We start from the raw sequence: 57671 nt of genomic DNA, 5'->3' as shown, positions 1-57671 counted from the left end.
CCCGGCCTCCAGTCCTGGCCCGACCTTGATCGCCTGCGCCTTGTCGCGCACGAGCTCGACGAGCGGCTCGGCCACGTCGCCGACCGCGACGGCGACCGAGATCGCCATACAGCGCTGGCCCGCCGAGCCGTACGCGGCCGCGATCAGATGGTCGGCGGCGTAGTCGAGGTCGGCGTCGGGCAGCACGACGGCGTGGTTCTTGGCGCCACCGAGCGCCTGCACGCGCTTGCCGCCGGCGGTCGCGCGCTCGTGTACGTACCGCGCGATCGGCGTCGAGCCGACGAACGACACCGCTGCGATGTCCGGGTGGTCGAGGATCGCGTCGACCGCGACCTTGTCGCCGTGGACGACGTTGAAGACGCCGTCGGGCAGGCCCGCTTCGGCGTAGAGCTCGGCGACGAAGTTGGACGCCGACGGGTCGCGCTCGGAGGGCTTGAGCACGAACGTGTTGCCGGTCGCGATCGCGATCGGGTGCATCCACATCGGGACCATCGCGGGGAAGTTGAACGGCGTGATCCCGGCGCAGACGCCGAGTGGCTGGCGAAACGAGAAGAGGTCGACGTCGGTCGAGACCTGGTCGGAGTACTCACCCTTCAGGAGGTGCGGGATGCCGCAGGCGAAGTCGATCACCTCCAGGCCGCGGATGAGCTCGCCTTTGGCGTCCTCGAGGACCTTGCCGTGCTCGGCGGAGACGATCCGCGCGAGGTCGTCGAGGTGCTTCTCGACGAGATTGCGGAAGGCGAACATCAACCGCGACCGGCGCATGACGGAGGTGTCGGCCCAGCCCGGCAGGGCGGCGCGCGCCGCTTGCACCGCGGCGTCGATGTCTGCGGGCTCGGCCAGCAGCACGTCGGCCTGGCGCTCGCCGGTCGCGGGGTTCCACACCGGGGCGGTGCGGCTCGACTCGCCGACGGTCTCGCGGCCGCCGATTCGGTGCTGGACCGTCCTGACTATCCCTGTGCTCACAGAGAGCTCACCTTTCTCGTCGGGGTGCTCGGTAGGTCTGCCGGCTGTGTCTCGCGTGCCTGGCCCGCGTGCTGTCGCATCAGACGATCAGGTCGCCGCCGTTGATGTCGATGGCCGCACCCGTGATGTACGCCGCGCGGTCGGAGGCGAGGAACGCGACGAGTTCGGCGACCTCCCAGGGCTGCCCGACGCGGGGCACCGGGAACGACCGGGTGGCGCGCTCGAGCGCCTCTTCGGGCAGCAGGGCGCGGGCCATCGGCGTGTCGATGAGGCCCGGGCAGACGGCGTTCACCGTGACCCCGTCGGGTCCGTAGGCCTTCGCCAGGTGCCGGGTGAGTCCGAGGACGCCGTGCTTCGCCGTCGTGTAATGAGCGCCACCGGCGGTGCTGATGGTCTTGCCGGCGGTAGAGGAGAAGTTGACGATGCGGCCCCAGCGGCCGCCGCGCATCGCGGGAAGCCCTTGTTGACAGCACAGGAACGTCCCGTGCACGTTGACCGCGAGCACGCGGTTCCACTCGGCCTCGCTGATGTCCTCGAACGCGGTCGGCGGTGCGATGCCCGCCGCGTTGACCAGGATGTCGAGCCGCGATCGCTCCGCCAGCAGTGAGGCGAACGCACGGTGGACCTGGTCGCCGTCCGTGACGTCCACCGCGACCGACCGGACGCGGTCCGCCGCCACCGCCAGCGTCGACGCCAGCTCGCTGGGGTCGGGCGCGGCGAGATCGAACACCGCGACGGTCGCTCCGCGGCGGGCCAGGGCGTGCGCGGCCGCCAGGCCCATGCCGCTCGCGCCGCCGGTCACGATCGCGACCCGGCCCTCGAGTTCGCGACTGTCGGCACTGGTGGGCGCCCGGAGCTCCTCGGCGGCGGTCATGAGCCGGCCAGGACGGCGCGCGCGCGACCGAAGGCGGCTGCCGCGAGTTCGAGCTGGTCGGCCGTGTGCGACGCCGAGACCTGCACCCGGATCCGCTCCTCTCCGGCCGGGACGACCGGATACGAAAGCGCGAAGACGAGGACGCCCTCGCGGCGGAGCGCCGCCGCCACGTCACGGGCCAGCGTGCCGCCGCGCAGCATCACGGGGGTGATCGGGTGTTCCCCCGGCAGCACCTCGTAGCCGAGGTCGCGCAACGCCCCACGGAGCCAGGCGGTGTTGGCGGCCAGGCGCTCCCGCAGCTCGGGACGCCCCCGCGCGATGCGGATCGCCGCCAGCGCGGCCATGGCCAGCGGGGGAGCCATCGCGTTGGTGAAGATATAGGGACGCGAGACCTGGCGCAGCGTCTCCACGACCGCACGGGAGCCGGCGACGAAACCCCCGGCCCCGCCGCCCAGCGCCTTGCCGAGCGTCCCCGTCAGCACGTCGACGCGGCCCTCCAGTCCGCAGTGCTCGGCGGTGCCCGCGCCGGTCGCGCCCAGCACACCCGTGGCGTGCGAGTCGTCGACCATGAGCGCCGCGTCGTAGCGCTCCGCCAGCGCGGAGAGCTGGGGCAGCGCGGCGACGTCGCCGTCCATGCTGAAGACGCCGTCGGTGACGATGAGCCGGTGGCGCGCCTCCGGGCACTCGGCGAGGCGGCGCTCGAGTTCGTCGAGGTCGGCGTGAGCGAACACGCGCCGCCGGGCCCGCGTCAGGCGGATGCCGTCGATCAGGCTGGCGTGATTGAGCGCGTCGCTGAGGACTACGTCGTCCGGGCCGAGCAGGGCGTCGAAGACGCCGAGGTTCGCATCGAAGCACGAGTTGTAGAGCACGGCGTCCTCGGCTCCGACCAGCTCGGCGATGCCCGCCTCGAGCTCGCCGTGGATCGCCCGCGTGCCGCAGAGCACGCGTCCCGCTGCGACCCCGAGCCCCATGTCGCGCAGCGCCCGCCGCGCCGAATCGAGGACCTCCGGATCACCGGCGAGCCCGAGGTAGTCGTTGGAGGCGAAGTTCACGAGCGTCTCGCCGTCCACGCCGAGCGTCGTCCCCTGGGCGCCCGAGACCACGAGGTCGCGGCGAAGCCCAGAGGTCATCCGGCGTTCGTCGAGCTCCGTCCGGAGCCGGTCCAGCAACGCGGCGTTCACGCTTTTCCTCCATGCCACCCGGCGCAGGGCACGACCTCGAATCCCCGGCTGGGGAAGACGGTGTCCATGAAGAAGTCGTGCATCGCCGGATCCCCGTCGGCGCAACCGTCGCGCAGCACGGTCACGTGGTAGCCACGGTCCGCCGCGTCGTAGCACGTCGCGGTCACCATCGCACTGGTCGCGACTCCGGCGATCGCGATCGTGTCGACGCCGCGGGCACGGAGCACGAGGTCGAGATCCGTGCCGGCGAACGCGCTGGCGCGGCGCTTCAGCACGATGACGTCCTCGTCGGCGACCGGCAGATCGATCTCGGTTCCGGCCGATCCCTCGTGGAAGGCGTCCCCGGCGTCGTAGAACGACCGGTACAACGCGTTGTCCGGCAGCAGGTCGGCCCCGTTGCCCCGAAAGGCGAAGTGGACGAACACAACAAGCGCACCGGCCGCGCGGGCGCGCGGGAGCAGTTCGGTGAGCGGCGGCACGACTTGCCTGGCGAACGGGTAGCTGCCCGTGATGCCCCGTTGGACGTCGCCGATGATCAGTGCGGTGGTCATGAGATGCTCCAGTCCAGCCGCTCCATCCGGCGCCCCGCGGTGAGCAGGACAGCCAGTCCGGCGGCCATGATGATTGCGATGGCCAGCAGCGCGTAGGTGAAGCTGCCGGTCGCGGACGCGATGGTCCCGGTGAAGTAGGGACCGATGAATCCGCTGATATTACTGACAGAGTTGATCAGAGCGATGCCGGAGGCGGCGGCCGCTTCGGTCAGGCCGATCGCCGGTATCCGCCAGAACTGAGGCATCGCGGTGATGATCCCGGAGACACTCAGGCAGACCGCGAGCACGAACAGCGTGCCGCTGCTGGTGAAGGTCGCCAGGAGCAGCCCCACCACCCCGAGGGCCATCGGCACGACCGTGGCCGTGACCGCCGTCCGGCGCGCGGCGAAGCGAGCCCAGGTGAGCAGGGCGACCAGAGCCACCGCGTAGGGGATCGCGGACAGCAGCACGCTGCTGACGTCGGCGGCGTTACCGATGCTGTGCGAGATGGACCTGATCATCGTGGGCAGGAAGAACTGCAGCGGATAGAGCCCGAACGCGATCGCGAACCACGTCACGGCCATCGCCCAGACCCGGCCGCTGGTCAACGCCTGGCGCAGGCCGGTCAGTGCCCCGTGGGCGCGCTGTTCGGCGGCCTCGGCGGCAAGGATGTTCTCGATGGCGGCCTTCTCCTCGTCGTCGAGCCAGCGCGCGTCTCTCGGGCGGTTGGGCAGGAAGAAGAAGATCAGGATGCTGACGACGACCGTCAAGACGCCCTCGACGAGGAACAGCGCCCGCCAGCCTGCGATACCGAACAGTCTCTGGCCCCACTCGAGCAGCGCGGCGGCCAGAGGAGAGCCGACGATCGAGGACAGTGGGATCATCATGATGAAGGTCGACAGCGCCCAGGAACGCTGCCGGCGCGGGAACCAGAACGTCAGGTAGAGCAGGATCCCGGCGGCCAGACCGGCTTCGGCGAACCCGAGCAGGAGCCGCGCGATGAACAGGGTGGTCGGGGAGTTCACGGCCGCGGTCGCCGCCGTGACCAGTCCCCACGTGATCATGATCCGGGCGATCCATTTCCGTGCACCGAACCGGCTCAGCATCATGTTGCTCGGCACTTCGAACAGGACGTAGCCGACGAAGAACAGTCCGGCGGCGAGGCCGATCTGGCTGCTGCTGAGGTGCATGTCACGCGACATGGGGGCAGCGATGTAGCCGACGTTGGCGCGGTCGATGTAGCTCGCCACGTAGGCGAGGCCGACCAGCGGGATGATCCGGATGCCGACCTTGCGCCAGGTGCGGGGTGTGACGGTGCTCTGGGTGGTCGCGACGTTTGAACTCATGGGGGGAAAGTCCAATCGGTCAGTGAGGATGGGATCACGGCGCGGTGCCCGAGCTCGACCAGGTGCTGGACCGCGCATGTTTTCTGGACCGGTAGTAGCCTTCAGCGGGCTTGGCCGCGCAACCTGGCGGTGGCGCTCGCGTCGATCAGGCCGTCTTCGGTGATCACGACGCCGTAGTCCCTTTCGGCTCCCTCGTGGGTTACTTTGCCGTCGAGGACGTCTTCGAGGACCCGTTCCGGGATGCGCTCGAAGGGGATGCCGTGCCCGCCCCCGCCGGCGGTCACATGCCGGTGACGGGTTCCCGCGGTCATCACGAAGTGCGGCTTGGACTCCAACACTCGTTCACCGGGCCCGCCGAGGTCGAGCACGTTGAGCGAGGGAGTCCCCTGCGCACCGCCTGCCAGCCCGTAGGGCAGGAACTTCCGCCGGTCGGACCTGATCTGCACGCTGGCCTCGGGCGCCAGCACCGTCATGTCCCGGAAGGTCGCCAGGCCACCACGCCAGCGGCCCGCTCCGCCGCTGTCGGGGAGGTAGCCGTAGCCGTCAATGCGGATGTGACCGGAGCGTTCCAGCTCCTCGACCGGCGTATTGGTCAGGTTCGCGCCCAGCGAGCTGATCCCGTCCACGCCGTCACGGTCGGGCCGGGCACCCCACGCTCCGGCCAGGGGATCCCACAGCACCATGGATTCTCCGTCCGGCCCGACGAGGCCGATCGCGATCCCGTCAGGTCCGCCGTCGCCGGCGGCGGGCACCCGGGTGGGGAACACCGGGGCGAGCGCCCCGAGCACCGCGTCGATGATCCGGAAGCCGACGAGGCCACGGGCGCCGCGCGCGGCAGGCCGCTGCCCGTTGAGGATGGAGGCTTCCGGGATGACGAAACTGAACGGCCGGTAGAAGCCACTGTTGGCCGGGATGTCCGAGGCGAGGACACCCTGCAGGGCGGCGTAGGCGGCGGAGCGGGTGAACGAGGCCGTCGCGTTGAGCGCGGAGCCGACCTGCGGCGAGGAGCCGGTGAAGTCGAGCTCTATCCCGGACTCGGACAGCGTGGCCTTCACGTGGATCGGGATAGGCCCGGACCCGAGGCCGTCGTCGTCGATGTGGTCGATGAACTCGTAGGTGCCGGGGACGGCCTCGGCGAGCGCGGCGCGCAGCAGGGTTTCGGAGTAGTCGAGCAGCTCGTCGATGAGGCCGGCGAGGCGTTCGGCACCGTGCCGCGCCGCGAGGGCGCGCAGGCCTTCGGCCCCGGTGTGGCAGGCCGCCAGCTGGGATTCGAGGTCGCCGCGCAGCAGCTCGGGTTCGCGGACGTTGCGCAGGATCAGCCGCAGGAACGTCTCGTTCATGGTGCCGGCCTCGACCAGGCGCGACGGCGGGATCTGCACCCCTTCGGCGAAGATGCTCGTCGACTGCACGGCCATCGAACCGGCCGCCCAGCCGCCGACGTCGGTGTGGTTGACGACCGTGACCGCGAAGCCCAGGAGGGCTTCTCCGGCGAACACCGGGGCGACCGCGAAGATGTCGGGCAGGTGCATGCCGCCCAGGGATGGGTCATTGAGCAGGTAGATGTCTCCTGGCCGGATCCGGTCGCCGAACTCGTCGAAGATCGCCTCCATCGCGTCAGGAATGGACCCCAGGTGCACTGGCAGGGTGTTGGCCTGGGCGATCACCCTGCCGTGGGCGTCGCACAGAGCAGCGGAGAAGTCCATGCTGGACGCGACGAGCTGCGAGTGCGCCGTGCGCAGGATCGTGATCGCCATCTCGTCGGCGATCCCGGTGACGGCATTGCGGAAGACCTCGAAGGTCACGGCGTCGCGGATCATGAGGCACCCCAGGTGATGACGATGTTGTTGAACCGGTCGCGGTGTACCCGGGCACCCGGTGGGACGAGGGTGGTGGCGTCCATGTCCTCGATGACCATCGGTCCCTCGACGGGCTCGGTGCCGAGGTCGGACCGCCCTACGACGGGCGTGGGCACGGTCTCGGCGAACCGGCATTCGCGGGTGGTGGGCTCGCCGCCGACGACGACGGGAAGGCTCAGCACGTCCTCGATGGACACCGAGGTGAGGAGCCGGCCGCGTACCCGGAGATTGACCAGCTCGACCAGTTCGTCCGTGCCGGCCCGGCCGTAGGTGCGCTTGTGCTCGGCGTGAAACCGCGCCCGCGTCTCGGCGAGCAGGTCGTCGGTGAGGTCGCCGTCGGGCACCCGGATCCGCAGTTCGAATCGCTGGCCGCGGTAGCGCATGTCCAGGAGCCGATCCACGACGGCGTCGGATCCCAGCTCCACGCTCACCTTCGCGGACAGCCGCGCGAACTCCGCGGCGAGCGCGCTCACCTCGGCGAACTCGGGCCGGTACGGGGTGAGTTCGTGGCGTTCGGTGTCGGCCACGAGCAGGCCCAGGCTGCTGAACAGGCCCGGATACACAGGCACTATCACGGTCGAGATACCCAGCTCGCGGGCCAGCGCGGCGGCATAGAGAGGACCCGCGCCACCGAAAGCGACCATGGTGGCCTCCCGCGGGTCACGGCCCCGTTCGCTGGTCACTGCCTTGACCGCGGTCGTCATGTTCGACACAGCCACCTGGTACGCGCCGCGCGCGGTACCCGGCACGTCGTCACCAAGCTGCTCGGCCACCGGTGACAGCGCCTTCGCGGCCAGATTCGGGTGAATCGCCACGCGGCCACCGGCGAGCGCCCGCGGGCTGAGGTATCCGAGCGTCACGTTGGCGTCGGTCAGGGTCGGCAGCTCACCGCCCTGGCCGTAGCAGGCGGGGCCAGGGCGAGAACCCGCGCTGGCAGGCCCCACATGGAGCGCGCCCGCCGCGTCGACGGAGATGATGCTGCCGCCTCCGGAGCCGACCTCGGCGATGTCGATCGACGGTGCCCGCACCGGATACCCGGCGCCGGAGCTGAGGCCACGGGCGCCATTCATGCCGCCCCCGACCTCGTAGTCGGCCGAGACGAACGGTTCGCCGTGCTCGATCAGGGACGCCTTCGCCGTGGTCCCTCCCATGTCGAACGCGACCACCGTGGACAAGCCCATCAGCTGAGCGAGCTTCTGCACGGCGGTGACACCGGCCGCGGGACCGGACTCGATGATCTGCACCGGCCGTTGCGCGACCGAGGCCGCATCGAGCAGCCCCCCGCTGGATTGCATGACCAGCAGCGGCGCGCTCACCTTCTCGGCCCGCAACCCTGCTTCCAGACGGGTGAGGTAACCGTGCACGGCGGGACCGACGTAGGCGTTGACCGTCGCGGTGCTCGTGCGCTCGAACTCGTGCGGCTGCGGAGAAACATCGACCGACGCCGTGACGTACACACCGGGCAGTTCGGCTCGCAACAGCTCGGCGACCCGCCGCTCCTCATCAGGGCGGACATAGGAGTTGAGCAGGCACACGGCCACCGCTTCGATTCCGTCCGCACGCAGCCGCGCGGCCAACGTGCGAACCTCGTCTTCACTGGCCGGTGGGTCGAGACGTCCGTCGGCCATGATCCGCTGGCCGAGTTCGTACCGATTCCGCCGTCGGGCGAGGGGCTCGGGCTTGGACCATGACAGGTCGTAGAGCACCGGCCGGCGCAGGCGCCCGATTTCCAGCACGTCGCGGAAACCACGGGTCGTGACCACCGCTGTGCGGACGCCGCTCATCGACAGGATCGCGTTGGTGGCCACGGTCGTGCCATGCAGCATCGCAACCACGGCCTCCGGCTGGGCGCCGGCCGAGGAAAGCACGGCAGTGGTCGCCGTCACAACGCCCGCGCCGTAATCGGGCGGGGTGGACGGAACCTTCATCGGTACGACCTCTCCGGCCGGACCCAGCGCGATGACATCGGTGAACGTGCCGCCGATATCGGCGCCGACTCGCCAGCCGGCCGGTCGAGGATCGTGACTGGGGGGCACTGAGATCTCCTTCGCTCAATGAGGCGACTGGGATTACAGTAGGAGGCAGTTAAGATATCAGCAACCCTACGTTGCCGTTTTTTATTGCGCCTCTTGATGGAGCAACGAGTGCTACTCGGGCGGGGCACTGACCAGTGCGGGATCGCCGGGCGGGCGCACGAGCACGCCCGCTTCTCTGCACCAGACCATCGCTCCGGCTTGCAGGAGTCGCCTCGGACCGCGGCTTCGCGTTCGGCTGTTGCCGCCGTGAGTGAGGCTCTTGAGTCTCACGTGGCGTCAGGCTGCATAGTCGGTGCCGTGGAGGATCACTGGACCGTGGGACACGTGGCCGAGCTGGCCGGCGTGAGCGTCCGCACGCTGCATCACTATGACGAGATCAGGCTCGTTCGGCCGTCGGCGCGGACCGCGGCCGGGTACCGGGCCTATTCGGCGGACGACGTGGAGCGGCTGCGGGAGGTGCTGGCCTATCGGCGGTTGGGCTTCGGGCTGCGGGAGGTCGCGGAACTGGTCGGCGACCCGTCCACCGACGTGGTCGCGCACCTGCGCCGACTGCGCGGCCTGCTGCTGGAGCGGCGTGATCGCGCTGATGCCATGGTGGCGGCCATCGACAGGGAACTTGAGGCACGGGCGAAGGGACTGAAGGTGACACCGGAGGAGCAACTGGGGATGCTCGGTGCACGGCTGTACGACGCGATCGGCGGCGCTTACACCGCGACACGGCGTACCGAGCCGCGGATCGCCGCGCAGATCTGGGACGCGCTCGGGGACGCGCAGACGGTGCTGAACGTCGGGGCCGGCACCGGCTCCTACGAGCCCGCTGATCGCGACGTGACCGCGGTGGAGCCATCGGCGGTCATGCGGGGGCAGCGGCCTGCCGACTCGGCGCCGTGCGTGGCCGCCGCCGCGGAGAGCCTGCCGTTCGAGGACCGGTCCTTCGACGTCGCGATGGCCGTCTCCACCGTTCACCACTGGGGGGACCCGATAGCCGGGCTGCGCGAGATGCGGCGCGTGGCCCACCGCGTGGTGGTGCTCACGTTCGACACCGACGAGCCCGGATGGCAGGACCGGTTCTGGCTTACCCGCGACTACCTGCCCGAGTTCGCCGCCGTCCTCGCAGAATTTCCCTCGCTTGCTGGGATGGTCGACGCGATCGGCGCCCGCGCTGAGCCGGTGCCCATCCCGTGGGACTGCGCTGATGGCCTGTTCGAGGCGTACTGGCGCCGACCGGCGGCGTACCTGGAGGATCACGTGCGCCGTGCGATGTCGGTGTGGACGAGGGTCGGGCCGGAGGCCGAGCAGCGGGCGGTGCGAAGCCTCAGCGACGACCTCGACTCCGGCCGGTGGGCCGAGCGCAACAGCGACCTCGCCGACCTCGACGCGGCAGATCTCGGCCTCCGCCTGCTCATAGCTTGAACCGTCGATGCGGGCGCGCTCCTCCTTGAGACGCTCCACCACCGCGATGGTGAAGAACCTCCATGTGAGCGGACCGCACGTCCCCGTGCACCGCAGGCACACCCCGGCCCCCGGGCCCCGTGCACCGGCGCACCCGAAGCCTTCGGGATGCCTCCCTCAGGCGTCGTCGAGGGAGAGGCCGGCCATCGTGGCGGTGACGAGGATGAGAAGCGCCAGGTAGCTCCATGCGTGGAGCCTGTCGGAGACGCGCGGCGGACGGCGGCGCATGACGACGATCACCGGCAGGGCGCCGGCGAGGAGCACCGCAGCGGCGCCGAGGTCGACCGGACCATAGAGGAAGACGCCCGCGGACGCGGGGCTCCCTGCGTTCTCCGTGCCGAAGAGAACGAGCGCCGGCGTCGCGACGGCGAGCGTCAGCGGGTTGGCCAGCGTGGTGGCCGTGCGCATGTCATGGCCCAGCCTGCGAAGCAGGGGAACGGTCATGACGCTGCCCCCGACACCGAGGAACGACGCCGTCGCGCCGATGGGAATGCCGAGCGCGGCACGGATTCGACCGGTCTCCCCTCTGCGGCCGGAGCCCGTGACCGCGCTTTCCGCTCGGCGGTGAAGGAAGCCGGGCCGCACGAGTACGTCGACGATCGTGGCGACGAGGTAGGCGATGAAGGCCCACTGCGTCACGAACGCGGGGGTCCATCGGCTCGCGAGGGCGCCGATCGCGCCACCGACGGCGAGGAGGGCCAGCAGGGGCGTGCTCCGGCGCAGCAGGTTCAGGACGGCGCGGTCGGTCGCGACGGTCGCGACGCACGCGTTGAAGATCATGACCACGGCGGATGTCGCGACCGCGACATGGGCCGCGTCGGCGCCGAGACGCGCGTCGGCCCACACGATGACCGGAACGGTGACGAATCCGCCGCCGAATCCGAACAGCACGGTGGTCAGGCCGGTGAGGAGGCCGATCCCGGCCAGCACGAGGACGCTCACGAGCCACGAGTCAAGCAATGCCAGCTTCTGGCGGACAATCGAAGCTCGGTCCATATATTTCGATTGTCAGCCACTACGCTGGGCGTGTGCGGAACGTTCAACTCGCCGACGTCGATCAGGTCGCGAGAGCCGTGCTGCCCATCGGGACGGACTATGCCCCGGGACAGGTTCTCGACTGGCATCGGCATCGGCGCGCGCAGTTCCTGTACGGCGCCACGGGCGTGATGATCGTCGAGACCGACGACGGGACGTGGACGGTGCCGACCGACCGCGCCGTCCTCATCCCGGCGGACACCCGCCACCGCGTCAGGATGCTCGACGTCAGCACCCGCAGCCTCTACATCGAGCCGGACGCGGTGCCCTGGTGGCCCCACGTGTGCACCGTCGTCGACGTCACGGCTCTTCTCCGTGAGCTGTTGCTCGTCGCCGTCGACTTCGAGGCCGAGTACGACCTCGCCGGCCGCGAGGGGGCGATCGCGGCACTGTTGCTGCACGAGATCACCCGCCTGAGCCCGGTGCCGCTCCACGTCGGGCTGCCCTCGTCGCCGGACCTGACGGACCTCTGCCGCGAGTACCTCGCCGACCCTGATGTCCAGGTCACCAACGAGGACTGGGCGCGCCGCCTGGTCATGAGCGAGCGCGCCTTCACCCGTCGCTTCCGTCGTGAGACAGGCATCAGTCCGGCCGCCTGGCGGACGCGCGCTCGGCTTGTCGCCTCGGTGCCGCTGCTGCGCACGTCCACGATCTCTCAGGTCGCGAGCCGCCTGGGCTACTCCTCGCCGGCGTCGTTCACCGCGGCCTTCTCGCGCGCGTTCGGATTCGCTCCTTCCGCGCTGGCCGCGAAATAGATCAGCCGCCTTCCTGGCTCCGCTCGGGTCGCGTCCATGTGTGATCCTGTTTCTGCCCCACACCGGCCGCAACGGAGGCGATCGCGACGGCCGGCAGCACCGGCGACACCACACCGGTGCCGAGACCGGTCAGGACGAGGAACGGCAACAACGTCGTGGTGCGGGTGGCCGTCCGCCTCCCACCTCAGGATGTTCTCGGCCCCTCGACAACGTCTTCGGCGGTGTCGTGGGCGCGGGGCTGCGCGCGGCGAAATGCGCTCGCTCGCTTCATCAGGAGCCCGTTACTGTCGCGTGGATGAGTGACGTTCCTCTGCCTCTGTTATGGCTGTCGGGACCTACGGGTGTCGGGAAGTCCTCGGCTGGCTGGGAAGTGTTTGCACAGCTGAGTCGCGGTGGCGTCAAGGTGGCGTTCGTTGACGCTGACCAGATCAGCCTGTGTTACCCCATGCCGGAGGGCATGACGCATCACGTCCGAGCGCGGAATCTGGCCGCGATGTGGCCGCACTTTCGGCAGGAAGGGGTGCAGTGTCTGGTCCTTGCGGGCTTTGTCGACACTCCCGAGGAGGTTCGTGAATACACAGCCCTTCTTCCCGAGGCCGCGTTCACGTTGTGCCGACTGCGCGTCGACAGCGCTGAGCTCAAGGAACGTTTCATCGGGCGGGGGTGGCGTCCGGAACTGGTGGAGGAGGCGGTCGCTGAAGCGGAGGCCCTGGATCGGAGCGACTACGCCGACATGTGCATGGACACCGATGGCTTGGCGGCGTCCGAGACAGCCCAGCTGATCCGTGAGCGAGCTGGGGGATGGCCAGGCGCCCTCCCCGCCGCGACGTTCCTCGGCTTCGTTGACCGACGGAGCCACCCGCCGATAGCACAGGTGGATACCGCACCCACTTCGACGCCAGTACCCGTGCTGTGGCTCCGCGGTGCTACTGCGGTCGGGAAGTCGACGGTCGGCTACGAGATCTTCATGCAGGTCTACCGGACCGGCGTGCGAGCCGCCTATGTCGATGTGAAGCAGATCGGCGCGCTGCGTCCCGTCGCGGACGACGACGTGGACAGTCATCGCCTCAAGGCGCGCAACCTTGCGGCCATCTGGGCCGGATATCGCGTGGTGGGTGCCCAGTGCCTGATCGTCTCCGGAGAGGCCGACTCCGATGACACTGTCCGTGGCTACGCCGAGCTGCTGCCCGGAATGGCATTGACCGTGTGTCGTCTTCACGCTGGGCCGGCAACGCTGTCCGAGCGCGTCGGGCGGCGTGGCCGGGGAGGCGGGCCGGCCACACCGGGTGACGAGCTGAGAGGGCTGGACTCGGATGCCCTGCACCGTATCGCCGAACGAGCGGCGCGTGAGGCCAAGGCGCTCGACCGCGCGGGGTCAGGTGATCTGCGCGTCGACACCGACGGCCGGTCGGTGAAAGAGGTGGCCGCGGACGTAAGGCTTCGCGGCGGCAATTGGCCGAATCTCTTCGCCTGAAAGCCGTCGGTGAGCGCCTGCGCAGGTAGCCACCCCGGTGGCCACCCAGGATGGGAGGTCTGCGATGTTCCCGCCCTCGAGCCGTGTCAGCCGAATCAGTGCCATGCGGAAGGGAACAGCCGATGGCTCGGGACCACGCTGGATTGGCTGCCGGGCGGCGGCACTTGGACAGCACGAAGCATCGTCCGTGGTGGAGGTGGTGTCGGCTCAGCCGGAAAGGTCGTCTTCCACCCATCCCAGTTTGTCGACGACCTCCGTGACCCCGTTGACCCGCTCGGCCATCCGTACCAGGATCCGTGCGTCGCTGTGACGTTCCATCCGGCCGTCCAGCGTCACGATGCCGTTGGTCACCAGGACATGGACGCCGGAGGTGTCCGTCCACAGGGCGCCGTCGACGATCTCGTCGCGCACTTCGCGGGCGATGTCGTCGTCGCGGCGTACGAAGACCTTGAGGAGGTCGTGCCGGCTGACGATCCCCTCAAGCCGTCCATCGTCGTCGACGACGGGCAGCCGCTTCACGCCCTTCTGGTTCATCACCCGGGCGGCGCCCACGACGCTGGTGTACGGCCTGACCGTGACAGCGGGAGCGGTCATCAGTTCGGCCGCGGTATGTCCGCGGGCCTTCTCCGCCGCGTCCCGTCCGCCGAGGCCTTCGCGGAGTCGCACGCGGAGCGGCGGTTGGTAGCCCTCCTGGTAGAACTGCTCCCTGAACTCCTCCTTGTGTAGCAGGTCGGCCTCCGAGATCACGCCGATGACGTGCCCTTCGCCGTCCACGACGGGGACCGCGCTCACCCCGTGTGTCATCAGCACCTCGGCGACATCCCTGAACGGAGTGCTGCCGTTGACGGAGGCCACCTCACGCGTCATGACGTCACGTACCTTCTTGTGCACGATCGACTCCTTCCGGTTCAGCCGAGCCCGCCGCCGTGTGGCCTCACGCGCGTAGCGAGGACGAGGAAGCAGACTGATCAGGCCCATTTCCGACGATTGGTTATGGCGAAGCCATGACTGGTAACGATGCGGCGAGCCGGTCTCCAGCCGCAGGGCGCAACTCGTTCAGTTCCAAAACCGTAACTGCGGTCCCGCCATCGACGTCGAACGTGCGCGAATAGCTAGAAACACGGCCTCCGCCTCCTCGAAGTCCGTCTTGTCGATCTCGATCTCGATCTCGATCTGCGTTTGCGCTTGATCAGTGTTTCCCTCCAGAACCAGTAGGAACGGCACCACAACGGTATTGATCTCCTGGATCAGCGCCTCCAGGGCCGCTTGGGCGTCGGCGAGATTCGGTAATCCGTCGGCCTCCGGTCGGGTGGGGGTCGGTAGCCGATCTGCGGAGATGGGGGTCCGAAGCTCGAGGGTGCACAGTGCGGCCTTCTGGTTGTACGGCGGGGCCATACAGGGGAATCCTGATTTGTCCTGCTGCCAGCCGAGCCATCCGTCGGGGATCCGCACCTGTGGTGGAGCAGCCAGTTCGACGGCCGCCAGGGCGATGTACGTGTCCTCCCACCGATGGCAGGTCGCATCCAGCACCCGTGGATTGAATCGGACATACGGCGGTTTGGACACCGACGAATCCCAGGCCGCGACGGCGTAGTGCAACGCGTCCAAGGTGATGCCGCCCGCCTGAGGTTCGCCGCTCGCGGCGGCGAAGGCGTGGCTCCATGCGCGGAGCCGCTGACCGTACCTCTCTTGCGGGTCGTCGTCTGAGGCGTCGATCCAGACCCCTATCATTACTGTGGTAATCCCTCGATAGTGAGCCTTTCGTGCCCGATGTACACCTTCATCGGTGTCCCGACGCCGATGACGATCTGGCCCTCCGAGCCCACTTGGGGCGGTGGCCGAAGGCGCCCCGCATGTCCGCCCGGTAATGGGACAACAGCCGGTGTACAGGCCCGATGATCTCGTAGTTCGCCGTGGCGGAAGGCAACATCGACAGCAGCACGCAGCCAACGGTCAACGTCATGGCCTTCCTTTCATCGGGAGGCCTTCCCCAACGCCTACCCGGGCCCTCGACTCGAAACATGCGCGCCGCGGTGTGCCGCTCTGGCGACCGGACCGCAGGGCCTGCTTGGGTGTGCCAGCGTCGTGAACAGGGCTTCTTCCTCGTGTTCTCCATGACGGACGTCTTCTGGGGAACACCCTCTGGTCTCGGATGTCCGTCGAACCGGACCAGGCCCGGGCGAGGACAGAACGTCGGCGGAGGGCTCCGGGCCTCGATCACGTCCGGTGGCCGAGATGGGAGGACAGACCTGTGAGCAAGCCCATCGTGGTCGGCGTGGACGGATCGGCACAAGCTCTACGCGCCGTGGACTGGGCCGCCGCCGAAGCCGGACGGAGACGCCTGCCGTTGCGCATCGTGCATATCGCGGTCCGCTGGGAGTACAGCATCGCGATCAAGGAACCAGGCTTGGAGGCCCCACGGCCAGAGGCTGCGGGACTGGAGGTCCTCGAGATCGCCGAGGAACGTGCCCGGACCTTCGCATCCGTCGATGTCAGTTGTCGGCTCGGCATCGGCCCCATCCCCGCCACGCTCCTTCAGGAGGCGGCCGACGCCGCCCTGCTGGTGCTGGGCCCGCATGGAATCGGGGGCTTTCCCCGGCTGCTGCTCGGCTCGGTGAGTCGCCAAGCGGCGGAACACGCCTCGTGTCCCGTCGTCATCGTGCCCCAGGAATCCGATACCCGACCCGGCCGATCGGGGATCGTCGTCGGCATTGACGGCTCTGAGGCCTCCGTCGATGCCGTGGGTTTCGCGTTCGAGGAGGCGTCCCTATGCTCGGTCGGCCTGCGCGCCATTCACGCCTGGGCTCACCCGGCTTACCCACAGGAGATGCGCGCCGCCCGCTACGACACGACGGCGGTCGAACAGGAAGGTGCCAGGCTCCTCTCGGAGTCCCTGGCGGGATGGAAGGCGCAGTATCCCGACGTCCCAGTCATCGAGCAGGTGGTCGAAGGCGCTCCTGTGCCGGTTCTGGCCGACGCTTCCGGAGATGCGGAACTCCTCGTCGTCGGTGCCCGAGGGCGCGGCGGTTTCCCTGGGCTCCGCCTCGGCTCGATCAGCCACGCCGTCCTCCACTATGCGAAAGGGCCTGTAGCTGTCGTGCGCGGTCCTCAGGCGATGTCGACTGCGCGGGAGTGATGATCAGCCGCTATAAGATCATCCGGCGTCGTGTGCCTCCGCGAGGTGTACTGCGACCGGCCGGCGGTGGTGTACGCGGTAGGTGGTCCGAGGCTGACGTTGAAGACCCTCGTCTTGCTCGCCGACGAAGACGACACCGAGCCGGCCGCACCACCTCCCGCGCTGCCCGACCACCCCGCCCACCAGCAGATTCTGACCGTCTTCGCCGACGTCGACCGACCTTCCGGGCCAGCGTCGTCACGCCGGGAAGCAACACCCGGTTGTTCACCAGCCACACCACAGCCCGGTCGAACAATGCGCGCGGACCCTCCAACGACGACCACACCCGCGCCGCCAGAAACTCCCGCAGCTCCGCTTCGCCGTTCGGATACTCCCCGAGGGCCATGCATGACAATCTGGCTCTCGAGCCCCAACCGGCGTCCGCATGCTTGGACCGTGAACCGCGCTTTCAAACCGGGACAATTCGCGCCAGGAAGTGAGTGGCTGTGGCGGGTCCTGGGTCTGTCGGACCTTGCGCGTGCGCCCGTCACCAGTTCCAGAACAAAGGGACCGGCGTCGATCGACCAGCGGGCCCTCTCGCGGCATCGCCGCACGCCGACCAGGCGACGGCGTCTGATCCGATGAGGCAACCGGACTGGGCTGCTTGGGATGCGGTCTTCATGGCCTAAGGAGCGGAGGGGCCGAGGAATACGCTGGTATCGGGCTCCGTTGACCAATGCAGAATGCTATGCGCCTGAAAAGCGGCGCGAACCGTTCGAAGGCGTGGGCCGGTAGATATACGGTAACTGCCCGAACAGGGTGAGGCGAACCCGAGGGACTTTCTCCCCGGCGCCTACATGCGAGGTTCGACTCCTCGCCCGGCCCCCGAAAGCGTCTGACGGGAAAGCCGATGTTCAGGTGACATCTCGGCCAACGCCCGATGCGGCTCCAACGACCTCCGCAGGGCAACATCAAATTGTTCTGTAACCCGGGGAACTCTGAACACCGGCTATTCAATAGAGCATGGCGAGCGCCGATTCTGTTCCCGGGGTCGTGATCTGGAGAATCCGCGTTCTCCGCGAGTGCGGGTCGCTGGGGCGGCAGCAGGAACCGGCGCGAGGCCCAGGGATCGAAGATCTCGCAGCTGATGGGCTCCGGTGCCCGCGGACATCGAGGAGGTCCTGCACCAGATGGCCGAGCACAAGATCCGTCGGCTGCCGGTGCTGGAGAACGAGGAACTGGTCGGCATCATCAGTCAGGCCGATCTCGCGGCGAAGCTGCCCGAGGACAAGGTCGGCGAGTTGGTGGAAGCCATCTCGGCAACCTCCCACTGATATCACCGGCCCCATGGCAATCGACGAAAGAGCCTCAGTCCACTCGCGCGGGCGGCAGACGGAATGCGGCGCACATCTCGATGCGCTGCCCGCAACCTCGCGCGCAGCGCATCGGGAGCAGGGACGATCAACGTCTTGATCTGACGCTCCATGGGGCGACCGCTTCCCGGGGTGGAGGCCGTGATACTCGAACGGGGGCCGGACGGGCAGGCAAATCAGCACGCACACTGCGACACGTTCTTCAGCGTCCCCTCCAAGGGAGGCGACCCATCCGTCACCGGCCGTGTCGGCGCGTGCAAGATGTCCGATTGCCGGCACAACGTCCAGCTCGAATGCCAGGCCTCTGGCATCGTCGTCGGATACGCGCAGGACGCCGCCGATTGCCTCACGTATGCGCCCGCTTAGCCACAGATGGACGGCAGGGGCTCGATCGGCCGAGTCGACGCCGTCGGTGGCCGCGCCGATCGGTGACCGCGTGTCTGTGCCCTCGCCGATCGCGATGATCAGGCGTCTGCCGACGGCGACGCATCGCCAGGTCTCAGGTGGCCCAGGCCAATGATCCAATTGGGTAGCGTGCACAGCGGCCCCCGGATGGCCCGTGAATCCGCAGGTCGGTGGGAGCAGCGACGTCATTGCTGAGCGGGACCCGAGCGATCACGAGTCTCGGCGGCGGCCAGGGCGCGGCGGACCCGTGCGCCGTCGGACCGTTCCATCTCGTCGAGGGCCAGTTCCACGGCGGCCAGCGCCTCTTCGAGACGGGGGAGGAGGAGGTCGCGCAGCGCCCGGATCCGCCGGCCGGTCATCGCCTCCTCCGCGGTGACGATCCGCGCGGCCTCCGCGGCCACCGCGTGCTCGACCCCGGCGCGCAGGGCGGCGAGGCAGGCCTCCCTGGCCGGGACGAGCGCCGCCGTGAGCGTGAGCGGAGGCGACGCGACCGGCGCGGGCGGGCGGAAGGCGGACCTGCCCGGATAGCTCGTCCCCATGGCGTCGATCCACTCCACCCGCACCTCGGCGAGAGGGCCGCCACCGGCGAGCCGGACCGTTCGGCGGCCGCCCAGCAACGAGGCGCGCAGCAGCCAGGTGTCGGCCTCCCGGCACGCCGCCTCCCATTCCTCGCCGGTACGCGCAGCGAGCCGCATGAGACGGTCCCGCTCCTGCCGCAGGATGCGCCGCTTGCGGTCGAGGACGGCAAGCCCGCGCCGCAGAGCGGCGAGGCGGTGCCGGAGCCACAGACGCCCGGCCCGCCCGGGCGGAACCTTGAGCGTCACGTCTCCTCCCCGTATCCGGCGTCGAGCGCCGCCGGTGACAGCATGGACAGCTCCCGCCGGGGCAGCACCGACACGACCCCCCACGCACGATCGAAGGTCTCGTCGAGGGAACGCGCCTCGTCCGGCCGCTGGGCCAGTAGCCGCCGCGTGAACGCGTCCGCCATGGCGAGGTAGCGGCGGTCGGTGTCGCTGAGGGCGCCCTCACCGACGATCTCGGCGAGCTCCGCCGCCTGCCGGGCGCGGGCCAGCGCGGCGAGGATCTGGGCGGCCAGATCCATGTGCTCGGGCCGGGTCCTGCCGGGCCCGACCCCTGCTCGCATCATCCTCGACAGCGAGGAGAGCGGGTCGATGTGCGGATAGACGGGGACGTCCCGGGTCAGCAGGATCTGGCCCTCCGTGATGTATCCGGTGAGGTCCGGCACCGGATGCGTGATGTCCCCCGCGGGCATGGTGAGCACCGGCAGCACGGTCACCGAGCCGGGCAGGCCCGGCACCCGCCCGCACCGCTCGTACAGGGAGGCGAGGTCGCTGTACAGATAGCCCGGGTACGCGCGCCGCGCCGGGATCTCACCGCGCGCGGCGGACACCTCCCGCAGGGCCTCGCAGTAGCTCGTCATGTCGGCCAGCACCACGAGGACGTGCCGTCCCAGAACGAAGGCGAGGTGCTCGGCGACGGTCAGGGCGAGCCGCGGGGTGAGCACCCGCTCGATCACCGGGTCGTCGGCGAGGTTGAGCAGCAGCGTCAGCTCCCCGGCCGCCGAACGCTCCTCCAGGGTGTCCCGTACGGTCGCCGCGTCGGCGTGGGTCAGGCCGATGGCGGCGAAGACCACGCTGAACGGCGTGCCGCCGGCATTGGCCTGCGCGGCGATCTGCGCGGCGAGCTCCAGATGGGGCAGGCCGCCGGAGGAGAACACGGCGATCTTCTGCCCGCGGACCAGCGTGGTGAGGGCGTCTATGACGGACACTCCGGTGAGCACGGGCTCGGAGGGAGGCTCGCGCCGGGTCGGGTTGAGTGGGAAGCCCGTCACCGCGGCGTCGGCCGTGCCGAAGACGGGCGGCCCGCCGTCCAGCGGCCGGCCGCGCCCGTCGCACACCCTGCCCAGCCAGCCCGCGCCCACCGGGATTCGGAGCGGGCACCCGGCGAAGGTCACACGGGTGCCCTCGGCCCGCAGCCCCGCGGTCCCTTCGAACACCTGGACGACGGCCAGGTCGCGGTCGGCCTCCAGGACCAGGCCGTGCCTGCGCTGCCCCGTCTCCAGCTCGATCGACGCGTACTCGTCCCAGCCGACGCCGCGCACGCCCCGGACCACGATCAGCGGGCCGCGCAGCTCCGCCACGTCGGTGTACTCCACCGGAGCCCAGGACGTCACCGCGCCTCCTTCAGCTCGCCCAGTACGGCGTCACGCCGCGCGGGGATCTCCTCCTCGGGCGCGTCCTTCGCACGCAGCACGGGGGAGAAGTCGCGGGCCTCGATAGAAGCCACCGGCACCCCGCGCTCGACCAGGGCCTGGCAACCGTCCACAACTACGAGAAGAGCGTCGGCGAGCGCGGCCGTGCGCTCGGCCCGGCTGTAGGCGTCGGCGGGACTGAGCGCGCTCTGCTGGAGGAAGCCCTCGCGGACCAGCCGGCCGCCGAGCAGGACCACGCGTTCGTGCGGAGGGAGCGTCCCGGTCCCGACCAGCTCGGCCAGCGTGGACAGGCGGTCCGCCTCGGCCAGCAGCCCCGCCATCCGCGCCCGTCGCGCCGCGCCCTCCGGGGTCCCGGCCATCAGCGCGTCGGCGTCACGGGCGAAGGAGCCGCTCCAGGACACCGCGGGATAGTGGCGCGCGTAGGCGAGGTCGCGGTCGAGCGTCCACTGGGACCGTACGAACCGCTGGGTGAGCGTGGTGACCGGCTCCGTCATGTCGCCTCCGGGCGGCGAGACGGCACCGATGATCGTCACCGAGCCGGTGTCGCCGCCGAGCGTGGTGACGCGGCCCGCCCTCTCGTAGAAGGCCGCCAGCGCGGAGGCGAGATCGGCGGGATACCCTTCCTCGACGGGAAGCGCTCCGCTGCGGGAGCCGAGCTCACGCCGGGCCTCCGCCCACCGGGACGTCGAGTCCGCGATGACCACCGCGTCGTAGCCCATGTCCCGGAAGTGCTCGGCGACCGTGACGCCGGTGTAGATGCTGGACTCCCGGGCCATCATCGGCATGTTGGAGGTGTTGGCGATCACCACGGTCCGGTCCGCGAGCCGCCCTCCGGTCCGCGGGTCGGACAGCCGGGCCAGCTCGGCGACGACGTCGGCCATCTCGTTGCCACGCTCCCCGCAGCCGATGTACACCACCACGTCCGCGTCGCACCATTTCGCGATCTGCTGGAGGAGCACGGTCTTGCCGGTGCCGAACCCGCCGGGAACGGCCACCGTGCCGCCGAGGGAGACCGGCAGGAGCAGATCGATCACCCGCTGACCGGTCGTGAGGGGGACCACCTCGTCGAGACGCGCGGAGTACGGCAGCGCCTGCCGTACCGGCCGCTCACTTTCCAGGGTGACCTCGACGCCACCGACGACCGCGACCGGGGCCCGGGCCGAGCAGGGGCCCGCCCCCCGGATCGCGGAGACTTCGCCGCCCGGCGACAGCACCAGGTAGGGGAGCGACGTGCCGCTCTCGACACGGCCGATGGCCGTTCCTCTCCCCGTCAGGGCACGCTGCTCGACCAGTGGGGTGAACCGCCAGGAACGGTCGGCGCCCATCGGGCGCGGCGCGGCCGGGTCAAGCCACAGGCCCGCGCCGCTGAGGGGGCGGAGCAGGCCGTCGAACACCCCGCCGAGCAGGTGCGGTCCGAGCAGGGCCGACAGGGGTGCTCCCCGGCGCTCGGCGGGATGGCCGGGAGCCAGCCCACCGGTGTACTCGTAGGCCTGGACGGTGGCCCGGCCGCCGCGCAGGGAGACGACCTCGCCGGGCAGCCGGTGGGGCCCCAGATCGACCAGCTCGAACATCGCCGCTCCGGCGAGACCGTCGACCTCGACCAGCGGCCCGTTGACCCTCGTCACCGTGCCCACAGCCGTTCCGCCTCCGCTCCGAGCGCGTCGACGGCTCGGTCCGCGAGCGCGCCGAGCGAGCAGTCGACGCGGTGGCCCCGCCCTTCACCCACGACGCCACCGGCGGGATGCTCGCGCACGATCAGGTCGTCGCCGCCCGACTCGCGGGCCAGCTCGCGAAGGCGCTCGACCAGGCGGGGATAGCAGGGGTCGTCCCGGAGCGCCAGAACCGCCGCCATCGCGCGCCTGCGCAGCTCCAGCAGGGCCTCCCGCCGGGCGGCCAGCTCGATGCCGCGGGCGCGCCGCCTGGCCCGGGCCCGTACGGCGTCCGCCCGAGCCCGGGCGTCAGCCGTCCCGCTCTCGCGGGCCTCGTCGATGATGTCCTGCGCCGTCCGCCGGGCGGCGGCCAACGTCCGCGCGGCGTCGTGCTCGGCCTCGGCGAGCGTCGCGTCCGCGTCGAGCCGTGCCCCCTTGAGCAGGGCCGCGGAAACGGGCGCCAGCGCGTCCCTGATCCCGGTCACACCGGCATCACCACCCTCAGCGGCCCGCCGCTCGCGTCGCCGAGGGAGGCGGCCGCCGCGGGTGTGAGGATCACCACGGCCACCTCGGGCCCCAGACCCCGCCACGCCGTACGGACCTCGTCGGCGTTCTCGGCGGGCAGGACGAGCGCGCCCGCCAGGCCGTACCCGGCCACGCGGACGGTCTCTCCGATGATCGCGATGCTCGCCATGAACGGTCACGCCCGCCCGATGAGAATGATGCCGATGACCAGCCCGTAGATCGCGATGCCCTCGGCCAGGCCGACGATGACGATGGCCCGGCCGAACAGTTCCGGCCGTTCGCTCATCGCGGCCAGGGCGGCGGCCCCCGTGTAGGCCACGGCGATGCCGGCGCCGATCGCCGAGCCTGCGACCGCGATCGCCGCGCCGAGCAGCGCTGTTCCGCTGGATGCCGTCGCCGGGGCGGTGGCCACGGCGCCCTGCGCGCCACCGGCGGTCAGCGCCCAGACGAGAAGTGTGAGCGCGGCGAGCGCGATGGTGGCGTTCACGGCGTGCAGGCCTCGTCTGATCCAGACGGACATGGCATCGCCTCCCTGGATGTCGGCGGAGGGCGCCAGGGGCGGAACGGACGCCCCTCGACCTGGAAGAGCCGGGAGAACAGCTCGTAGTACTCCAGGCGCAGGGCCTGGATGCCCACCACGAGCCCCTCGATCGTGAGGGCGAGCGCGTTTCCCACGACGAAGACCACCGCGGCGCCGACGGGGTGGCCAGGCCACAGAGCGGTTGCGCCGGTCCAGACGATCCACCCGATGGCCGCGTGGGTGAGCCCGAAGGCGGCGAGCCGCGCGAACGACGCCAGGTTCGCGCCCAGCCGTACGACCACGTCGAAGACCCGCATGGCGGCCTGGGCGGTCCCGCCGGCGCCACCGCCGGCCTCTGCCAGGAACCCGGCGAACGCCAGGACGAGACCCACGGCTGCGATCAGGCCCCCGGCCACCACGAGATCATCCAGTCCGGAGTACCAGCCGACGAACGCCAGCCCGAACCCGATGAAAACCGCCGCTCCCGCGATCCCCGAGGAGGAGTAGAGCGCGACCCGCACACCGCCTTCGCGCCACCGGTTCACGATGCCGAGCAGGTACGCGGCGCCGAGGAGTAGCGCGCCCGCGCCTATGGCGGCGAGCAGCAGTGGGACCGGATGGGAGAGCGGTTCCAGCCAGAGCACCGGGACGACGCCGGTCGGGCCGAAGAACTCGCCGTAGAGCAGGCCGAAGAGCGCGCTCGTCAGGCCGGCTCCGGCGGCGAACGGCCAGGCCCGGCGGAAGCGGCCCAGCCATCGCGGACGGCCGAAGTACAGCCCCGCCGCCGAAGCGAGCAGCAGCGCCCCGTGCCCGACGTCGCCGAACATCATGCCGAACATCAGGACGTACGCGCTCGCCGCGAGCGGCGTGGGATCGATGTCGGGGTACGGCACGGTCCCGTACGTGGCGACGAGCGGGGACAGGGAGCCGCGCACTCCCCGCGACCGGAGCAGCGACGGCGCCTCGACCCCCCTCGGGCGGGCGATCGGGACGACGGCACCGCCTGCGGGGGCCAGCCGCTTCGACAGTTCGGGGACGGCCTCGGCAGGCATCCAGCCGGCGAGCGCCGCGACGCCGTCGCGGACCGCGGCCTCTTTCGTCACGGCCTCCGGCGACGCGTCCGGCGGCGTGGCGAACTCCACCGCTCCCGCGTCCGCCACCTGGGCGAGCACCTCGCTCAAGGAGTCCACGGGGGCCGCGATCGCGACCCGCTCCATGCGTACCGGACGCAGAGCGTCGCGCCAGCTCATGATCGCCGCCGCGTCCGCGGGCCCCGCCGCCCCGACAGGTCAGACAGGGGCATCGCCGTCACCACCTCGCGCGGCGAGTTCGAGCGCGGCGCGGACCCGCCGGGCATCCGCGGCGAGAACGGCGACGGCTCCCAGGACAGGGCCCATGGAGAACCCCGAGCCGGCCAGCAGGTCGCGGCCGTCCTCCTCCACCCTCGTCCACCAGCGCTCCTCGCCCTCCCATAGCTGCCGGGGATGGTCGATGTCGCGCAGCACCCAGCGGGCGGGCGGGGCCAGACGCTCGGCCATCTCCGGGAGCGAGGCAGCCTCGACGGCCCCGACGCCGAGCAGAGCACGGCAGCGCTCCCGGATCCCGGCCGGCAGGTCACGTGCCTCGGCATACCGCTCGCGGGCGGCCAGCAGCGCCGTTGCACCCAGGACCCACGCGCCGGCGGTGGGCATCGCGTCGGCGACACGCCCGGCCCAGGCGACGCGCATGCCGAGCTGGATCTCCCGGCGGCCCGCGCCGCCCGGGTCCCCCCACGCGGAGGCGGCCAGCGTGGTCCGGAGCTCGGCGAGCGACGCGCTCCGCCGCAGACGCGGCCATGCCGTACCCGCCGAACCGAGGACGAACTCGGGGTCGGCGGGCACACCGGACAGCCGGCACATGAGTTCGTCCACGTTGGCGATCTCGAACCACCGGACCAGGACGCGGATCGCCTGCCCGCCCTCCCGGGGAAGCCATCCGGCGAGCACGCGCAGATGCCACAGCAGCGTGGCGAGCACCGCCCACTGGGCCTGGGCCAGGCTCTGGCCGCGCCGTACGTCGTGCCCGTAGGGGGTGTCGGCCAGGACGGCCACCGCCTCGTCGGCCGAGCGGCAGGCCGCGACCCGGCGGGCGGCGGCCCGGCCCACCCTCCGGCGGGCCAGGGCTCTGGCCCGCGTCGAACCGGCGACCCAGGCGGCGGTCATGATGGATCACCGGCCAGCGCCTTCACCTGGGCGACGATTCGCGCCACCTCGTCCGGCATCCGGGCTTCGGCCCGCGCGCGGACATCGCTCGCGGCGCGCTCTGCGGCGCGGGTGGCGGCCCGGCTCTCCTCGTCGGCCTCCCGCAGTGCGGCGGCCGAGGCCCGCGCTTTCTCGGTCGCGGCCGCCCGCCGGGCCGCCGAGATGACAACGGCGGCTTGGACGCGGGCCTGTTCCCGTATCTCCTCGGCGCGCTGCTCCGCTCGCGAGCGCTCGGCGGCGCACGCGGACCGCACCTCTGCGAGGGCGGAGAAGACCACGTCGAGCTCGGGGCTCCGGTCCGCGGCATAGTCGGCCGGAACCGCGGACGGCGCCGCCGCGCCCGGTACCACGGCAGGGCGGAACCGCTGCAGGAAATCACTCAGTCGGGCCATCGTCACCTCCGTCGACGCCGGTCGCATGTATGAGCCGTCATTGGAGGTGATGCCCCTGTACACGTTGATATCGCCGACAGGGGGCTTAAATATGTCCGAAATGCGGATATATGTCATGAATGGGCTGGAGGCCGCCTGTCCGGCAAGTGCCTCTCGTCTGCATAGGGCCATGCCCCCTGAGCTCGGCGAATCGGGTGCGGGGGCATGATGGGAACATGTCTGAACGTTTCGCTGCGTTCAGGGCACTGGCCGACCGGCGGGGACGTCCCGGCGTCCGGCTGATGGAAGCCCTCGCCGAAACTGCCGACCGTACGGCGGAGGACCCGAGATCGTGGGCGCCCGACGTCGCGCGGGGATTCGGCCTGCCGGCCGCGGCGGGACTCGGGCCCGCCACCTACTACGCAGACCTCGCCACCCCGCACGCCCCGCGCCACGTCCGGGTCTGCGGTGCCACCGCGTGCTTCGCGGCCCGCGCGGGACGTCATCTCGCGGAGGTCGAGAACGCGGTCGGCGTCGCGACCGGCCACGCCGACCCCGAGGCGGGCGTCTCCCTGCAGTGCGTGCGATGCCTCGGCTACTGCTACACGGGACCGGCGGCCATGGACGGTGACACGCCGTGCACCGGGCAGAACCTCGCCGATCAGCTCTCCGGCCGGGCACCGCCGTACGCGCCGACGATTCCGGCCGCTGACGCCACCGGGGATCCGGTGGTTCTCGCCGGTGTCCTGGAGGGGGAGGCCGCCTGGCGGGTGTGGCCGGATGTCGTGCGCGGGCCGGGCGGCGAGCGGGTCCGGGCCGAAGTGGCGGCCTCCGGGCTGCGGGGGCGCGGCGGGGCAGGGTTCCCCGTGGCCGCGAAGTGGGCGGCGGCGGGCGGCTCATCGGACACCGTCGTGGTGGCCAACGGGGACGAGGGCGACCCCGGCTCGTACGCCGATCGGCTGCTGATGGAGGAGGATCCCGGGCGGGTGCTGGAGGGGCTGGCCCTGGCCTGCCTCGCCTGCGGGGCGCGGCGGGGCGTCGTGCTGGTGCGCTCGGAGTACCCGCGTGCGCTGGCCCGGATGCGCGCCGCGCTCGGCGAGGCGTACGCGGCCGGGCATCTCGGGCACCGGATCCACGGCCGAGACGTGCACGTGGACATCGAGGTGGTGGAGGGCGCCGGGTCCTATGTGGCCGGCGAGGAGACGGCGCTCATCGCCGGGCTGGAGGGCGGGCGCGGCTGTGCCCTGCCCCGCCCTCCCTATCCGACGGACCGGGGGCTGTGGGACGCGCCGACCGTGGTCAACAATGTCGAGACCCTGGCGGCCATCCCGTGGATCATGCGCTGCGGCGGCGACGTGTACGCCCGGCGCGGCACGCCGGAGGAGACCGGCACCAAGCTCGTCTGCCTGTCCGAGCGGTTCGCCCGCCCAGGTTGCTACGAGGTCGAGCTCGGGACACCGGTGCGAGGGATCGTCTACGAGCTGGGCGGTGGGCTGCGTGACGGCGCGGAACTGGACGTCCTGCAGGTGGGCGGGCCGCTGGGCGGGTTCCTCGCCGCCCAAGAGTTGGACGTGCCGCTGACCGAAGCCGGGCTGAGCGCCCGCGGCGCCGCGCTCGGCCACGCCGGGCTGGTCGCCTTCGACCGGAGTGTGACCCCGGAGCAGGTGCTGCGGCACATCTGGGAGTTCGCCTCCGCCGAGAGCTGCGGCGCCTGCTCGCCGTGCCGCGTCGGGTCCCGCCGCGGCCTGGAGATCGCCGCGTCCGGCGCGCCGCCCGGCGAGGAGTACGCCCGGCTGCTGCGGCTGATGAGCCAGGCGAGCCTGTGCGCTTTCGGTAAGCGTGTGCCCGCCGCGGTGCGCGGCCTCGCCCGCGCGTACGGCGAGCGGCTCCGGGGGTGGGACCGGTGAGGGTACGCGTGGACGGCGTGCCCGTCGAGATCGCCGAGGGCGCTTCGCTGCTCGACGCGGTGCGCGCGGCGGGCGTCGACGTGCCGACGTTGTGCCACGACGACCGGCTGCCCCCGGCCGGCTCCTGCCGTACGTGCCTGGTGCGGGCCTTCGGGCACGTGGTCGCGGCGTGCGTGACCCCGGCGTCGGACGGCGCCGAGATCGAGGTCGCGGCCGAGGAGCTGCGGGCGCTGCGCCGCGACGCCGTCGAGGTGATCGTCTCGGCGCTGCCGCCGGGAGCGGTCCCGCCCTCGCCCGCGCCGTCCCCGCGCGGCCTGGAGGATGACATGGGCGGCGGCGAGCTGGCCCAGGTCTGCGCCGAGCTCGGTGTCGCGCCGGACGTCGCGCGCGGCGCGGGAGGCCGGGGGCGGGACGACAGCCACCCCTACATCCGCCTCGACCGGGATCTGTGCATCGCGTGCGGCCGTTGCGTGCGCATGTGCGCGGACGTGCAGGGCACGTTCGCCCTGACGCTGACCGGCAGGGGAGCCGACACCGTCGTCGCCCCGGGCACCGGCGGGGCGTGGGCGGACTCCGACTGCGTCGCCTGCGGCGGCTGCGTCACGACGTGCCCCACCGGGGCGCTCACCGAACCGGGGCTGCCCGCCCGTGCTCCGCGTCCCGACCTGACCCGAACGCGTACGACCTGCGGATACTGCGGCGTGGGGTGCTCGCTGGAGGTGCTCACCCGCGACGGCGAGATCACCGCCGTCCTGCCCGATCTCGACGGGCCGGTCAACCGCGGCCACGCCTGCGTGAAGGGCAGGTTCGCGCACGGGTTCGTCCGCTCGCCGGAGCGGCTCACCCGCCCGCTCGTGCGCCGCGACGGACGCCTGGAGCCGGCGAGCTGGGCGGAGGCGCTCGACCGGGTGGCCCGGGGGCTGCGCGCCGCCGTCGCGGAGGGCGGACCCGACGCGGTGGCGGCGATCTCCTCGGCGCGGGCGACCAACGAGGAGAACTACCTGGTGCAGAAGTTCATGCGGGTCGTGATCGGCACCAACAACGTGGACAACTGCTCCCGCCTGTGCCACGCGCCCTCGGCCGCCGGACTGACCGCCTCGTTCGGGCTGGCCGGCGGGACGGACTCCTTCGACGACGTCGAGCGGGCCGACTGCCTGCTCCTCGTCGGCGCGAACCCGGTCGAGGCGCACCCCGTGGTCGGCGCCCGGCTGCTCCAGCGCGTCCTGCGCGGGACCCGGCTGATAGCCGTCGACCCGCGGGCCGTGGGGCTGGCCCGGCACGCGGACGTCCACCTGCGGCCCCACCCCGGAACCAACGTCGCGCTCTTCCACGGCCTCGCGCACGTCCTGCTCGCCGAGGGGCTGGCCGACGAGGAGTTCCTGCGGCTGCACGCGGCCGGGCTGCCCGAGCTGACCGGCCTGCTCGCGGAATATCCGCCCGACAGGGTGGCCGTCCTCACCGGCGTCCCCGCCGCCGACGTGGTCGAGGCGGCCCGGCTGTACGGACGAGCCGAGCGGCCCGCGATCGTGTACGGCCTGGGCGTGACCGAGCACCTGCACGGCACGGACGGCGTGCGGGCGCTGGCCAACCTGGCGATCCTGCGCGGGGCGGTCGGCATCGGCCGCGGGTACGGCGTGAACCCGCTGCGCGGGCAGAACAACGTCCAGGGCGCCTCCGACATGGGAGCACTGCCGGACAGCCTGCCGGGCTACGGCAAGGTGACCGATCCCGTCGCGACCGCCCGCGCCGCCGAGGTCTGGGGCGTCCCGGTCCCCACCCGCCCCGGCCTGCGCATCCCGGAGATGTTCGCGGCGGCGCGGGCCGGCCGCCTCGGCGCGCTGTGGATCATCGGCGAGGACGTGTGCGCGACCGACCCCGACGCCACCCGGGTCGCCGAGGCGCTGGACGCCTGCCCGCTCGTCGTCTGCCAGGAGCTGTTCCTCAGCGAGACCGCCCGCCGGGCCGACGTCGTGCTGCCCGCCGCCTCCTGGCTGGAGAAGGACGGCACCTTCGTCAACTTCGACCGCAGGTTCCAGCGGGTGCGGCCCGCCCTGCCGCTTCCCGGCGAGGCCGGGACGGACTTCGCCGCCGTCCACGCCGTCGCCGCGGCGCTCGGGGTCGATCTCGGCTGCGTGACCCCCGCCGACGCGCTGGCCGAGTGCGCCCGGGTGGCGCCCATGTTCGCCGGGCTCTCGCACGCCCGCCTCGACCGGGAGGGCGCGATCCCCTGGCCCTGCCCGGATCCCGATCGCCCCGGCGAGGCCACGCTGTACCGGGAGCGGTTCGCCACCCCCGACGGGCGGGCCCGCCTCGCCGCCGTCCCGTACCTGCCGCCGGGGGAGTCGCCGGACGAGGACTATCCGCTCGTACTGGTCACCGGCCGCCGCTGGGCGCACTACAACTCGGGCAGCATGACCCGCAGGACCGACAACCTGCGGCTCGACGCCGAGGACCGGCTTGACCTGCACCCGTCCGACGCCGTCCGGTACGCGCTGCGCGACGGCGATCCGGTCCTGGTGGAGAGCCGGCACGGCCAGGCGACGCTGACCGCCCGCCTCACCGACGAGGCGGCGCAGGGGCAGGTCTTCTGCTCCTTCCACTTCCCGTCCAGCCAGGTGAACACCGTCACGTCCGGCCATTCGGACACCGAGACCTCGTGCCCGGAGTACAAGGTCACCGCCGTACGGCTGAAGCCGCTCCGCAAATAACCGAGGAACAAGTCAGGGGCCGACGCGATACGTGGACATCATCTCGCCGCCCTCGTGTTCCAGCATGTGGCAGTGCCAGACGAACAGACTGGGCTCGAATACAGCGACTATCCGCGCAATCTCCTTCGAGTCGGCAACGACTGCGTCCTTCGGTCCGGTCTCCCAAGGCTCTGCTGGCCGTCGGGCTGGGCTGTGCCGACCGCCGTCTGTTCGGCTTCCCCGCGCCCCCAGCGGTTGATCCACGCGTACGAGGCGACCGACTCCCCGGTGCCGGCCTTGATGCCCATGCTCCAGCGGCAGCTTCAGGCCGTTCAGGTGCTCGCGGGCCTGCATCTGCGTGGCGCGCCGATCACCACAACGTCCACGGTCTCACCAGGCAGTGCGTCGCTCGCGTAACGGGAGGTCTGCGTAGACATGTCGTGCCCTTTCCTCGTGCGTGGCATCAGCCGATTCGGGCCTTCTGGACACGACGTTGAAGCCGCATTGCGGAAGGAGCATATGATGTTGCGCATGACGCAAGAAAGTGGAGAGCTGGACAGCCTCGTACGCAAACGCATCCGCGCCCTGAGGGTCGCGCAGGGCTGGTCCCTGGAAGAACTGGCCGGCCGCGCCAACCTCAGCCAGTCCTCACTGAGCCGCATCGAGAACGGTCAGCGCCGCCTCGCCCTGGACCAGCTCGTCACCCTCGCCCGCGCCCTGGACACCACCCTCGACCAGCTCGTCGAGACCGCCACCGACGACGTCGTCACCAGCCCGATGATCGACGGCACCCACGGCCTGATGCGCTGGCCCGTGAAGGGCGACCCCGGCATGAGCGTCGTACGCCAGCGCATGACCGAGCCACCGCCCGACAACCCGGCCCGCATGCGCGCCCACCCCGGCCGGGAATGGCTGGTCGTACTCTCCGGCACCGCGATCCTCATGCTGGGCCACCGGCGCTTCCGCCTCGAGACCAACCAGGCCGCCGAGTTCCCCACCATGATGCCGCACGCCATCGGCGCCGAAGGCGGACCGTGTGAAATCCTGGGCATCTTCGACCGCGATGCCCGCCGTGGACACCAGCGCGACATCGGCGGCGACGGCGACACCCCTGGCATCGGCGAATGACGGCAAGGCGCACCCTCGGTACGGGCGCGCCTTGCGCGTCGGGCAGCACTACGCGCCGACATCTTGCGCATCCCGGGAGCCGTCTCGCCGGGTAAGCAAGTCCGCCTTACGGTGACGGCATGACCCACGCACACCCGCACACCCTCCACCACGGCGCGCAGCGCGGCCACCACCACCACCAGCAGCAGCAGGACGACGCCGGCCAGGCGGAAATCCTCGATCTGGACGCGGAAGTCCTCGCCGAGCACATCGCCGCCATCACCGCATGGCTGCCCCTGAAAACCAGCCCGCGCCAGATCGTCGACCTGGGCTGCGGCACGGGAGCGGGCACCTTCGCCCTCCTGAACCGTTTCCCCGAGGCTCACGTCATCGCCGTCGACGCCTCACTCGGACACCTTCAGCGCCTGCGGCAGAAGGCATGCGCCCAGGAAGCGGATGACCGCGTGCGCACCGTGCAGGCCGACCTCGACGCCACCGACTGGCCCGACCTCGGCACGCCGGACCTGGTCTGGGCCTCGGCCTCGATGCACCACATGGCCGACCCCGACCACGCCCTGCGCAACGTCCACGACATGCTCGCGCCCGGCGGCCTGTTCGCCGTCGTCGAGCTGGCCGGATTCCCCCGTTTCCTGCCCGAGAACGCCCCGGAGGACCGGCCCGGCCTGGAAGACCGCTGCCACGCTGCGACCGAGCACTTCCACGCCGAACACGTACCCCACCGCGGCGCCGACTGGGGGCCGATGCTGATCGCCGCCGGGTTCACCCTCGAAGGCGAGCGCACCATCGCCGTGAACATCGAAGGCTCCGACAGCGAGGCCATCGGCCGCTACGCATTCAGCAGTCTGCTACGCATCCGCGGTGCCGCCGCACAAGCGCTTCCGGCCGCGGATCTCGCCGCGCTCGACCGGCTGCTCGACACAGACAGCCCTCACAGCATCCTGCGCCGCGACGACCTCTCGGTACGCACCGAACGCACCGTCTGGGCCGCACGCCTCAGCTGATCTGCCCACGCGGGTTGCCCGCCAGGCTGCATCAGCACGCAACTCGTCGGGTGTCGATCCCGCGCAGCCTCTCTGCGCAGACACCGTCGCGAACCATCAACCCTGGAGCGTTCGCGACGGAGGAAAGGAGCACCTCGATGACCGCACTGCAGTCCCGTCTGGCTGGCAGGCCACAGCCGGCACCAGCGCCGCAGGCGGCGGCGTCGAGATCATCCACAACCTGGCCGAGCCCCGTGCGTCGCCGAAGCCCGCATGAATGGCCGGCTCGGTGAGGTCCGAGGCCTTCAGGTCAGCCTCACCAAGGCCAAGGAAAGGCTTGCAGGGGGGCGGCTCACCGGGAGTGATGTCGGTGGTGTTCACGGCCGGGTGTCGTCGTTCTGGGCGAAGTCGGGGAGTTCGTCGGACAGCAGTTGCTCGGCGCCGCCTTCCAGGAGCTTGGCTGTCTCGGTCGAGCGGGGCAGCATGGTCGCCTCGTAGGCGCGGACCGCGTCGGCGACGGTGGCGGACTGCGCCAGGGCGAGGGCGAGCTCGCCGGCGTCCAGCATGGCGAGGTTGACGCCGACGCCGAGCGGGGGCATGAGGTGGGCGGCGTCGCCGAGCAGGGTGACGGTGGGGTTGTGCTCCCAGGCGTGCGGGACCGGCAGGGCGAAGATGGGGCGGTCGACGTAGAGGCCGTCGTTGTCGCTGATCAGTCGGCGCATGTGCGGTGACCAGCCGGCGTACTCCTCAAGGAGCTGGGCGCGAATGGCGCCGGTGTCGTCGATGGTGAGGCGGTTTCGCTTGATCCAGTCGGCCGGGACGCGCCGGATGATGTAGACGCGGATGTGGTCGCCGCTGTTGCGTTGGGCGAACAGTCCTCGCTCGCCGTCGGCCGCGGCGGCGCCGCCCTGGCCGACCAGGTCGGCGATCTCGGGGTGCCGGGTCTGGACGTCGGAGAACCACGCCTCCAGGAAGCTCACCCCGCTGTATTGCGGGACGGCGGGCGAGACGGCCTGGCGGACCCGGGAGAAGGCGCCGTCGGCGCCGATGACCAGGTCGGTTTCGACGGTCGTGCCGTCGGCGAAGCGCAGCAGGCGCGGCCCGTCGGCGGGCCCGCTGATCGACGTGAGGGCACGGCGCCACTCCACGGTTCCCGGCTGCAGCGAGCCCAGCAGCAGGTCTCGCAGGTCACCGCGGTTGATCTCCGGCTTGAACAGCTCGCCGTCCTCGGGGACGTGATGGAACAGGATCTCGCCGGCGGGGTTCATCTGGCGCATCTCCTGCCCCTCAGGGCGGGCGAGGGCGAAGAACTCCTCCAGTAGGCCGGCTTCGCGCAGCGCGATCTGGCCGTTGTCGGCGTGCAGGTCCAGGGTGCCGCCCTGGTTGCGGGCGTGCGGGCCGCTGTCGTGGTCGTAGACGGTGAGCGCCAAACCGTGCCGCTGCAGGATGCGGGCGCAGGTCAGGCCACCGGGTCCGGCGCCGATGATGCTGATGCGGGCGTGGGCGGGTGCAGGAGACGTCATGGCTGGTTCCTTTGGATCAATGAAGAGCGGGATTCGGGGGGCTCGGGGCCCTGAGCCGGGCGTCCGGCCCGGCGGCGCGCGGACAGGACCCGTGAGTGGCAGGGCCGCGGCGGACAAAAGCGGTGCCGGGCGAAAGCGCCTGGATCCTGCGCCGCCCGGGCTCTCGCAGCTCCACTCATCACACTAAGTAGGAAAGTGCAATGAGTCAACTAAACAACTGATGCCATGATTGTCGTGATGCAACTATCGGATATGCTCAACTCATGACCGTGTCACCTGTCAGCCGCCGCGAACGCAAGAAGGCGGCCACCCGTCAAGCGATCGCCGACGCCGCCCTGGAGCTCTTCCTCGAGCGCGGCTATGACCAGGTGAGCATCCGCGACATCGCCGAGGCGGCCGATGTGTCGACCACCACGGTGTTCAAGCACTTCACCGGCAAGGAGGCCCTCGTCTTCGATCAGGACGAGGAGCGGGAAACCGAGCTGGTCGCCGCGGTCCGGCAGCGGCCCGCCGGTCAGAGCATCCCCGAGGCTCTGCGCCGGCACGTCCTGGACACCTGGCTGCCGATCGAGGCGCACCCGCAGCGGGCCGGGTTCACCCAACTGGTGGACTCCACACCGGAACTGCGCGCCTACGCCGAACACATGTGGACCCGGCACACCGACGCCCTCGCTGCGGCCATCGCCGACGAACTCGGCGTGGGCCACGACGACCTCGCCTGCACGACCCTCGCTCGATACGTCCTCGAAATCCCCGCCCTCGCCCGAGGCCGCCAGGACCGCCGCGCCGCCGTCGAAACGATCTTCGACATTCTCGCCCGCGGCTGGCAACCACCTGGCAGGCCGACCACGCCGCCCACCGGCGGGTCCACGACGGGTAGCTGACAGGCTCGCGAGTCGCGCGACCGAAGTCACCCGGCGAAAACGCGATCAGCAGGCTGTCGCGAGCTGGGAGCCCCCCACTCCGTGCGGACGGATCGATCCGCTGTTATCTGGCAATCCGGCGAATGAGAAAGGCGGGCGGCGTCGACCGCCTCGGACAGGTTGTGGTCTGGCCGATCATTCTGTGGGTCTGGCGGGCCTTGTGCTCCTCGATCACTTGCTGGGCCAAGCCGCTGCCGGCCCGAACAGGCGGTCCAGGTGGTAGTCGATGATCTTGGTGGCGGCCTCGTGGCTGCGCTGTCGGCTGAGGACACTGTGGGTCAGGCCGTTGGCGAGAGCCAGAAGGCCGGCGACTTCGGTACGCGGGTCACGATCGGGGGCGATGTCCCCGGCCTGCTGCGCGGCGGTCAACCTTGCGGTGAGGAAGTCTTCCAGTGCGTTGGGCAGGGTGAGCCCGACTGCGGCGAGCGCCGGGTCAGTGAGGGCGGCGGTGTAGTAGGCGGTCCAGGCCATAGAGTCCAATTTGCTCTGCTCGTCGAAGGGCAGGATCGTGCCGAGGACGGCGGCGAAAACGCCTCGCGGTGTCAGCTCGCCCGCGGTGGCGGCGGCCCGCTGCTTGACTCGGCGGTCCATGCGGGCACCCAGCTCGGTGAGGCCGGACTCGAGCAGGGCCTGCTTGTTGGTGAAGTAGTACTGGACGACGCGCAGCGAGACCCCGGCCTCGGCGGCGATCTCACGCATCGACACTGCCTGCAGGCCGCGGGTGCTGGCGATGCGCAGCAGCGCCTCGGTCAAATGGCGCCGCCGCTCATCATGATCCACCTGTCGGGGCATATCCGTTTTCTACCTGTTGTTCGTGCTGTGCTTCGGCGTTGCGGTCCCGGGCCGCGCCTGGCCGGGAAAGGTGAGGATCCGCTCGGCGACCAGGTCCGGAGCTTCGACGGGCAGCGAATGTCCGGTGCCGGGCACGATCTCCACGCGCCAGGACGGCGCGATGTCGGCCAGCCGCGCGGCCAGCGCCTGCGCGTCGAGCAGCGCGCTGCGGGCGCCCAGCAGCACCTGCACGGGGACGGACACCTCGCGTATCTGCTCGTCGGTGTAGGCGGGCGGGATGGGCACACGCCGGCGGAAGGACCAGCCGGCCCGCATCAGCTCCACCAGCCCATCCTCGCGCAGCACTCCGTTGTCCACTACGCCGGCCATGCGGTGTCGCAACGTACGAGGAAGCATGGAGGCGATGGCCCCGGCAAGGGCCCACCGGATGAACCGCCTGGGCAACGGCGCGAAGCCGCCCGGGTCCACCAGCGTCAGCGCCGCGACCCGGCCGCCCCCGCCGAGTTGCTGTTCGACTGCGGCCCAGCCGCCGGCAGAGAAACCCGCCACATGCGCGCGCTCGGCTCCGACTGCGGCCAGGACGTCGGTGACCCAGCCGCCGACCTCGGCGCCGGTCGCGAGCGGCCGCCTCTGAACCGAGCGGCCTGGTTCGCCGAGAGGGTCGACGGCAAGGACCGGGCGCGTGCGCGCCAGCGGCTCGATGTAGCGGTACCAGGCCAGCGCGTTCCCGCCGGCACCGGCCAGGAGGACTATGGGATCCCCCTCGGCGGGCCCGGCCCGGTGGATCCGCACAATGCCGGCGCGGGTCTCCACGTCGATGGCGTCCACCGGCACCGGCCACAGCTCGCCGAGCACTCGGTCATAGACGGTGTAGTACTTGTCACGGGCAGAGTCGCTGGTGAAGGCGGACGGCCGGTCAGGGATGCGCATCGTGACCTCATCTCCCGAATGGATACAGTCGTATCCTAACAAGGCGCGGGGCCGACTGCGGCGGTGGCGTTCGGGCCGGCTGCTCGACCAGATCGACTGCGAAGGAGCCACGACGCCGTCCGCCGGCGATCGTCTCGTTCCGGCATACGCACGCACTCTGCCTGCGCCATGGTGAGAACCGCTTGGCGATCGCGAGCGGGTGGTGGTAGCCGAGCACCAGAACCTGCGTGACCGGCCGGATCCGCCGGGGGCGCGCCACGAGGTACCCGAAGGCTGCCCAGATAGGTCAGTAATACGTATTCCTGCCGATGTGCGGACGGGCGGAGATCTCTACCGTCGGGGACGCCGACAACACCCCGAGGTGAGCCATGCGCGTGCCGAGCGTGTTCCTGCCCGTGTTCCTGTCCGCTGTCCTGACGACATCCGCCCTCACCGTCACCTCCGCTGCAGCCGAGGCCGACACCCAATCCCCACCCGCCGCAGTCGACGTCGTCTACGAGCGGGCCAACTTCGGCCCCGGTACCCGCGAGGGCGTCAAGGGAGGACACACCCTGTCCTTCGACGCCCCCGTAGGCACGATCTCCTACACCGACGCGCTGGGCACGAAGAGCTGGGAGTACGCCCGGTGGACCGGCCCTGAGCGGCCGATCGGGTTCGCGGCCACCGAACTGGTGGCCTCCTGGAACGCCGACGTGCCGACCGGAAGCTGGCTGCAGGTCGAGATGCGCGGCCGCAACGCTGCCGGGCTGACGAAGTGGTACGTGCTCGGCCGCTGGGCGTACGGCGACGAGGACATCCGCCGCACGTCGCTGCCGGGGCAGCGCGACGCCGACGGCACGGTCTCGGTCGACACGTTCGTGGCCGCGGCGGGCAAGGCGATCACCGCGTACCAGTTGCGCGCCACGCTGTACCGTACGCCGGGCTCGTCCGTGACGCCGGTCGTGCGCACGCTCGGCGCGATGGCCTCCGCCGTGCCCGACCGGACGACCGTCCCGGTCAGCCCCGGCGGCATCGCCTGGGGCGTCGAGTTGCCCGTGCCGCGCCGCTCGCAGAACGTCCACGAGGGCCACTACCCCGAGTGGGACGGCGGGGGAGAGGCGTGGTGCAGCCCGACCTCGACCACCATGGTCCTCGGCTACTGGAACAAGTGGCCCAGTAAGCAGGAAACCTCCTGGGTGGACGTCACCGATCCCAACCCCGAGGTCGACTACGCCGCCCGGTACACCTACGACTACGCCTACGAGGGAGCGGGCAACTGGCCGTTCAACGCGGCCTACGCGGGACGGTACGGGGTGGAGGGGTTCGTCACCCGGCTCCGATCGCTGACCGAGCTGGAGCGGCTGATCCGCGCCGGCATCCCGGTCGTCACCTCCCAGTCGTTCAAGGCGGCGGAACTGCCCGGCGCCGGGTACAGCACCAACGGCCACCTCATGGTCATCGTCGGCTTCACCGCCACCGGTGACGTGATCGCCAACGACCCCGCCTCGCCGAACAACGACGCGGTGCGCCGGGTCTACCCGCGGGCGAACTTCGAGAACGTCTGGCTGCGCAGCACCGGCAGCGGCGGGATCGTGTACGTCATCCACCCGAAGCAGGGTCACCCGCTGCCTCCCACCACGCCGGGGCTGCCGGCCAACTGGTGACGGCCGGCGGCAACGCGCGTGTCGATCAGGTGGCGTGCCGGCGCTGCTGTTCCGGGTAGCACCCACAGCAGCGCCGGCTCGCCCCCCGGCAGGTACAGTCCGGCGAACTCCCGGTCGAGCGGCGCCACCTGGCCGGACTCGCCGGGGTCGGTCAGCCTGAGCCCGGCGGAGCGCGGACGTCGCCTTCGAGCCCATGCCGTGCGGCGCGAGAAGTTCGTACCGGGACGGCGGAGAACGCGCGGGCGCTGATTTCATCATCGAACCGGGTGCAGGGGATCAGTTGCCCTGCGCCCGGTTCGGCGCTATCTGGGCCGGGCGGTCCCCCCGAGATTCGCCATGGAGAACTGTCGGCACGTGAGCCGCCGCCTGGGAAGACCGACTCGCTCGCAGCTGACTGCCGGGTCGTGCGCGTCACGTCAGGCCGGCCGAGCGCTGTCCAGGTCGCGAACGAGGTACGTCCGACCGGAATGAGGTGCCGGGCGGCCGCGGCGCGGGTCGCACTGTGCGAGCCGCGCCGGCAGCGCGTCACGGTCCCTCGATACGGGCGGTGCCCCTTTCTTGTTCTTCCTGATCAGGCGGCGGTAGAGACGGTCCGCGTGACCGTGGCGGCTATCGCGTCCGGCGGGTCCGCACGACCATCGTCGCAGCGCACGCGAGGGAGATCACCAGCGCGGCCGCGGACAGCCCGACCGCCCACGCACTCCCCACACCCGATCCGGTCGCGGGCGTGCTGTCCGCGGTCAGAGACACCCGGTCGGTTCCGGTCGACGGGGACGACGCCGCGTCGCCCTTGGGCACGAGCCGGAGTACCGGCGCGGGCCGCTCCGGCTCGTCGCCGTCGGAGGACGGATCCTGGATCCAGCGCACGATCTCGCCGTCGCTGTAGTGCTGGAGCGTCTTGAACACCATCCGGTCGGTATTGGGCAGCGGTCCGGCACTCACGGAGAACTCCTCGTACTCACCCGGCTGGACGCCTGACTTCGCATCCGTCGCAGTCCAGGTGATCTGGCCGGCGACCTCGCTGATCTGCGCGCCGTGCGCCTCGATCGGCGCGGCCAGCTTGGTCTTGGTGATCTCGTACGACCAACCCGGGTGTGGCTTCACCGAGACCGAGGCGAGCGGGGTGTCGGTCGGCAGCTGAACCTCGATCTTGGTCGTGCTCGCGTTGTCGCGCTCGTTGGGGACGCGGAACGTCAAGGCGGCGTAGCCACCCTGGGTGGCCGAGTCCGCGGTCACTTTCACGTGTGCGAACGCCACCGCCGGCATGATGCCGATCAGGCAGGCCGCCATCCCCACGGTTACGAGGCCACGTATCGCGCGGCGCAGCATATGCATTCTCCTTCGTGCTGGCGATCAGGAATCGCGACTGTGCTGTTTGGTCGAATAAAGCTCGCGTGCGGCGGGCTGCGGTCCGGCCCGCCGGTCTCGGTTCAGCCCAGTCTTCGCAGCACCTTCTCCACGGCGCCCCTGGCCTTGTCCGCGGAGTCGGCGCGGTCTCCGACGATCTTCGTCTGGGTGAGGTCGAGATAGAGGATGAGATTCGCCCGATGGAGCACCACGATGGCGATGTCCTCGTAGTAGACGTCGTCCATGCCCGGGGGGAATGTGTGGGCGAGTTGCTGCACGTACCCCTTCCACCCGAACACCTCGAGCGGGCGGCTTGTCACGCTGTAGGTGCCGAGGATGACCGGCGGCCCCCCGTTCACCGCATACGACCCGGGGCACTTGGCCAGCCCGGAGCCGACCTCGTCCATCGCGCCATCGGCGATGGCGCCCGAGCCGAAGACAAGGGCGTTCTGGGTCACGTACGGGACGCGCGAGTCGGTCGATCGAGCGGGCTCCACGGCGAACTGCCCCACGGGCTCGCCGCCGACCGGCTGCACCACGTTGGACGGCGCATTGGCCGCGTCCGAACGCTGGACGTACGGGCAGGTCTGTATGGCGCTCGGCGGCACGTAGTTGGTATGCGAGTGGAAGTTCCGGTCATACCAGTAGTCGCGCGCGCCTTCGCCGGCGTCCTTGGCGGTGTAGTACGCGGCCTTGACTTCGTCGGCCGTGTAGTGCGGCTTGGTCGCTGTGGCGTCCGCGGTGCCGGAACAGCCGGTGAGGGCGGCGCAGACGGCGGCCAGCGCGAGGGCGACACGGGGGCGCAAGGTCACGGATGGCTCACTTCGTCGGGGGAGGCTGCGATCGACCACGGCCGTCAGATGTCGTTGTCCGGACGCAGCATGTTGGCGAGGGTGAAGGCACCGCTTTTGACGGTCAGCACGAGATGGTTGTCGTATTTGACCGTGTGGTCGGGAGCGAACCTGAGCGCACCCATGAACGTGGTGAAGGTGTCTTCGAGCTTGGTCAACTGCTCGCTGTTCAGTGCGCGGTCCACCTTTCCCGTCTGCGTCACGGCCTGCCCCAGGGCGCGCAGCGCGTCATAGGCCTGCAGCGCGTCCCGCCCCGGTGCGCGGCCGAAGGCCTTGGTGAAACGCTTGGTCCACGCCTCGGCGGCGGGGAGGTTCTGCGGGCTGGCCGTGGCGATCACGTATGCGCCCTCGGCGCCGTCAGTGCCGGCGGCTGACAGGAAATCGGGGCTCTCCGACTGCGCGGAGGCGATGTACATGCCCTTGTACCCGGCCTTCCGTAGCGCTGCGGCGAGCCGGCCGGATTCCTGGGCGGAGCCGGCCCAGTACACGACGTCGGGGTCGGCGGCCAGCGCGGTGGCCGCGGCTGCGGCGATGTCCTGCCGCCCGGCCGTCAGGGTCTGCTTGCTGACCACCTTGGGGACGGGCGAGGCCACCGAGATCACCTGTTTGACCAGGTATGCGGACTGCGGGGTGTCATCAGCGATCACCGCGAGCCGCTGGGCGGTGTTGTAGGCCATCCAGTGCACTGTCGCCAGCGCTTCCTGGTACGGCGTGCCGTTGGTGAGATAAGCCGTAGGAGTGTCCTCCGCGCTGACCGACGTGGGCGAGTTGGCGGAGGTGATGAGGAACGGCACTCCGTTGCCGCCGAGGACCCGCGCGGCGGCCTCGGCGGCGTCGTCGCAGACGCCTCCGATCGCGCCGGCGACGCTCTCGGTGAGGTGGAGCCGCTTCGCGGCCTCCTTGCCGCTGTCGTCGAGGCACTCGTCGTCGACGGTGACCAGGGAGACGTGCAGCCCGATGACCCCGCCCCGGACGTTGAGGTCGTTCGCGGCCATCTGCGCCCCATCCACCAGGTCCTGCCCGCGCGCGCTTTCCGGTCCGGACAGCGGGGCGATCACACCGAAGGCGATGTCCCCCCTGGGGGCGGCCGGCGTGGCGCCGCCTGAGCTGCACCCGCCTGCGGCCGGGAGCGTGAGGACGGTGAGGGCCAACGGTACGAGCCAGCGGATGTGGCGGGTCCGGCCACGGCGGTCGAGGTTCGTCGGAAGCTGCATGGGGTGCTTCTCTCGGCTCCGGTACGTGTTGAAGGGGGGCGGGGCCCGGGGAACGGGAAGGGAACCCCGGGTGCCCGCTCGCGGGCTCGCGCCGTGGTGACGCGAGCCCGCGAGCGGGGCGGAGGTATCTGCCGGAGGCCTACTTCTCGCAGGAGTTCCAGCAGACCTTCTTCTCCTGCTTGCCGGGGATGTCGCCGGTGAACTTCAGGATGTCGACGCCACGGCCGTAGTCGGGGACGTAGACGTACCCGTTGTGCCAGTAGGCCGAGGAGGCGTTGCTCCCGATGATCGCCGGGCCGTCGGGGCCGGCGGCTCGGTCCGGCACCCGGAACCAGCCGACCTGCTGCGGGTTCCTCGGGTCGGAGATGTCCAGGAACCGGACGCCCTGCTCGTAGTAGCCGCCGACGACGATGTTGCCGTTCACCGTGAACCAGTGCGCGGAGCAGTCGCCGGCCTTACCCGTCGGGTCGACGTAGTGGCCGGGCTTGCCCCCGGGGCTGTACGTGGCGAGCCGTGTCATCTTGACCGGGTTCTCCGGAGTGGAGGTGATCCCGTCGGCGTCGTGTGTCCCCTCGAGCGACGCCAGGATGAACACGCCGGCCTTCGCACAGTTCTGGTTGTTGTTCTCGTTGGTGATGAGGAGCACGTCACCCTTGGGGCGATCTCCCAGGGTGTTCGGGAAGCGGTAGGCGTTGTGCAGGAAGGAGCCCTCCGAGCCGCCGACGCTCCCGCCCGCGTACGGGATCGGGTCATAGGCCGTCGCGTAGCGCTCGGTCTGCGTGGCCGGGTCGAAGTGCTTCCCGTCCGTCCAGTAGCCGCGTACGCCGCCGCTGCCCGAGACCCAGACGACGCCGTCGAAGTCGACGTCGACGCTGTGCGTGGAGCCGCTCGTCGCACCGGTGCGCCGGACGTCGGAGACGACGGCCTGGCTGTAGGTGAACGGGTGGTTGACGTCACGTACGTCGGTCACGTAGACGGGGGAGCTCACGCCGCGCACGCCCGACCCCACCGACCAGATGAAACGGCAGTCGTTGATGCAGGTCGCGGTGTGGCCGAGCGGGACCGGGTGGAAGCCCAGCAGCACCGGGTGCCACGGGTCCTTGATGTCGATGACGAACAGGCCCTTCTGACCCGAGTCGCGGGTCATGAAGACGAGCTTGCGCCTGCTGTCGACCGTGAGGTTCTCGCCCTCCCAGAACTGGGTCATGGTCTCGCCCGGCTGCTTCAGCTGGTTGACGGTGACCTCAGAGATGTACGTCGGGTGCTCGGGGTCCTTCAGCGACCAGATGGCCAGGCCGCCGGTGCCGTTGGCGACCATGACGTCGTAGCCGAGCTTCTCGTAGTGCACGAAGTTCAGCGACGAGAACGCGGGGCACTTCGACGGCTTGAAGGCGGGGCAGCTCGAGTTGCCGGACAGCACCCCGCGCACGTGGCCGACGACCTCGACGTTGTCGCTGTGCGTCGCGTTGTCGGGGAACACCCCGGTGTCCGGGAGGGTCTGCGTCCCCTCGGTGCGGGTGCCGTCGGTGACGCCGGCCAGCGACGCGGCCTCACGCTCGGCGTTGTTGGCCGCTTCCGCCGCGGCCGCTTCCGCCGCCGCCGACGCGGCGGCCTTCTCGTTGTACTCCAGCTGCGCCTGCGCCGCCTTGGCGGATGCTTCCGCGGCCTTGGCGGCGGCAGACTCCGCCTTGTTCTTGTCGGAGACCTTGCCCGACTCCTCAGCCTTGGCGGCGGCGTCGGCGGCCTTCTGCGCCTCCTCCTCAGCCTTGGCCTTGGCCTCGTCCAGACGAGCGGCTGCCCTGGCGGCGTCCTTCGCGGCCGCGTCCGCCCGGTTCTGCAGGCTGGTCGCCTCGGCCCTGGCGTGCCCGACCGTGCCGGGGTTGACCGGACCGGACGGATCCGCGTACGCCGGGCCGAGGCTCGCCGTCTGCAGCACGACCGCCGTGACGAGCGCGGCCGTGCCGGCCAGGAGGGCTCTGCCCTTCAGAGCTCCTCCAACAGGTAAGAATCTCACCGTTCCTCAAACCTCCAATAGATGTGGACGCGGCGCTAGCCGAGGCGGGCCAGCGTCGTCTTCATCAACGCCTTGACCTTCTCGTCGGAGTCGGCCCGCTGGCCGACCGCCTTGATCTGCGCATAGCCGACGTAGATGATGGCGTTGGCCTTGTGCACCACGACGGTGACCAGGTCGTCGTAGGTGTCCGGGTTCACCTCCGGGGGCGAGGTGTGCACGAGATGCTGGGCGAACCCCTTCCAGCCGTCCATCTCGATCTGCCGGCTGCCGACCTTGTAATCGCCCACGACGGACGGCGGTCCGCCGAGCACGCCGAACGTCTCCGGACACTTGGCCGACTCGGCCACGACGGTGTCCATCGTGTTGTCGGCGAGCGAGGAGCTCTTGAAGACCGCCGCGCCCTGTGTGACGACCGGAAGCGACGACGTACCCGCGAGTTGCGGGCCGACGATGAACCGCCCGGTCGGCATCCCACCCACCGGCTCGACCGCCGGCCGCACATCGACCTCGACATCCTCGGAGCGCTGGACGTACGGACAGGTCGGGATGCTGTTCGGGGGCGTGTAGACGACGTGGGAGGCGTGGCCGTTGTCCTTGAACTCGGTCGCGCCTTCGCCCAGGTCTCCGGGGCTGACGAGGCCGTACCGGATGGAGTCCAGGGTGTAGGGCGGCTTGGTCAACGGCTGCGGAGCACCGCTGGAGCAGCCCGTCAGGACGCCGAGGGCGAGCATGCCGGCGGCGGCCCCGCTCACCCGGCGCCGGGATGCCTTCCGGTCAACGCCTCGCATGTGTGCCACCAGCCTTTCAGCGTGCTGTGAACGGGACACGCACGGGTGTCTCATCGAAGTCGGAGACTCGGATGTCCAGTCGCAGCACCCACGCCCCCGGGTAGGGGATGGACATCGAGTTCGCCACGTAGTGGCCTGGTTCGGCTGCGGAGATCTTGACGGGGAACGCCGGGACACTGCGGTCGCGCGACTCGAGCTCGCCGGAGACCTCGGGCACCGCGACCAGCGAGCCATCCCGCCCGGTGATGTAGATGTCGGCCACGTTGCTTCCCGGCCTCGCCGGCTCGATCTTCACCTCGACGGAGCCGCCCCGCGGCCCGGTGGCCGGGTCGGCCCCGTCCGCGGCGGCGGGAACAGGGACCTTGGTGTGCGCCGGCGGCGCGTAGCTGGTGCGGGCCGGGGCGGTGTCGACCAGGACGGCCGTGATCGACACGACGGCGACCCCGAGCACGACCTCAGTCACGACCGAGCGGCGCAGCCGGCGCACCGCGGCGGAAGGCGCGGTGTCGAGGCCGAGAGGTTCGCGGCTGTGCCGCCGCACGAAGCGCCGCGCTCCGGCGGCAAGACCCACCACGGCGAGGACGGCGGCGAGCTTGCCGAGAAGCAGCCGCCCGAAGTCGGTCCCGCCGAGCGCACCCCACGTCCCCACCTGCCGCCAGGACAGGTATACGCCGGTCACCGCGATCACGGCGAAGCAGATCTGCGCGAGCTGGGAGAACCTCGGGAGCGCGGGCTCCAGGGAGATGGCGCGGGTGGGCTCCCGTCTCCCCGCCGGGATGAGCACGCCGGCCGCGAGCGGGATCAGGCCGCCCAGCCACAGGGCCATGGCGAGCAGGTGCAGGCTCGTCGCCGGCACGGCCAGCCAGGTCTGCACGCCGGTCTGTGCGTGATCCGCCAGCGTCCAGGTCAACGTCAGGGCGACGGCGCCGGCCGCGGCGACCGCGGGCAGGACGATCCGGCGGGTAAGGCCGGCCGCCCCGGCGCCGGCAGGGGGCGGGGCGGGGCGCACGGCGACCCCGAAGGCCACACCGAGGGCGAGCACGATCACCAGCCGCACCAGCAGCGCCTGGCCCAACCGCGTGGACAGCGTCGTGCTGAGCAGTTCAGGGTCGAACACCCCTGTCAGCGACGTGCCGGCGGCGTACGGCCCCTGTACGAGCAGGACCACCACGGTGCCGGCCGTCAGCGCGGCGAAGCCGGACCACACGATGCGCCGGGCGCGGCGGTCATCGCGGCCCGCGGGCCAGAGCACGGCCACGAACAGCGCACCACCGAGGGCGAGGGCCACACCGAGAAAGGCAAGGCCGCGGCCGACCGCGTCGACGACGGGGACGGCGGGATCGGCATCCTGCTCCACCGGTGCGGCCAGCGCGCTCGGGTGGCCGATGCTGAAGCTGAACGCACCCGACACCACGTGCGAGTCAGCGGACGTGACTCGCCAGGCCAGGACGTAGGTTCCCTCGGCCAGATCCGTGGGCAGGCTCACCCTCGCCGTGTTGGCCTTCCCGTCCACGTGCCCCGGGGTACCGATCGCCAGCTTCTTCGCGGTCACGTCGAGCAACTGGATCGACCGCTGGTTGAAGCTCACCGCCTCGTTGAAGCGGAGCCGGGCCTCGGCCGGGGGCGAGGCCAGCACCTCGCCATCGACAGGCGAGGTCTCCAGCAGGTAGGCATGCGCGTGCGCCGGATGCGTGGCCACGACGGAGACGAGGTCCGCGACCAGGCCGCCGGCCACGAGGAACGCGACCATCGCCAGCCGCGCGATCAGCCGGACCCGACGATGTCCCGCGGGGTGCATGCCGCGCATCATCCGACCGGGTCCGTACGCAGCTTGCTGGCCAGGGTGAACGTGCCGCCCCTGACCTGGGCGATGACGTAGTTGTCATACGCCAGCGAGTGATCGGCGGCGAAGCGGAGTGCCCCGGTGAAGGTGGTGAAGTCCGCGAGCCGCGGGAGGTTGTCGACGATCTTGGAGGGAGCCGTGTCCCCCGCCTGGCGCACCGCCTGCGCCAGCGCGCGGAGCGCGTCGTAGGCCTGCATCGCGTCACGGCCCGGGTCCCGCCGGTAGCGGTCCTTGAAGCGCGCGGCCCAGTCCGCCGCTGCCGGGAGAAGTCGCGGGCCCGCGGACGTGGTGAGGAACGCGTCCTCGGCCGCTCCTCCCGCCGCCTGCAGGAACTCGGGGCTGTCCGACTCCGAGGAGGCCATGAAATAGCCGGTGTAGCCGACGTGACGTAGTGCGCCCACGAGCCGTCCACCCGGTTCCGCCGCCCCCGTCCAGTAGACGAAGTCCGCCTTGAAACCGGTGACGGTGCGGGCGAGCTCCGCGAGGTCAGGACCCTTCGCTTCGGCGCTTCGCCTGCTCACCTTCAGGCCGTCGGCCTTGACCCGGTCGGTCACCAGGCCGGACAGCCGCTGCGAGGCCGGCGAGCCGTCACCGAGCACCGCCACCCGCTGCGGGCTCCGGTAGCCCATCCAGTGCACCGCGGCCAGCGCCTCCTGGTAGACCGTGCCCTCCATCGGGAACACCGACGGCAGCCCGGCCCCGACCAGCCGGTCGGCGCGGGCGGAGGAGACCAGGAACGGCGTGCCATCCGCGGCCACGGTTTTCGCCGCCGTCACCGCCGCGTCCTCGCACAGCCCGCCGACCACCCCGACGACGCTCTTGGCGGCCAGCCCCGTCGCCGCCTGCTCGCCGGTCGCCGACGCGCAGCCGCCGTCCTCGACGGCCAGCGTCACCTGCCGCCCCAGAACCCCGCCCTGTTCGTTGATCTCAGCGGCAGCCAGCTGCGCCCCGTCGACGAGGTCCTGCCCACGCTCGGCCATGTCGCCCGAGAGTGGGGCCAGTACCCCGAATGTCATCTCGCCCTGCGGCCTCGGGGCGCCGCCGCCCTCATCCGAGGCAGAGCACGCATCGAGCAGACCGCTCACCACCAGGGCGGCCGCGCCCAGCGCGACCGCGCGCACGGCACCTCTGCGTCGCACCCTCTACCTCCACGCCCGTCACCATCGAAAGCCGGTTCGAGCGCAGCGGTCGCCACGCTCGAGCCGGTGCTTTCGCTCAAACGGTTACTTGTCGCACGAGTTCCAACAGATCTTCTTGTCCGGCTCTCCGGCCAGCTTCCCGTCGAACCGCAGGACGTCGACGCCCCGGTTGTAGTCCGCGACGTAGACCAGCCCGTCGTGCCAGTAGGCGGCCGACGCCGAGCCGCCGGTCACGCCCTGCCCCGACGGCACGCGGAAGTAGCCGACCTGGGTCGGGTTCCTCGGGTCCGACACGTCGATGAAGCGGGTGCCCTGCCCGTACCACGCCTGCGCCAGGATGTTGCCGTTCACCGTGAACCAGTGCGCGGAGCAGCTACCGCTGGTGGCCGACCCCTCCTTGCCCCACGGCGACCAGTGGCTGATCAGTTCCAGCCGGAACGGCTTCTCCGGCGTGGAACGCCAGCCCTCACCGTCGTAGCTGCCCTTCAGCGAGGCGATCTTGAACTCGCCCGCCTGTGAGCAGGTCGTGATGTTCTCGTTGGTGATGTAGAGCAGCTCGCCCTTGTCGAAGGAGCCGAGCTTCTCGGTGTTGTGGTAGGCATTGTGGTCGAAGTAGTCGAAGAAGTCGGTGCCCGCCGGGTTGGTGGCAACGACGGTCCCGCCCGCGTACGGCACCGGGTCGTACGCCGTCGCGACGCGGTTGCGCTTCTGCACCGGGTCGTAGTGGTTGCCCTCGGTCCAGTAGCCGCGTACGCCGCCCTCACCGGAGGCCCAGGCGATGCCGTTCTTGTCGACGTCGACGCTGTGCACGTAGTCCGTGACCCCGTCGTGCCGGCCGAGATCGACCGCCCGGTCGAAGGTGTACGGGTGCTTGATGTCGTGGATGTCGGTCACCCGCACCGGCACGCCGTTCCAGGAGGGGTCCTGGCCTGGCGTGCCCGTGTTGGCCGGACCGACCGACCACAGGTACTTGCAGTCGTTGATGCAGGTGGCCGTGTGTCCGGCCGGGACCGGGTGGAAGATGACCGTCTCCGGCTTCCACGGATTCTTGACGTCGACGATGTAGACGCCGGACTGACCGGTTTTGACGGTGCCGCCGAAGCCGCGCGGGTCCCGGGTGAGGAAGACCAGCTTGCGCTTCGGGTCGACGGTAATGTTCTCGCCTTCCCAGAACCTGTCCTGGGTGTCCCCCGGCAGGCGCAGCTCGGCTGCCGTGATCTTCGAGATCAGGGCCGGGTGCTCGGGGTCCTTCAGCGACCAGACGGCGAGCCCGCCGGTGCCGTTGGCGAACATGAAGTCGTAGCCGTACTTGTCGTAGTGGATGAAGTTCAGCGCCGAGTAGCCGCTGACCCCTCTGACGTTGTCGATGAACGTGACGTTGCCTGCGACAGCGGTCGTCGGGGCGTTGTGCACGTCATCGAGGATCGGACCGCCATGGGCGGAGTTGTCCGACGGGCTCGAGTCGGACGGCGTGTCGGCGAATGCTGCGCCAACTCCAGACAGCTGTAATAACACAGCCGTAGCAAGAGCGGCCGCACCCGCCATGAGGGATTTCGTTTTCACTACACCCTCCCTTAAGGGGCCCTCAGTGCAGGTTGGAACCATGCGACCGAAAAGTCGCACGTGGCCATGACTCTAGAAGCGGCATTAGTGGCCGTCATGGTGCAAATGTCGGAAATGCCACCCCCTCGGCGTCCATCATTCGTCGTGGAGCGTGCCCTGGCATGCCCTGACATGCCGTAACGGCCCTGGTCGTCGCCACTTGGCCGACCTTCCGGACCGCTGGAGCCGGACGGCGAGGAAGTCGTGGAGGTCCTGTCCGAAACCCGGTTCGCGACGGCGATCAAATCACCGGCGGTCGGCGAGGCCCGGGCCGCCGCCGAGGTCGACGCGGGCGGCGGCGTCGACTGCGGCAAGAAGGTGGTCACGGTTCACCAAGGTCGGCACCGGCAAGCTGAAGCTCCTCATCCGGGACGACGTGAACCAGTTGCTCGAGCAGGTCGAAGTCGAAAACAAGCGTTCAGCGACGCGTGACAGCCCGACCGGCCCCTGTCTTACCTGGAGGAACAGTTCCTCACGCAGGTCGAGAAGGGCAGGCGACCTCCCAGGCCGCCTCGATCATCCGGAAGATCTCGTCCACCGCGGCCTGGGTCGAGCGGGTGCGGCAGCTCGGCCATGTCGACGCAGCTCTCGATCTGGCCGGCTCGGGCGTGATCCGCGAGCTCGTCGAGCTGACCGGGGATCCGCAGAAGGTGATCTCCATCGCCGATCTCGGTGCGCCGGAGCTCGGTGTCCGATTCTCCGGTGTGGCCGGGAGTATGCCGGAAGCGCTCGCCGAGGCCGTCGACCTCATCTCGCGGGGAAAGCTCCACATCCCGGTCGAGAAGTCGTACACGCTCGCCGAGGCCGCGGCGGCGCATATCGACAGCCAAGCCGGTCACACGCGCGGGCGCAGGGTCGTGCTCGTCTGAGCTTGGGGAGGGGCGCGCCTCCAATACTTTGAGCAACTGTGCGATTACATTGCGCTATCGTGGCGAACGGGCGCACCTCTTGAGCCTTCCTTTGCGTCCCCTCTCCCCATGTGCGTGTCAGGAGATCAGACCAGGTCGGCGAAACGGGTCGGGAACGAGGTCAGGGAAGTGGCACATGCCGTCAGATGAGCCCGTACTGCGGGTGCGGAACGTGCGGAAGGGCTACCGACAGGTCCCGGTCCTGCGCGGGGTGGATCTCGCTCTGCCGCCGGGCCGGGTGGCGGGGATCGTCGGGGAGAACGGCGCGGGCAAGACCACACTGCTGCGCGTCCTCGCGGGCGACCTGCGGCCGGACGGCGGGTCGGTGCACTGCGGCGGGCGCATCGGCCACTGCCCGCAGGAGACGGTGCTGCACGACGCGTTCACGGTCGAGCAGCACCTGCGGTTCTTCCAGGTCGCCTACGGGCTGGAAAGCCTGCGCAGGGCCGAGGAGCTGATGGAGGTGCTGCGGTTCCCCGCCCGCCGCCGAGCCCGCCCCGGCACGCTGAGCGGCGGCACCCGCCAGAAGCTGAACCTCGTCCTGGCCCTGATGCACGACCCGGATGTGCTCCTGCTCGACGAGCCCTACCAGGGCTTCGACTGGGAGACCTACGTGCGGTTCTGGGACCTGGCCGAGGAGCTGCGCGCGCGTGGCCGCTCCGTGCTGGTGGTCTCGCACCTCGCCTACGACGCGGGCCGCCTCGACACACTCCACCGGCTGGAGGACGGCGTGCTGCGGGAGCAGGAACGCGACGCCGCCGAGAGCGGGGACAGGGTGGGTGCGCCGTGAAACGCCAATGGGACTGCTACGCCACCGCGTTGCGGATGACGTTCGTGGAGCACCTGCGCAACCGCCTTGCGCTGGTGATCGTCGTGCTCTTCATCCCGGTCTGGACCATCCTCATCTACGTCCTGTCCCTGGAGATCCCTCTCCCGTTCCACGTCCGCGCCGCCGGCCGGTCCGTCACCGTACCGGCCAACGTCCTGAACCAGATCGGCGGGGCGCTGCAGATCCTGGCGCTGATCACCGGATTCATGATGTTCGTGACCACGATGCGCTCGGCATCCTTCGACCGCCGGCTGGTGCGGTCCGGTTTCCCGCAGCTGTGTCTGATCGCGGCCAAACTCACCGCCTTGGCGGTGGTCGCGGTCTCCGTCGCGCTCTACGCGACCGGCTTGATCTGCCTGACCCACCGGCCCGCGCAGCCCCTGCTGCTCGCCGCGGCCCTCGCGGGCGGGGCGCTGATCTACGGCGGGATCGGCATCGTGCTCGCCGCCGTGCTGACCAGCGACCTGGCCGGCATGTTCCTCGTCATCGTGATCTGCTCGGCCGACCTGGCCCTGCAGAGCCCGCTCGCCACCACCGCCGCGGGCAGTGTCCTGGTGCGCTACCTGCCCGACTTCGGACCGATGCAGTCGGCCGTCGCGGCCATCGCCCTGGACACGGTGCCCTGGCATGCCGTCGCCCCCGCCGCGTGCTGGGCACTGGGCACGGCGGCCCTCGGCGTCTCCGCCTTCGTCAGCCGCAGGGGCGCGCACCAGCCGGCAGGCGCGCCGGTGACGGCGCGCCCGTGAGTCCCGTCAGGAGGATCCATGACATCCGCAAGCGCATCCCGTGCCTTCCCCGCATTGGAGTCCGACCTGGAACGGGTACGGGAGATCCTCGGCCGGGCAGGCATACCGGGCCGGTCCGATCTGGCGGCGCTGACCAGGGAGCCGCCCGGGGGGCACCGCCGCCTGATCCGCCCCACCCTGGCGCTGCTGTCGTACTACCTGCTCGCCGCCCCGGAGCGGGCCGCCGACGTCCGCGCCGTCAAGGCCGCGGCGGCCGTCGAGCTGCTGCACACGGCGTCGCTCTACCACGATGACGTCATCGACGACGCACGGCAGCGCAGGGGCAGACCGAGCGCCAACAGCGTGTGGGGCGAGCGCCTGGCGGTCCTGGCGGGTGACCTCCTGTGCGTCAGCGGCACCCGGATCCTCGTCGAGCTGGGCCGGCGTGAGGCCCTGGCGGTCGCCGAGACCGTCCAACGGACCTGCTCGGGGATGATCGCCGAGACCGCCGACCGCTTCCTGCTCTCCCGCACCGAGGATGCCTACCTGGAGGTGACCGGAGCCAAGACGGCCGAGTTGCTGTCCGTGGCCTGCAGGCTGGGCGCGATGCAGGCGGGGCGGGGTCCCGAGGCGGAGGAGGCCCTGGCACGGTTCGGCTGGCATATCGGCATGGCGTACCAGGTGCGCGACGACATCCTCGACCTGACCGCGACGAGCGGGGAACTCGGGAAGCCGGCCAACTCCGACATCCCAGAAGGCGTTTACACGCTCCCCGTGATCAAGGCCCTGGCCCGCGAACCCGCGCTCGCCCGGCTGCTGCGCCGCGGCGTCACGGCGGCCGACGCCGAGCGCGCGCGGCGACTGGTCCTTTCCTGCGGAGCCGTGGACGAGGCGCGGACGGTCGCCGACGCCCACATGGAGACGGCTCTCCGGCAACTCGACGGCCTCGGCGATCCGCGGTCACGGGAGGGGCTGGCCGACTACGTCCGGTCGATCATGAGCTCCGCCGGGCACGCCGGGCCGGCTCTCGTCACTGCGCCCCCGCCCGCGCCCCCGCCCTCTCCCGCTCCCGCTCAGGCCGACGTCCGGGCCCGGGTGCAGGAGCGGTTGGACGCCTGGTTGCTGGACACCGGACTCGCCGCCACGCCGGAGGAGGTCCGCCACCCGCGATGGCGCGGCATGGCCTCGACCACCGCGCTGATGTGGCCGGGCGCGGACCCCGAGCAACTCGAGACGCTGGCCCGGTGGCTGCTGGTCTGCTTCGTGCTCGACGACCTCTTCGACGAGCCGGGGCTCGCCGACACCGGGGAGGTCGTCCGGCTGCGACGCCGGCTCGCGCTCCTCATCCGCGGGCTCGACGACACGCCGCCGACCGGTGGAGCGGTCGCTACGGCCCTGGCCCAGACCTGGGAGCGGATCCGCCTGACCCAGCCGCCATCGTGGCGGACGCGCGCCCTCGACCACCTCTTGGAATGGCTGGAGGCAGCCGAGCGCGAGGCATGCCACCGGCTCAGCGGGTTCGTCCCCGGCCTGCGGGACCAGGTCCCGCTGCGCCTGGGCAGTGCCGGTGTGCCCCTCTTCCTGGGCGGCTTCGAGATCGTGTACGGCAGGGAGCTCGAGCCGTCGGTACGCGACCATCCGCTCTTCCGGCGGTTGCTGGACCTCGGCACGGCCACCGTACTCGCGGACAACGACCTGCGGACCCTGGAGCACGACGAGGCCGCCGGCGCTCCCTACAACCTGGTCAGGGTGCTCCGCCACGCGACCGGCTGCACCAGACAGGAGGCGATCGACGAGGTGACCCGCCGGGTCGAGGACGGCTACGCCCAGATGGACGCCATACTCACCTCCGTGCCCGCAAGCCTGTGGCCCGCCGAGGGCGCCGACGCCGTGCCGGTAGTCGGCCTCCTTCGCCTTGTCCGAGACCGGCTGCCTGGCTGGCGCGCCTTCCACGACGTCGACCGCTACAGCCGCTCGTCCACCGGAAGCGGAACGTACCTGGCCCGGCTACGCCGGGAGCTCCTCCTCGATCCCGTCGAGACCGGCGCGGCCCGCTGACCATCGGCCGTCCACGGCCGGGAGCCTCGTTCCTTCATTTCGACGGTCGTACACGTCCTGGGCAGGGGCGTCGGTCGTGATCGTCGGCAAATTCGCCATCCCGCTGACGGGCGACAGCACAGCGGCCTACGCTTCGGCATGATCGCTAACGCACTGAGCGTCTGATCGACGAGAACGGCGAAGAAGGAGATGCCGTGAAAGCGAACGAGACCACACTTCGCCGACTCATCCAGGGCGACCAGCAGCTGCTGGTCCCGCTGTACCAGCGCCAGTACACCTGGGAGCGCCCGCAGCTCGCGCAGCTGTGGGCTGACATCAAGGTCCAGGTGGATGTGCTGGCCGAGGGCAGGCAGTCGGCGCCTAGCCACTTCCTGGGCTCGGTGGTGCTGGCGCCCGGCCCGGACCTGGCGCCGAGCCGGTCGCAGTGGATCGTGGTGGACGGTCAGCAGCGCTTGACGACCCTGATGCTGGCGCTGTGCGCCATCAGGGACTATCTGGTGGCGGAGGACCCGATTCACCGCGAGCGGATCAACGAGCTCCACCTGATCAACAGATGGCAGCACGGAGAGATGCGTTACCGGTTGCTGCCGACGCAGAGCGACCGGGCGGCGTTCATCGCGTGCGTGGACGGGGCACCGGAGGGAGGGGCCGCCGACAGCCTCGTCGGCAACGCGTACCAGTTCTTCAAGAGCATGCTGGTGGAGTTCGACGATCCGGCCGATCCGCACGATATCGAGCGGGTGGAGTCGGTGCTGCTGGACCGGCTCAACCTGGTGCAGATTCTGGTGGAGAAGGACGACAACGCGTTCCGCATCTTCGAGTCGATCAACAACACGGGCACCCGGCTCAGCCAGGTCGACCTGATCCGCAACTACGTGTTCATGTGTCTGCCGAGGCGGGGCCAGGACGTCTATGACGACTACTGGCTGCCGATGCAGAAGCGGCTGTCGCCCAAGGCGATGGAACAGCTGATGTACCTGGTTCTGGTTCTCAGGGAGGGGGACGAGGCGCAGTACAACGCCGTCTACCGGGGGCATCAGCAGATTCTGCTGGAGCTGGCGGGCGACGAGGCGAGGGTGGAGGAGTACGTCGAGGAGCTCCACCGCCGTGCCCGGCACCTGGAGCAGATCCTCAAACCTGCGGAGGACTCCTCGACAGGGCGACGGCTGCGGTTCCTCAATGATTGGCAGGCCACCACCGCCTATCCGCTGGTGATGCGCCTGCTGGAGCTCCGCGAGGACCACGTGATCGACGACGACGAAGTCGCCGAAACCCTTCTGTATGTGGAGAGCTTCCTTGTTCGCCGCTTGATCGCGGGGGTGACCACCGGCAACCTGAACAGGATCTTTCAGCGGCTCGCCGTGCAGCTGTCGTCCGATGAGGAGTCGATACCGCAGGCCGTTCGCACGGCCCTGTCACCCGCGAGACTGTACTGGCCATCCGATGATCAGCTTCGTGAGGAGATCCGGAGCCGGGCGTTCTACTGGCAGGGGCGCGCGGCACAACAGAAGCTGATCCTGCGCCGCCTCGAGGCATCGCTCGGCGGGAAGGAACGAGTGGTCCTGTCGGACAAGGGAATCAGCATCGAGCATGTTCTGCCGCAGACTCTGACCGCCGACTGGCTCCGTGAGCTGTCCGCCGACAGCGACGACCCCGGCCTGCTGCACCGGCAGCTCGTGCACACCCTCGGCAACCTCACGCTCACCGGGTACAACTCAGAGCTCAGCAACGGATCCTTCAGCACGAAGCGCGAGCTGCTGGCGAAGAGCGGACTGGTGATGAACCAGGAGATCGCCGCCGCCGAATCCTGGGGCAAGGCGCAGATTCTCGCCCGGGCCGACCTGCTGGCTGATCGTGCGATCGAGATCTGGCCCGGGCCCGTGGAGACCGACCGCGGCACCGCCGCCTCCCGCGACTGGACGCTGTTGCACAACGCCCTGGCAGCCCTCCCGCCCGCCACCTGGACCTCCTACTCGGATGTAGCCGAGCTGATCGGCTCGCACGCGGTTCCTGTCGGGGTGCATCTGGCCACCGTCCCGGTGCTCAACGCCCATCGGGTGCTGACCAAGACCGGGCAGGTGTCCGGGAGCTTCCGCTGGACGGACCCCGAGGACGACAGAGATGTGCATGAGGTCCTTCGTGCAGAGGGGATCAGGTTCGACGAGGCCGGTTACGCCGACCCCGGACAGCACATGAGTGCCCGGGAGCTCGCCGAGTTGCTCGGACTTCCCGGCGCGGCCGACATGACGGAGAACGAGCTGAGCGGGGAGACCGCATCGGACTCCGAGGTCGTCGGGGAACGTGAGCGGCGCTTCGTCGAGCAGCTCAACGAGCAGAGTGGCCCCCAGGCGGCCGGTGCGGTCCAGCGGGCGCTGGAGCATTGGCGGGCACATGGCGGAGAGGTTGAGTTCGGCACCTCGGCGGGTGCCTCGTGCGCTCCCATCATGAAGGTGGCCGGCAAGACGATCCACGCGGTCCGCTTCTACGCCGACACGGTGTCGATTCCCTTCGGGACGCTCAAGCGACGCACCCCGTTCGACGACCCGGCGTTGCGTGAGGAGCTGAGACAACGGATCAACGGCGCACCGGGCGTGGACATCCCCGTCGGAAAGCTGGAGTTGTATCCCTCGTTCAAGGCCACTCTGCTCGCGAACGACGCCGTCTTCGACGTCGTTGTCGGCGTACTCGACTGGTTCGCCGCTCAGGTGAACGCCGCCACCTGAGCGAAGGTGAGCCGACGCCCTGGCTGCTTCGCCGGCCTTTCTCAGTTCGACTGACAGCGGGGAGGCTTGGCGGGCAGCGGCGGACATCGCTGTCGTGCTCGGACCGGATACGCGGGGTTCGCCGGGCCTCTATCGGTCCGAGTCCCGCGTCCTGGCAGAGGGTCCGCCGCGTGCCATAGACTGAATGCCATTCAGATCTCCCGGTTCACGCGGATCGGTTGGGCCTGGTTGGGGGCACACATGGCGAAGTCCGGTACGAAGGCGAGAAAGCAGGAGGCATTGCCCCAAGTGGGGGAAGACGCCGAGACGCTCATCGATCTCGACGACCCGAGGCTGCAGACCGAGGCCGCACGCGGCCTGGCGGAAGCGGCCCGAGAGCTTTTCGCGAAGAAAGGGTTCTCCGCGACCAGCGTGAGCGATATCACCGAGCGTGCGGGCATGAGCGTGGGGTCGCTCTATTACCACTACGGCAGTAAGACCAACGTTTACGTCGCCATTTGGCTGCGGTACCAACGCAGCCAGGAGGCGCGGGCCAGGGAAACGGTCACCGCCGTACGGGCCGCCGGGGTCACCAACGGACTCCGGTTGTTCCTCGCCGGGACCCGGGCCTACCTGCTCGGGGCGTGGGAACACCGTGACGTGGTGCGACTCGTCGCGGACGGGGACACGCCGCCGGGGTTCGGGCTACGCATGCGTCGCATCAACCAGGACTGGTTCCGGCAGAATTCCGCACTGCTTCGCGACAGCGCGAATGCCCCGGGACACGACGATCCACTGGCCGTCCGCGCGATCGTCGCGATCGTCACCGACGCCATGGGCGGGATATGCCGGGAGGTGGCCGCCTGCGCCACCCGTGAGGAGGCCGAGGAATTGGTGGCCCGGGCCATCGACGTCTTCGCTCGGCTGGCGAATTCGCCGATGGAGAATCAATTCCGGCCCCAGATTCAGCAGCCTTCGGCGTACGGCTTTTCGGTCCGCGACGACGCCGGCTGGTGAGGGCTGCCGGACCGGTACGGCCATTTGGTTCGCCGGAATGGCCGGTACCCCCACGCCAGGACTAACCGGATAAATTGGGATATAGGCCACGAGGCCGGGAATCGGATTCGAGAACGCCCTTCAGAGCGAAGCCGGGCCGATGCTCCGCAGGCTCCTCACCGGCCCGGAGTGCCCGGCTCAGCCGG

General features: G+C 70.4%; 52 protein-coding genes (1 of these 52 running past the window's edge). 19 read left to right on the top strand and 33 right to left on the bottom strand.

Translation table 11 applies throughout. The features are described from left to right. The 7 genes from AWQ68_RS32925 to AWQ68_RS32895 all read right to left on the bottom strand — a co-directional run. Positions 1-954, bottom strand: the 5' portion of a protein-coding gene (locus AWQ68_RS32925) for a CoA-acylating methylmalonate-semialdehyde dehydrogenase (RefSeq protein ID WP_066948294.1). 549 nt of this gene lie to the left of the window's left edge; only the first 954 of its 1503 coding nucleotides appear in the window; the start codon lies at positions 952-954; its stop codon lies off the left edge, out of view. 91 nt (positions 955-1045) lie between these two features. Then, positions 1046-1840 (bottom strand): SDR family NAD(P)-dependent oxidoreductase, encoded by a 795-nt coding sequence (locus tag AWQ68_RS32920; protein WP_066948187.1) that lies wholly within the window; start codon positions 1838-1840, stop codon positions 1046-1048. After that, entirely contained in the window at positions 1837-3021 is a 1185-nt protein-coding gene (locus AWQ68_RS32915) for a glycine C-acetyltransferase (protein ID WP_157546062.1), read from the bottom strand. The genes AWQ68_RS32920 and AWQ68_RS32915 overlap by 4 nt, the downstream gene beginning before the upstream one ends. Further along, positions 3018-3572, bottom strand: coding sequence for a cysteine hydrolase family protein (locus AWQ68_RS32910; RefSeq protein WP_066948184.1), 555 nt, complete (start codon positions 3570-3572; stop codon positions 3018-3020). The genes AWQ68_RS32915 and AWQ68_RS32910 overlap by 4 nt, the downstream gene beginning before the upstream one ends. Beyond that, a complete protein-coding gene (locus AWQ68_RS32905; RefSeq protein WP_066948182.1) occupies positions 3569-4897 on the bottom strand; it encodes an MFS transporter in 1329 nt (442 codons plus the stop codon). The genes AWQ68_RS32910 and AWQ68_RS32905 overlap by 4 nt, the downstream gene beginning before the upstream one ends. A gap of 101 nt (positions 4898-4998) precedes the next feature. Beyond that, positions 4999-6714 (bottom strand): hydantoinase B/oxoprolinase family protein, encoded by a 1716-nt coding sequence (locus AWQ68_RS32900; RefSeq protein WP_066948179.1) that lies wholly within the window; start codon positions 6712-6714, stop codon positions 4999-5001. Further along, entirely contained in the window at positions 6711-8789 is a 2079-nt protein-coding gene (locus AWQ68_RS32895; RefSeq protein ID WP_066948176.1) for a hydantoinase/oxoprolinase family protein, read from the bottom strand. The genes AWQ68_RS32900 and AWQ68_RS32895 overlap by 4 nt, the downstream gene beginning before the upstream one ends. Before the next feature lie 297 nt (positions 8790-9086). Here AWQ68_RS32895 and AWQ68_RS32890 point away from each other — a divergent pair, with 297 nt between their 5' ends. Further along, a complete protein-coding gene (locus tag AWQ68_RS32890) occupies positions 9087-10202 on the top strand; it encodes a MerR family transcriptional regulator (RefSeq protein WP_218007130.1) in 1116 nt (371 codons plus the stop codon). Between the two features lie 156 nt (positions 10203-10358). Here the strand turns inward: AWQ68_RS32890 and AWQ68_RS32885 are convergent, their stop codons facing one another. Next, entirely contained in the window at positions 10359-11183 is an 825-nt protein-coding gene (locus AWQ68_RS32885; RefSeq protein ID WP_066948287.1) for a sulfite exporter TauE/SafE family protein, read from the bottom strand. 86 nt (positions 11184-11269) lie between these two features. Between AWQ68_RS32885 and AWQ68_RS32880 the strand changes: the two genes are divergently transcribed. After that, positions 11270-12031 (top strand): AraC family transcriptional regulator, encoded by a 762-nt coding sequence (locus AWQ68_RS32880; protein ID WP_066948173.1) that lies wholly within the window; start codon positions 11270-11272, stop codon positions 12029-12031. A 1-nt stretch (position 12032) separates the two neighbouring features. On the opposite strand, the gene AWQ68_RS42990 is transcribed toward AWQ68_RS32880, so the two are convergent. Beyond that, complete coding sequence (locus AWQ68_RS42990) at positions 12033-12179, bottom strand: hypothetical protein (protein ID WP_169809030.1); 147 nt, start codon at positions 12177-12179, stop codon at positions 12033-12035. 255 nt (positions 12180-12434) lie between these two features. On the opposite strand from AWQ68_RS42990, the gene AWQ68_RS32875 reads away from it, so the two are divergent. Beyond that, a complete protein-coding gene (locus AWQ68_RS32875; protein WP_084464661.1) occupies positions 12435-13505 on the top strand; it encodes a hypothetical protein in 1071 nt (356 codons plus the stop codon). Positions 13506-13712: 207 nt separating this feature from the next. On the opposite strand, the gene AWQ68_RS32870 is transcribed toward AWQ68_RS32875, so the two are convergent. Together AWQ68_RS32870 and AWQ68_RS32865 are read right to left on the bottom strand one after the other, a co-directional pair. Further along, positions 13713-14396 (bottom strand): CBS domain-containing protein, encoded by a 684-nt coding sequence (locus AWQ68_RS32870; RefSeq protein ID WP_066948281.1) that lies wholly within the window; start codon positions 14394-14396, stop codon positions 13713-13715. A 165-nt stretch (positions 14397-14561) separates the two neighbouring features. Then, entirely contained in the window at positions 14562-15236 is a 675-nt protein-coding gene (locus AWQ68_RS32865; RefSeq protein ID WP_066948170.1) for a hypothetical protein, read from the bottom strand. 520 nt (positions 15237-15756) lie between these two features. Between AWQ68_RS32865 and AWQ68_RS32860 the strand changes: the two genes are divergently transcribed. Next, complete coding sequence (locus AWQ68_RS32860) at positions 15757-16641, top strand: universal stress protein (RefSeq protein WP_066948167.1); 885 nt, start codon at positions 15757-15759, stop codon at positions 16639-16641. Between the two features lie 10 nt (positions 16642-16651). On the opposite strand, the gene AWQ68_RS46290 is transcribed toward AWQ68_RS32860, so the two are convergent. Then, complete coding sequence (locus AWQ68_RS46290; RefSeq protein ID WP_084464659.1) at positions 16652-17026, bottom strand: DUF4158 domain-containing protein; 375 nt, start codon at positions 17024-17026, stop codon at positions 16652-16654. A 751-nt stretch (positions 17027-17777) separates the two neighbouring features. Between AWQ68_RS46290 and AWQ68_RS41515 the strand changes: the two genes are divergently transcribed. Continuing rightward, positions 17778-17954 (top strand): CBS domain-containing protein, encoded by a 177-nt coding sequence (locus tag AWQ68_RS41515; RefSeq protein ID WP_245656339.1) that lies wholly within the window; start codon positions 17778-17780, stop codon positions 17952-17954. A 150-nt stretch (positions 17955-18104) separates the two neighbouring features. Next, on the top strand, positions 18105-18359 hold the full coding sequence (locus AWQ68_RS46285) for a DUF1540 domain-containing protein (RefSeq protein WP_373281567.1): 255 nt from the start codon (positions 18105-18107) through the stop codon (positions 18357-18359). 224 nt (positions 18360-18583) lie between these two features. Here AWQ68_RS46285 and AWQ68_RS41510 read toward each other — a convergent pair whose 3' ends face one another. From AWQ68_RS41510 to AWQ68_RS32810, 9 genes are read right to left on the bottom strand one after another with little or no spacing between them, the layout of a single operon-like run. Continuing rightward, positions 18584-19222, bottom strand: a complete 639-nt coding sequence (locus tag AWQ68_RS41510; protein ID WP_169809032.1) for a V-type ATP synthase subunit D — start codon at positions 19220-19222, stop codon at positions 18584-18586. After that, the gene (locus AWQ68_RS32845) at positions 19219-20592 is read right to left on the bottom strand and encodes a V-type ATP synthase subunit B (protein WP_066948161.1); all 1374 of its coding nucleotides are present in this window, start codon (positions 20590-20592) and stop codon (positions 19219-19221) included. Before AWQ68_RS32845 ends, AWQ68_RS41510 begins: the two co-directional genes overlap by 4 nt. After that, a complete protein-coding gene (locus AWQ68_RS32840; protein ID WP_066948158.1) occupies positions 20589-22265 on the bottom strand; it encodes a V-type ATP synthase subunit A in 1677 nt (558 codons plus the stop codon). The genes AWQ68_RS32845 and AWQ68_RS32840 overlap by 4 nt, the downstream gene beginning before the upstream one ends. Continuing rightward, the gene (locus AWQ68_RS32835) at positions 22253-22765 is read right to left on the bottom strand and encodes a hypothetical protein (RefSeq protein WP_066948154.1); all 513 of its coding nucleotides are present in this window, start codon (positions 22763-22765) and stop codon (positions 22253-22255) included. The genes AWQ68_RS32840 and AWQ68_RS32835 overlap by 13 nt, the downstream gene beginning before the upstream one ends. Beyond that, positions 22762-22974: a V-type proton ATPase subunit F family protein gene (locus AWQ68_RS32830; protein WP_066948150.1), complete on the bottom strand. Its 213-nt coding sequence runs from the start codon at positions 22972-22974 to the stop codon at positions 22762-22764. The genes AWQ68_RS32835 and AWQ68_RS32830 overlap by 4 nt, the downstream gene beginning before the upstream one ends. Before the next feature lie 6 nt (positions 22975-22980). Then, the gene (locus tag AWQ68_RS32825) at positions 22981-23325 is read right to left on the bottom strand and encodes an ATP synthase subunit C (protein ID WP_084464656.1); all 345 of its coding nucleotides are present in this window, start codon (positions 23323-23325) and stop codon (positions 22981-22983) included. Next, the gene (locus tag AWQ68_RS32820) at positions 23289-24575 is read right to left on the bottom strand and encodes a V-type ATPase 116kDa subunit family protein (RefSeq protein WP_066948147.1); all 1287 of its coding nucleotides are present in this window, start codon (positions 24573-24575) and stop codon (positions 23289-23291) included. The genes AWQ68_RS32825 and AWQ68_RS32820 overlap by 37 nt, the downstream gene beginning before the upstream one ends. Before the next feature lie 39 nt (positions 24576-24614). Beyond that, positions 24615-25526: an LLM class oxidoreductase gene (locus tag AWQ68_RS32815; protein ID WP_066948144.1), complete on the bottom strand. Its 912-nt coding sequence runs from the start codon at positions 25524-25526 to the stop codon at positions 24615-24617. Then, positions 25523-25957 (bottom strand): hypothetical protein, encoded by a 435-nt coding sequence (locus tag AWQ68_RS32810; protein WP_157546049.1) that lies wholly within the window; start codon positions 25955-25957, stop codon positions 25523-25525. The genes AWQ68_RS32815 and AWQ68_RS32810 overlap by 4 nt, the downstream gene beginning before the upstream one ends. 215 nt (positions 25958-26172) lie before the next feature. Between AWQ68_RS32810 and AWQ68_RS32805 the strand changes: the two genes are divergently transcribed. Further along, the gene (locus tag AWQ68_RS32805; RefSeq protein ID WP_066948138.1) at positions 26173-27843 is read left to right on the top strand and encodes an NAD(P)H-dependent oxidoreductase subunit E; all 1671 of its coding nucleotides are present in this window, start codon (positions 26173-26175) and stop codon (positions 27841-27843) included. Next, a complete protein-coding gene (gene fdhF, locus AWQ68_RS32800; RefSeq protein ID WP_066948276.1) occupies positions 27840-30551 on the top strand; it encodes a formate dehydrogenase subunit alpha in 2712 nt (903 codons plus the stop codon). Before AWQ68_RS32805 ends, fdhF begins: the two co-directional genes overlap by 4 nt. Before the next feature lie 12 nt (positions 30552-30563). Here fdhF and AWQ68_RS46280 read toward each other — a convergent pair whose 3' ends face one another. Further along, positions 30564-30884, bottom strand: a complete 321-nt coding sequence (locus AWQ68_RS46280; RefSeq protein WP_084464654.1) for a multicopper oxidase domain-containing protein — start codon at positions 30882-30884, stop codon at positions 30564-30566. A 177-nt stretch (positions 30885-31061) separates the two neighbouring features. On the opposite strand from AWQ68_RS46280, the gene AWQ68_RS32795 reads away from it, so the two are divergent. Together AWQ68_RS32795 and AWQ68_RS32790 are read left to right on the top strand one after the other, a co-directional pair. Continuing rightward, on the top strand, positions 31062-31658 hold the full coding sequence (locus AWQ68_RS32795; protein WP_218007128.1) for a helix-turn-helix domain-containing protein: 597 nt from the start codon (positions 31062-31064) through the stop codon (positions 31656-31658). A gap of 119 nt (positions 31659-31777) precedes the next feature. Beyond that, complete coding sequence (locus tag AWQ68_RS32790) at positions 31778-32659, top strand: class I SAM-dependent methyltransferase (protein WP_066948135.1); 882 nt, start codon at positions 31778-31780, stop codon at positions 32657-32659. 356 nt (positions 32660-33015) lie between these two features. Here the strand turns inward: AWQ68_RS32790 and AWQ68_RS32785 are convergent, their stop codons facing one another. Continuing rightward, a complete protein-coding gene (locus AWQ68_RS32785; RefSeq protein WP_066948134.1) occupies positions 33016-34161 on the bottom strand; it encodes an FAD-dependent oxidoreductase in 1146 nt (381 codons plus the stop codon). A 263-nt stretch (positions 34162-34424) separates the two neighbouring features. Between AWQ68_RS32785 and AWQ68_RS32780 the strand changes: the two genes are divergently transcribed. After that, positions 34425-35045 carry a TetR/AcrR family transcriptional regulator gene (locus tag AWQ68_RS32780; RefSeq protein ID WP_066948131.1) on the top strand — a complete coding sequence of 207 codons (621 nt, stop codon included), beginning with the start codon at positions 34425-34427 and terminating at the stop codon, positions 35043-35045. Positions 35046-35255: 210 nt separating this feature from the next. On the opposite strand, the gene AWQ68_RS32775 is transcribed toward AWQ68_RS32780, so the two are convergent. Further along, positions 35256-35864 (bottom strand): TetR/AcrR family transcriptional regulator, encoded by a 609-nt coding sequence (locus AWQ68_RS32775; protein WP_245656337.1) that lies wholly within the window; start codon positions 35862-35864, stop codon positions 35256-35258. Between the two features lie 21 nt (positions 35865-35885). Further along, the gene (locus AWQ68_RS32770; RefSeq protein WP_066948125.1) at positions 35886-36806 is read right to left on the bottom strand and encodes an alpha/beta fold hydrolase; all 921 of its coding nucleotides are present in this window, start codon (positions 36804-36806) and stop codon (positions 35886-35888) included. Between the two features lie 368 nt (positions 36807-37174). On the opposite strand from AWQ68_RS32770, the gene AWQ68_RS32765 reads away from it, so the two are divergent. Beyond that, positions 37175-38449, top strand: a complete 1275-nt coding sequence (locus AWQ68_RS32765) for a C39 family peptidase (protein WP_157546046.1) — start codon at positions 37175-37177, stop codon at positions 38447-38449. Between the two features lie 609 nt (positions 38450-39058). Here AWQ68_RS32765 and AWQ68_RS32760 read toward each other — a convergent pair. From AWQ68_RS32760 to AWQ68_RS32725, 8 genes are all read right to left on the bottom strand, one after another. Further along, the gene (locus AWQ68_RS32760) at positions 39059-39778 is read right to left on the bottom strand and encodes a YcnI family copper-binding membrane protein (protein WP_169809031.1); all 720 of its coding nucleotides are present in this window, start codon (positions 39776-39778) and stop codon (positions 39059-39061) included. A 101-nt stretch (positions 39779-39879) separates the two neighbouring features. Further along, positions 39880-40608 carry a hypothetical protein gene (locus AWQ68_RS32755; RefSeq protein WP_066948119.1) on the bottom strand — a complete coding sequence of 243 codons (729 nt, stop codon included), beginning with the start codon at positions 40606-40608 and terminating at the stop codon, positions 39880-39882. A gap of 44 nt (positions 40609-40652) precedes the next feature. Beyond that, positions 40653-41861 carry a branched-chain amino acid ABC transporter substrate-binding protein gene (locus AWQ68_RS32750; RefSeq protein WP_066948116.1) on the bottom strand — a complete coding sequence of 403 codons (1209 nt, stop codon included), beginning with the start codon at positions 41859-41861 and terminating at the stop codon, positions 40653-40655. 139 nt (positions 41862-42000) lie between these two features. After that, positions 42001-43875, bottom strand: a complete 1875-nt coding sequence (locus tag AWQ68_RS32745) for an LVIVD repeat-containing protein (protein ID WP_066948111.1) — start codon at positions 43873-43875, stop codon at positions 42001-42003. Between the two features lie 35 nt (positions 43876-43910). Beyond that, positions 43911-44663 carry a hypothetical protein gene (locus AWQ68_RS32740; RefSeq protein ID WP_157546043.1) on the bottom strand — a complete coding sequence of 251 codons (753 nt, stop codon included), beginning with the start codon at positions 44661-44663 and terminating at the stop codon, positions 43911-43913. A gap of 16 nt (positions 44664-44679) precedes the next feature. Beyond that, entirely contained in the window at positions 44680-46461 is a 1782-nt protein-coding gene (locus tag AWQ68_RS32735) for a copper resistance CopC/CopD family protein (RefSeq protein WP_066948105.1), read from the bottom strand. An 8-nt stretch (positions 46462-46469) separates the two neighbouring features. Beyond that, positions 46470-47645: a branched-chain amino acid ABC transporter substrate-binding protein gene (locus AWQ68_RS32730; RefSeq protein WP_157546040.1), complete on the bottom strand. Its 1176-nt coding sequence runs from the start codon at positions 47643-47645 to the stop codon at positions 46470-46472. 84 nt (positions 47646-47729) lie between these two features. Continuing rightward, positions 47730-49058 carry an LVIVD repeat-containing protein gene (locus AWQ68_RS32725; RefSeq protein ID WP_066948100.1) on the bottom strand — a complete coding sequence of 443 codons (1329 nt, stop codon included), beginning with the start codon at positions 49056-49058 and terminating at the stop codon, positions 47730-47732. 393 nt (positions 49059-49451) lie between these two features. On the opposite strand from AWQ68_RS32725, the gene AWQ68_RS42985 reads away from it, so the two are divergent. The 7 genes from AWQ68_RS42985 (at position 49452) to AWQ68_RS32695 (ending at position 57486) form a co-directional block, all read left to right on the top strand. Then, the gene (locus AWQ68_RS42985; protein WP_157546037.1) at positions 49452-49679 is read left to right on the top strand and encodes a hypothetical protein; all 228 of its coding nucleotides are present in this window, start codon (positions 49452-49454) and stop codon (positions 49677-49679) included. Next, on the top strand, positions 49676-50116 hold the full coding sequence (locus tag AWQ68_RS32720; RefSeq protein ID WP_281217808.1) for a zinc-binding dehydrogenase: 441 nt from the start codon (positions 49676-49678) through the stop codon (positions 50114-50116). Before AWQ68_RS42985 ends, AWQ68_RS32720 begins: the two co-directional genes overlap by 4 nt. Positions 50117-50291: 175 nt before the next feature. After that, on the top strand, positions 50292-50945 hold the full coding sequence (locus AWQ68_RS32715; RefSeq protein WP_157546034.1) for an ABC transporter ATP-binding protein: 654 nt from the start codon (positions 50292-50294) through the stop codon (positions 50943-50945). Then, positions 50942-51730, top strand: a complete 789-nt coding sequence (locus AWQ68_RS32710; protein WP_157546031.1) for an ABC transporter permease — start codon at positions 50942-50944, stop codon at positions 51728-51730. Before AWQ68_RS32715 ends, AWQ68_RS32710 begins: the two co-directional genes overlap by 4 nt. Positions 51731-51748: 18 nt before the next feature. Continuing rightward, complete coding sequence (locus tag AWQ68_RS32705) at positions 51749-53767, top strand: polyprenyl synthetase family protein (protein WP_066948095.1); 2019 nt, start codon at positions 51749-51751, stop codon at positions 53765-53767. A gap of 194 nt (positions 53768-53961) precedes the next feature. Continuing rightward, positions 53962-56490: a DUF262 domain-containing protein gene (locus tag AWQ68_RS32700; RefSeq protein ID WP_066948093.1), complete on the top strand. Its 2529-nt coding sequence runs from the start codon at positions 53962-53964 to the stop codon at positions 56488-56490. Positions 56491-56730: 240 nt separating this feature from the next. After that, the gene (locus AWQ68_RS32695; protein WP_084464651.1) at positions 56731-57486 is read left to right on the top strand and encodes a TetR/AcrR family transcriptional regulator; all 756 of its coding nucleotides are present in this window, start codon (positions 56731-56733) and stop codon (positions 57484-57486) included. Positions 57487-57671 lie beyond the last annotated feature (185 nt).

It is taken from the genome of Microtetraspora fusca, assembly GCF_001570365.1.
Classification (GTDB): Bacteria; Actinomycetota; Actinomycetes; order Streptosporangiales; family Streptosporangiaceae; genus Microtetraspora; species Microtetraspora fusca.
This window is presented reverse-complemented; position numbering and strand designations above follow the sequence as displayed.

Excerpts from the sequence above, each read along its gene's own strand:
- AWQ68_RS32795 (WP_218007128.1), top strand. The coding sequence starts at position 31,062 with ATGACGCAAGAAAGTGGAGAGCTGGACAGCCTCGTACGCAAACGCATC.
- AWQ68_RS32750 (WP_066948116.1), bottom strand. The coding sequence starts at position 41,861 with ATGCAGCTTCCGACGAACCTCGACCGCCGTGGCCGGACCCGCCACATC.
- AWQ68_RS32910 (WP_066948184.1), bottom strand. The coding sequence starts at position 3,572 with ATGACCACCGCACTGATCATCGGCGACGTCCAACGGGGCATCACGGGC.
- AWQ68_RS32705 (WP_066948095.1), top strand. The coding sequence starts at position 51,749 with ATGACATCCGCAAGCGCATCCCGTGCCTTCCCCGCATTGGAGTCCGAC.
- AWQ68_RS46290 (WP_084464659.1), bottom strand. The coding sequence starts at position 17,026 with ATGGCCCTCGGGGAGTATCCGAACGGCGAAGCGGAGCTGCGGGAGTTT.
- AWQ68_RS32735 (WP_066948105.1), bottom strand. The coding sequence starts at position 46,461 with ATGCACCCCGCGGGACATCGTCGGGTCCGGCTGATCGCGCGGCTGGCG.
- AWQ68_RS32825 (WP_084464656.1), bottom strand. The coding sequence starts at position 23,325 with ATGTCCGTCTGGATCAGACGAGGCCTGCACGCCGTGAACGCCACCATC.
- AWQ68_RS32815 (WP_066948144.1), bottom strand. The coding sequence starts at position 25,526 with ATGACCGCCGCCTGGGTCGCCGGTTCGACGCGGGCCAGAGCCCTGGCC.
- AWQ68_RS32900 (WP_066948179.1), bottom strand. The coding sequence starts at position 6,714 with ATGATCCGCGACGCCGTGACCTTCGAGGTCTTCCGCAATGCCGTCACC.
- AWQ68_RS32790 (WP_066948135.1), top strand. The coding sequence starts at position 31,778 with ATGACCCACGCACACCCGCACACCCTCCACCACGGCGCGCAGCGCGGC.
- AWQ68_RS32805 (WP_066948138.1), top strand. The coding sequence starts at position 26,173 with ATGTCTGAACGTTTCGCTGCGTTCAGGGCACTGGCCGACCGGCGGGGA.
- AWQ68_RS32785 (WP_066948134.1), bottom strand. The coding sequence starts at position 34,161 with ATGACGTCTCCTGCACCCGCCCACGCCCGCATCAGCATCATCGGCGCC.
- AWQ68_RS32920 (WP_066948187.1), bottom strand. The coding sequence starts at position 1,840 with ATGACCGCCGCCGAGGAGCTCCGGGCGCCCACCAGTGCCGACAGTCGC.
- AWQ68_RS32780 (WP_066948131.1), top strand. The coding sequence starts at position 34,425 with ATGACCGTGTCACCTGTCAGCCGCCGCGAACGCAAGAAGGCGGCCACC.
- AWQ68_RS32760 (WP_169809031.1), bottom strand. The coding sequence starts at position 39,778 with ATGCTGCGCCGCGCGATACGTGGCCTCGTAACCGTGGGGATGGCGGCC.
- AWQ68_RS32695 (WP_084464651.1), top strand. The coding sequence starts at position 56,731 with ATGGCGAAGTCCGGTACGAAGGCGAGAAAGCAGGAGGCATTGCCCCAA.
- AWQ68_RS32905 (WP_066948182.1), bottom strand. The coding sequence starts at position 4,897 with ATGAGTTCAAACGTCGCGACCACCCAGAGCACCGTCACACCCCGCACC.
- AWQ68_RS32740 (WP_157546043.1), bottom strand. The coding sequence starts at position 44,663 with ATGCGAGGCGTTGACCGGAAGGCATCCCGGCGCCGGGTGAGCGGGGCC.
- AWQ68_RS32810 (WP_157546049.1), bottom strand. The coding sequence starts at position 25,957 with ATGGCCCGACTGAGTGATTTCCTGCAGCGGTTCCGCCCTGCCGTGGTA.
- AWQ68_RS32865 (WP_066948170.1), bottom strand. The coding sequence starts at position 15,236 with ATGATAGGGGTCTGGATCGACGCCTCAGACGACGACCCGCAAGAGAGG.
- AWQ68_RS32765 (WP_157546046.1), top strand. The coding sequence starts at position 37,175 with ATGCGCGTGCCGAGCGTGTTCCTGCCCGTGTTCCTGTCCGCTGTCCTG.
- AWQ68_RS46285 (WP_373281567.1), top strand. The coding sequence starts at position 18,105 with ATGGGGCGACCGCTTCCCGGGGTGGAGGCCGTGATACTCGAACGGGGG.
- AWQ68_RS46280 (WP_084464654.1), bottom strand. The coding sequence starts at position 30,884 with ATGCAGGCCCGCGAGCACCTGAACGGCCTGAAGCTGCCGCTGGAGCAT.
- AWQ68_RS32715 (WP_157546034.1), top strand. The coding sequence starts at position 50,292 with ATGCCGTCAGATGAGCCCGTACTGCGGGTGCGGAACGTGCGGAAGGGC.
- AWQ68_RS32830 (WP_066948150.1), bottom strand. The coding sequence starts at position 22,974 with ATGGCGAGCATCGCGATCATCGGAGAGACCGTCCGCGTGGCCGGGTAC.
- AWQ68_RS32820 (WP_066948147.1), bottom strand. The coding sequence starts at position 24,575 with ATGAGCTGGCGCGACGCTCTGCGTCCGGTACGCATGGAGCGGGTCGCG.
- AWQ68_RS32770 (WP_066948125.1), bottom strand. The coding sequence starts at position 36,806 with ATGCGCATCCCTGACCGGCCGTCCGCCTTCACCAGCGACTCTGCCCGT.